Source organism: Salinispora cortesiana, from assembly GCF_000484695.1.
Classification (GTDB): Bacteria; Actinomycetota; Actinomycetes; order Mycobacteriales; family Micromonosporaceae; genus Micromonospora; species Micromonospora cortesiana.
This window is the reverse complement of the sequence record NZ_AXVR01000002.1, coordinates 56,629-112,953: the sequence shown is the minus strand read 5'-3', so window position 1 is coordinate 112,953 and position 56,325 is coordinate 56,629. Positions and strand designations below refer to the sequence as shown.

The 56,325-nt window shown below is 70.4% G+C and carries 56 protein-coding genes and 4 pseudogenes (2 of these 60 cut by a window edge); 42 read left to right on the top strand and 18 right to left on the bottom strand.

The features are described from left to right. From K228_RS0102145 to thpR, 5 genes are all read left to right on the top strand, one after another. On the top strand, positions 1-867 hold the 3' portion of the coding sequence (locus tag K228_RS0102145; protein ID WP_033776403.1) for an NCS2 family permease. The gene continues 645 nt to the left of window position 1, outside the view; 867 of the gene's 1,512 nt are visible here — the last part of the coding sequence; the start codon falls outside the window, past its left edge; it ends in the stop codon at positions 865-867. 112 nt (positions 868-979) lie between these two features. Further along, complete coding sequence (locus tag K228_RS0102140) at positions 980-1,429, top strand: MarR family winged helix-turn-helix transcriptional regulator (protein WP_018736822.1); 450 nt, start codon at positions 980-982, stop codon at positions 1,427-1,429. A 61-nt stretch (positions 1,430-1,490) separates the two neighbouring features. Beyond that, complete coding sequence (locus tag K228_RS0102135) at positions 1,491-2,771, top strand: MFS transporter (protein ID WP_025616918.1); 1,281 nt, start codon at positions 1,491-1,493, stop codon at positions 2,769-2,771. Positions 2,772-2,850: 79 nt separating this feature from the next. After that, positions 2,851-3,360, top strand: a complete 510-nt coding sequence (locus tag K228_RS0102130) for a hypothetical protein (RefSeq protein WP_025616917.1) — start codon at positions 2,851-2,853, stop codon at positions 3,358-3,360. Between the two features lie 31 nt (positions 3,361-3,391). Beyond that, entirely contained in the window at positions 3,392-3,970 is a 579-nt protein-coding gene (thpR, locus tag K228_RS0102125; protein WP_025616916.1) for an RNA 2',3'-cyclic phosphodiesterase, read from the top strand. A gap of 1 nt (position 3,971) precedes the next feature. Here the strand turns inward: thpR and sepH are convergent, their stop codons facing one another. From sepH to K228_RS0102110, 3 genes are all read right to left on the bottom strand, one after another. Continuing rightward, a complete protein-coding gene (sepH, locus tag K228_RS0102120) occupies positions 3,972-5,045 on the bottom strand; it encodes a septation protein SepH (RefSeq protein WP_025616915.1) in 1,074 nt (357 codons plus the stop codon). A 184-nt stretch (positions 5,046-5,229) separates the two neighbouring features. Further along, on the bottom strand, positions 5,230-6,357 hold the full coding sequence (gene serC, locus K228_RS0102115) for a phosphoserine transaminase (RefSeq protein WP_025616914.1): 1,128 nt from the start codon (positions 6,355-6,357) through the stop codon (positions 5,230-5,232). A 205-nt stretch (positions 6,358-6,562) separates the two neighbouring features. Further along, positions 6,563-7,669, bottom strand: a complete 1,107-nt coding sequence (locus tag K228_RS0102110) for a citrate synthase 2 (RefSeq protein ID WP_025616913.1) — start codon at positions 7,667-7,669, stop codon at positions 6,563-6,565. Between the two features lie 240 nt (positions 7,670-7,909). Between K228_RS0102110 and pdxH the strand changes: the two genes are divergently transcribed. From pdxH to K228_RS0102035, 15 genes are all read left to right on the top strand, one after another. Beyond that, positions 7,910-8,575 (top strand): pyridoxamine 5'-phosphate oxidase, encoded by a 666-nt coding sequence (pdxH, locus tag K228_RS0102105; RefSeq protein ID WP_025616912.1) that lies wholly within the window; start codon positions 7,910-7,912, stop codon positions 8,573-8,575. Beyond that, entirely contained in the window at positions 8,572-9,864 is a 1,293-nt protein-coding gene (locus K228_RS0102100) for an MFS transporter (RefSeq protein ID WP_025616911.1), read from the top strand. The genes pdxH and K228_RS0102100 overlap by 4 nt, the downstream gene beginning before the upstream one ends. 48 nt (positions 9,865-9,912) lie before the next feature. Continuing rightward, complete coding sequence (locus K228_RS0102095) at positions 9,913-10,839, top strand: aldose 1-epimerase family protein (RefSeq protein ID WP_025616910.1); 927 nt, start codon at positions 9,913-9,915, stop codon at positions 10,837-10,839. 14 nt (positions 10,840-10,853) lie between these two features. After that, a complete protein-coding gene (locus K228_RS0102090; protein ID WP_025616909.1) occupies positions 10,854-11,456 on the top strand; it encodes a nitroreductase family protein in 603 nt (200 codons plus the stop codon). A 186-nt stretch (positions 11,457-11,642) separates the two neighbouring features. Beyond that, entirely contained in the window at positions 11,643-11,963 is a 321-nt protein-coding gene (locus tag K228_RS0102085) for a type II toxin-antitoxin system VapB family antitoxin (RefSeq protein ID WP_025616908.1), read from the top strand. A 20-nt stretch (positions 11,964-11,983) separates the two neighbouring features. Then, positions 11,984-13,144 (top strand): acyl-CoA dehydrogenase family protein, encoded by a 1,161-nt coding sequence (locus tag K228_RS0102080; protein ID WP_025616907.1) that lies wholly within the window; start codon positions 11,984-11,986, stop codon positions 13,142-13,144. Positions 13,145-13,318: 174 nt separating this feature from the next. Continuing rightward, entirely contained in the window at positions 13,319-14,716 is a 1,398-nt protein-coding gene (locus tag K228_RS0102075) for an L-serine ammonia-lyase (RefSeq protein ID WP_025616906.1), read from the top strand. A gap of 55 nt (positions 14,717-14,771) precedes the next feature. Beyond that, positions 14,772-15,599 carry an ABC transporter permease gene (locus K228_RS0102070; RefSeq protein WP_025616905.1) on the top strand — a complete coding sequence of 276 codons (828 nt, stop codon included), beginning with the start codon at positions 14,772-14,774 and terminating at the stop codon, positions 15,597-15,599. Between the two features lies 1 nt (position 15,600). Continuing rightward, positions 15,601-16,350, top strand: a complete 750-nt coding sequence (locus K228_RS0102065) for an ABC transporter ATP-binding protein (protein WP_025616904.1) — start codon at positions 15,601-15,603, stop codon at positions 16,348-16,350. Beyond that, complete coding sequence (locus tag K228_RS0102060; RefSeq protein ID WP_025616903.1) at positions 16,347-18,314, top strand: DUF5941 domain-containing protein; 1,968 nt, start codon at positions 16,347-16,349, stop codon at positions 18,312-18,314. The genes K228_RS0102065 and K228_RS0102060 overlap by 4 nt, the downstream gene beginning before the upstream one ends. Positions 18,315-18,322: 8 nt before the next feature. Continuing rightward, positions 18,323-20,518: a bifunctional glycosyltransferase/CDP-glycerol:glycerophosphate glycerophosphotransferase gene (locus K228_RS0102055; protein ID WP_025616902.1), complete on the top strand. Its 2,196-nt coding sequence runs from the start codon at positions 18,323-18,325 to the stop codon at positions 20,516-20,518. 100 nt (positions 20,519-20,618) lie between these two features. Then, complete coding sequence (locus K228_RS0102050) at positions 20,619-21,926, top strand: ABC transporter ATP-binding protein (RefSeq protein ID WP_025616901.1); 1,308 nt, start codon at positions 20,619-20,621, stop codon at positions 21,924-21,926. A 75-nt stretch (positions 21,927-22,001) separates the two neighbouring features. Then, a complete protein-coding gene (locus K228_RS0102045; protein ID WP_025616900.1) occupies positions 22,002-22,466 on the top strand; it encodes a DUF4442 domain-containing protein in 465 nt (154 codons plus the stop codon). Positions 22,467-22,524: 58 nt separating this feature from the next. Beyond that, on the top strand, positions 22,525-23,280 hold the full coding sequence (locus K228_RS0102040; protein WP_025616899.1) for an HAD family hydrolase: 756 nt from the start codon (positions 22,525-22,527) through the stop codon (positions 23,278-23,280). Further along, entirely contained in the window at positions 23,277-25,652 is a 2,376-nt protein-coding gene (locus K228_RS0102035) for a glycoside hydrolase family 65 protein (RefSeq protein WP_025616898.1), read from the top strand. Before K228_RS0102040 ends, K228_RS0102035 begins: the two co-directional genes overlap by 4 nt. 52 nt (positions 25,653-25,704) lie before the next feature. Here the strand turns inward: K228_RS0102035 and K228_RS28715 are convergent, their stop codons facing one another. Further along, positions 25,705-25,881 carry a hypothetical protein gene (locus K228_RS28715; protein ID WP_018221437.1) on the bottom strand — a complete coding sequence of 59 codons (177 nt, stop codon included), beginning with the start codon at positions 25,879-25,881 and terminating at the stop codon, positions 25,705-25,707. 147 nt (positions 25,882-26,028) lie between these two features. Between K228_RS28715 and K228_RS0102025 the strand changes: the two genes are divergently transcribed. Further along, positions 26,029-26,676 carry a dienelactone hydrolase family protein gene (locus K228_RS0102025; RefSeq protein WP_025616897.1) on the top strand — a complete coding sequence of 216 codons (648 nt, stop codon included), beginning with the start codon at positions 26,029-26,031 and terminating at the stop codon, positions 26,674-26,676. A 101-nt stretch (positions 26,677-26,777) separates the two neighbouring features. Continuing rightward, a complete protein-coding gene (locus tag K228_RS0102020) occupies positions 26,778-26,960 on the top strand; it encodes an antitoxin (RefSeq protein WP_025616896.1) in 183 nt (60 codons plus the stop codon). A gap of 70 nt (positions 26,961-27,030) precedes the next feature. Here the strand turns inward: K228_RS0102020 and K228_RS0102015 are convergent, their stop codons facing one another. Then, positions 27,031-27,567 (bottom strand): C39 family peptidase, encoded by a 537-nt coding sequence (locus tag K228_RS0102015; protein WP_025616895.1) that lies wholly within the window; start codon positions 27,565-27,567, stop codon positions 27,031-27,033. 294 nt (positions 27,568-27,861) lie between these two features. Between K228_RS0102015 and K228_RS0102010 the strand changes: the two genes are divergently transcribed. Further along, positions 27,862-28,563, top strand: a complete 702-nt coding sequence (locus tag K228_RS0102010; RefSeq protein WP_025616894.1) for a carbonic anhydrase — start codon at positions 27,862-27,864, stop codon at positions 28,561-28,563. 69 nt (positions 28,564-28,632) lie between these two features. Here the strand turns inward: K228_RS0102010 and K228_RS0102005 are convergent, their stop codons facing one another. From K228_RS0102005 to K228_RS0101995, 3 genes are all read right to left on the bottom strand, one after another. After that, positions 28,633-29,649: a coiled-coil domain-containing protein gene (locus K228_RS0102005; protein ID WP_025616893.1), complete on the bottom strand. Its 1,017-nt coding sequence runs from the start codon at positions 29,647-29,649 to the stop codon at positions 28,633-28,635. Between the two features lie 298 nt (positions 29,650-29,947). Beyond that, positions 29,948-31,330, bottom strand: a complete 1,383-nt coding sequence (locus K228_RS0102000; protein ID WP_025616892.1) for a YibE/F family protein — start codon at positions 31,328-31,330, stop codon at positions 29,948-29,950. A 43-nt stretch (positions 31,331-31,373) separates the two neighbouring features. Continuing rightward, positions 31,374-31,676, bottom strand: coding sequence for a metal-sensitive transcriptional regulator (locus K228_RS0101995; protein ID WP_018254491.1), 303 nt, complete (start codon positions 31,674-31,676; stop codon positions 31,374-31,376). Between the two features lie 108 nt (positions 31,677-31,784). Here K228_RS0101995 and K228_RS0101990 point away from each other — a divergent pair, with 108 nt between their 5' ends. From K228_RS0101990 to K228_RS30005, 4 genes are all read left to right on the top strand, one after another. Beyond that, positions 31,785-31,994, top strand: a complete 210-nt coding sequence (locus K228_RS0101990) for a heavy-metal-associated domain-containing protein (protein WP_025616891.1) — start codon at positions 31,785-31,787, stop codon at positions 31,992-31,994. A gap of 23 nt (positions 31,995-32,017) precedes the next feature. Beyond that, on the top strand, positions 32,018-32,197 hold the full coding sequence (locus tag K228_RS0101985; protein WP_025616890.1) for a hypothetical protein: 180 nt from the start codon (positions 32,018-32,020) through the stop codon (positions 32,195-32,197). 8 nt (positions 32,198-32,205) lie between these two features. Beyond that, on the top strand, positions 32,206-34,515 hold the full coding sequence (locus K228_RS0101980; protein WP_025616889.1) for a heavy metal translocating P-type ATPase: 2,310 nt from the start codon (positions 32,206-32,208) through the stop codon (positions 34,513-34,515). Between the two features lie 239 nt (positions 34,516-34,754). Further along, complete coding sequence (locus K228_RS30005; RefSeq protein WP_272945099.1) at positions 34,755-34,877, top strand: hypothetical protein; 123 nt, start codon at positions 34,755-34,757, stop codon at positions 34,875-34,877. Positions 34,878-34,923: 46 nt separating this feature from the next. Here the strand turns inward: K228_RS30005 and K228_RS0101970 are convergent, their stop codons facing one another. Further along, entirely contained in the window at positions 34,924-35,967 is a 1,044-nt protein-coding gene (locus K228_RS0101970; protein ID WP_025616888.1) for a sodium:calcium antiporter, read from the bottom strand. Between the two features lie 161 nt (positions 35,968-36,128). Between K228_RS0101970 and K228_RS0101965 the strand changes: the two genes are divergently transcribed. Further along, complete coding sequence (locus K228_RS0101965; protein ID WP_025616887.1) at positions 36,129-36,926, top strand: class I SAM-dependent methyltransferase; 798 nt, start codon at positions 36,129-36,131, stop codon at positions 36,924-36,926. 96 nt (positions 36,927-37,022) lie between these two features. Further along, positions 37,023-37,991, top strand: coding sequence for a carbohydrate-binding protein (locus K228_RS0101960; RefSeq protein ID WP_025616886.1), 969 nt, complete (start codon positions 37,023-37,025; stop codon positions 37,989-37,991). On the opposite strand, the gene pyrF is transcribed toward K228_RS0101960, so the two are convergent. After that, entirely contained in the window at positions 37,988-38,692 is a 705-nt protein-coding gene (pyrF, locus tag K228_RS0101955; protein ID WP_025616885.1) for an orotidine-5'-phosphate decarboxylase, read from the bottom strand. The two genes, K228_RS0101960 and pyrF, sit on opposite strands and share 4 nt — an antisense overlap. Further along, entirely contained in the window at positions 38,689-39,390 is a 702-nt protein-coding gene (locus K228_RS0101950) for a spermidine synthase (protein WP_025616884.1), read from the bottom strand. The genes pyrF and K228_RS0101950 overlap by 4 nt, the downstream gene beginning before the upstream one ends. A 331-nt stretch (positions 39,391-39,721) precedes the next feature. Between K228_RS0101950 and K228_RS0101945 the strand changes: the two genes are divergently transcribed. The 8 genes from K228_RS0101945 (at position 39,722) to K228_RS0101910 (ending at position 47,433) form a co-directional block, all read left to right on the top strand. Then, positions 39,722-40,528: a cupin-like domain-containing protein gene (locus K228_RS0101945; protein WP_025616883.1), complete on the top strand. Its 807-nt coding sequence runs from the start codon at positions 39,722-39,724 to the stop codon at positions 40,526-40,528. After that, positions 40,525-41,778 (top strand): 8-amino-7-oxononanoate synthase family protein, encoded by a 1,254-nt coding sequence (locus K228_RS0101940; RefSeq protein WP_025616882.1) that lies wholly within the window; start codon positions 40,525-40,527, stop codon positions 41,776-41,778. Before K228_RS0101945 ends, K228_RS0101940 begins: the two co-directional genes overlap by 4 nt. After that, entirely contained in the window at positions 41,775-42,635 is an 861-nt protein-coding gene (locus tag K228_RS0101935) for an HpcH/HpaI aldolase/citrate lyase family protein (RefSeq protein WP_025616881.1), read from the top strand. Before K228_RS0101940 ends, K228_RS0101935 begins: the two co-directional genes overlap by 4 nt. Then, positions 42,632-43,633: an ornithine cyclodeaminase family protein gene (locus tag K228_RS0101930; RefSeq protein ID WP_025616880.1), complete on the top strand. Its 1,002-nt coding sequence runs from the start codon at positions 42,632-42,634 to the stop codon at positions 43,631-43,633. Before K228_RS0101935 ends, K228_RS0101930 begins: the two co-directional genes overlap by 4 nt. Then, positions 43,620-44,972 (top strand): hypothetical protein, encoded by a 1,353-nt coding sequence (locus tag K228_RS0101925; RefSeq protein WP_025616879.1) that lies wholly within the window; start codon positions 43,620-43,622, stop codon positions 44,970-44,972. Before K228_RS0101930 ends, K228_RS0101925 begins: the two co-directional genes overlap by 14 nt. A 128-nt stretch (positions 44,973-45,100) precedes the next feature. Continuing rightward, the gene (locus K228_RS0101920) at positions 45,101-45,592 is read left to right on the top strand and encodes a MaoC family dehydratase (protein WP_025616878.1); all 492 of its coding nucleotides are present in this window, start codon (positions 45,101-45,103) and stop codon (positions 45,590-45,592) included. 156 nt (positions 45,593-45,748) lie between these two features. Continuing rightward, positions 45,749-47,251 carry an aminopeptidase P family protein gene (locus K228_RS0101915; RefSeq protein WP_025616877.1) on the top strand — a complete coding sequence of 501 codons (1,503 nt, stop codon included), beginning with the start codon at positions 45,749-45,751 and terminating at the stop codon, positions 47,249-47,251. Then, positions 47,221-47,433 (top strand): hypothetical protein, encoded by a 213-nt coding sequence (locus K228_RS0101910; protein WP_025616876.1) that lies wholly within the window; start codon positions 47,221-47,223, stop codon positions 47,431-47,433. The genes K228_RS0101915 and K228_RS0101910 overlap by 31 nt, the downstream gene beginning before the upstream one ends. A 33-nt stretch (positions 47,434-47,466) precedes the next feature. On the opposite strand, the gene K228_RS0101905 is transcribed toward K228_RS0101910, so the two are convergent. From K228_RS0101905 to K228_RS0101895, 3 genes and pseudogenes are all read right to left on the bottom strand, one after another. Next, positions 47,467-48,162 carry a hypothetical protein gene (locus K228_RS0101905; protein ID WP_155251548.1) on the bottom strand — a complete coding sequence of 232 codons (696 nt, stop codon included), beginning with the start codon at positions 48,160-48,162 and terminating at the stop codon, positions 47,467-47,469. Next, the gene (gene eccE / locus K228_RS0101900) at positions 48,159-49,715 is read right to left on the bottom strand and encodes a type VII secretion protein EccE (RefSeq protein ID WP_155251547.1); all 1,557 of its coding nucleotides are present in this window, start codon (positions 49,713-49,715) and stop codon (positions 48,159-48,161) included. The genes K228_RS0101905 and eccE overlap by 4 nt, the downstream gene beginning before the upstream one ends. A 31-nt stretch (positions 49,716-49,746) precedes the next feature. Further along, positions 49,747-50,118 (bottom strand): annotated as a pseudogene (locus K228_RS0101895) (right-handed parallel beta-helix repeat-containing protein); the annotation flags it as partial. On the opposite strand from K228_RS0101895, the pseudogene K228_RS26685 reads away from it, so the two are divergent. The 3 genes and pseudogenes from K228_RS26685 to K228_RS0101885 form a co-directional block, all read left to right on the top strand. Then, a pseudogene (locus K228_RS26685) lies at positions 50,111-50,488 on the top strand (hypothetical protein); the annotation flags it as partial. The pseudogenes K228_RS0101895 and K228_RS26685 sit on opposite strands and share 8 nt — an antisense overlap. Continuing rightward, positions 50,457-51,587 (top strand): annotated as a pseudogene (locus K228_RS0101890) (SMI1/KNR4 family protein); the annotation flags it as partial. The pseudogenes K228_RS26685 and K228_RS0101890, both read left to right, overlap by 32 nt. A 23-nt stretch (positions 51,588-51,610) precedes the next feature. Continuing rightward, positions 51,611-52,273, top strand: a complete 663-nt coding sequence (locus tag K228_RS0101885; protein ID WP_025616870.1) for a hypothetical protein — start codon at positions 51,611-51,613, stop codon at positions 52,271-52,273. Here the strand turns inward: K228_RS0101885 and K228_RS0101880 are convergent. The 3 genes and pseudogenes from K228_RS0101880 to K228_RS0101870 all read right to left on the bottom strand — a co-directional run bounded on the left by K228_RS0101880 (position 52,243) and on the right by K228_RS0101870 (position 55,193). After that, positions 52,243-52,815: a hypothetical protein gene (locus tag K228_RS0101880; protein ID WP_025616869.1), complete on the bottom strand. Its 573-nt coding sequence runs from the start codon at positions 52,813-52,815 to the stop codon at positions 52,243-52,245. The two genes, K228_RS0101885 and K228_RS0101880, sit on opposite strands and share 31 nt — an antisense overlap. Positions 52,816-53,225: 410 nt before the next feature. After that, a pseudogene (locus K228_RS25260) lies at positions 53,226-54,526 on the bottom strand (choice-of-anchor A family protein). 223 nt (positions 54,527-54,749) lie between these two features. Continuing rightward, entirely contained in the window at positions 54,750-55,193 is a 444-nt protein-coding gene (locus tag K228_RS0101870; protein ID WP_029723290.1) for a hypothetical protein, read from the bottom strand. A 215-nt stretch (positions 55,194-55,408) separates the two neighbouring features. On the opposite strand from K228_RS0101870, the gene K228_RS26680 reads away from it, so the two are divergent. Both K228_RS26680 and K228_RS28130 read left to right on the top strand, forming a co-directional pair. Further along, entirely contained in the window at positions 55,409-55,759 is a 351-nt protein-coding gene (locus tag K228_RS26680; RefSeq protein ID WP_025616868.1) for a hypothetical protein, read from the top strand. Then, positions 55,756-55,911: a hypothetical protein gene (locus K228_RS28130; protein WP_155251546.1), complete on the top strand. Its 156-nt coding sequence runs from the start codon at positions 55,756-55,758 to the stop codon at positions 55,909-55,911. The genes K228_RS26680 and K228_RS28130 overlap by 4 nt, the downstream gene beginning before the upstream one ends. A 250-nt stretch (positions 55,912-56,161) precedes the next feature. On the opposite strand, the gene K228_RS0101855 is transcribed toward K228_RS28130, so the two are convergent. Beyond that, positions 56,162-56,325, bottom strand: the 3' end of a protein-coding gene (locus tag K228_RS0101855) for a thiopeptide-type bacteriocin biosynthesis protein (RefSeq protein ID WP_025616867.1). 940 nt of this gene lie beyond the right edge of the window; only the last 164 of its 1,104 coding nucleotides appear in the window; its start codon lies off the right edge, out of view; its stop codon occupies positions 56,162-56,164.

The following is a 56,325-nucleotide window of genomic DNA, read 5'->3' as shown; positions in this document are numbered from 1 at the left end:
GTCTTCGTGGTGGGTCTGCTGCTGACTCTGGTGCTGGTGGTACGCCGGGTCAAGGGCGCGATCCTGATCGGCATCCTCGCCTCGACCGGGCTGGCGCTCGTCATCGAGGCGCTGGGCAACATCGGCCCGTCCGTGGTCAACGGGGTGTCGAACCCCAAGGGCTGGTCGCTGACCGTGCCCGAGTTGCCGAGCCGAATCCTGGACGTGCCGGATCTGTCGCTGCTCGGTCGGTTCAACGTGCTCGATTCGTGGAGCCGAGCCGGCTGGCTGGTCGTGCTGATGTTCATCTTCACGCTGATCATCACCGACTTCTTCGACACGATGGGCACGATGGTGGCGGTCGGCCAGGAGGGTGGGATGCTCGACGAGCAGGGCACCCCGCCCCGGGCGAAGGAGATCCTGCTGGTCGACTCGATCGCCGCGGCCGGCGGCGGCGCCGCGAGCGTGTCCAGTAACACGGCGTACATCGAGAGTGCGGCCGGTGTCGCGGAGGGTGCCCGGACGGGCGCGGCCAACCTGGTCACCGGGGTGCTCTTCCTGCTGGCGATGTTCCTTACGCCGCTGGTGCTGGTGGTGCCCTTCGAGGCCGCGTCAACCGCGCTCGTGGTGGTCGGTTTCCTGATGATGACGGCGGTGCGGAACATCGACTGGACCGACTTCGAGATCGCGATTCCGGCGTTCCTCACGATCGTGTTGATGCCGTTCACATACTCGATCTCCAACGGCATCGGTGCCGGCGTGATCGTGTACGTGTTGATGAAGGTCGCTCGGGGTAAGTCGCGGGAGGTTCACCCGCTGCTGTACGGCGTGGCGGCGCTCTTCGTGCTGTACTTCCTGCGCGGGCCGATCGAGTCTGTGCTGCTGTGATGCGGGGCGCAGGGCCGGTAGCGGACCGGCCCTGCGCGCCATAGGGCGTACTCCACGTGAGCCTGGTCATATCGCATGTCGTTAGCTAGGCTTATTAGTTAGGCTAACTATAGTGACGGAGCAGACGGTGACGGCGAAGAGCGTGCCACCGGTGCAGCTGGCGGTCCAGCTGCGGGATGCGATCACCCGACTCAACCGGCGGGTCCGCCAGGCCAGACCGGTTGGTGACCTAACGGTCACCCAGCTCTCCGCGCTCACCAGTCTCCGGCTGGCGGGCGCGCTGACGCCCCGGGAACTTGCCGACGTCGAACGGGTTCAGCCGCCGACGATGACCAAGATCGTCGCGAAACTGGAGGAGCGTGGCCTCGTGCAGCGCACCCCCCACCCGACCGACGGCCGGCAGGTGATCCTCGCCGCGACCGAGGGGGGCGGAGCGGTGCTGGATCAGTTTGAGCGTGTTCGGGACCAGTGGCTGGCCCACCGGCTGGCCGAACTGAGTGCGGAGGAACGGGAGACGCTGCGTCAGGCAGCAGAGATTCTGCAACAGCTCACCCGTACCTGAGGCTCCCGCCTCGCCTGCGCCGTCACGACGATGACGCGTACGCGAGGGAGGCGCACCAAGAGTGCAGAAGAAGCTGAGCACGATATTCCAGTCCCTACAGGTCCGCAACTACCGGCTATTCGCCTCCGGGCAGCTGATCAAGCTGATCGGCGTCTGGATGATGTTCATCGCCCAGGACTGGCTCGTCCTCGAGCTCAGCGACAACTCCGCCACTGCACTCGGTATCGTCACCGCCCTCCAGTTCGCTCCCGTTCTGCTGCTCACGCTGATCTCCGGGCGCCTCGCCGACCGGTACGACAAGCGCGTCCTGCTCTTCGCCGCCAACCTGTTCTGGACGATCCTCGCCCTGGCCATGAGCCTGTTGGTGATCACCGGCCGGGTGCAGCTCTGGCACGTCTTCGCCTTCGCTGCCCTCCTCGGCGTCGCGAATGCGGTGGAAACCCCGGTCCGGCAGGCCTTCGTCTCCGAACTGGTCGGCACCCCGCTGCTGCCGAACGCCCTCTCCCTCAACGCGGCCACCTTCAACTCCGCGCGAATCGTTGGCCCCGCCCTCGCCGGCCTGGCCATCGCCGCCGTTGACGTGGGGCCGGTCTTTCTGGCCACCGCCCTCAGCTCAATCGCGCCACTGGTGAACGTGATCCGGATCCGCCCGGCCGAGCTGCACCGCGAGGCACTACCGCCGCGCGAGGAGCGGGACTCGGCCCGGGTTGTGGACGGGCTGCGCTACGTCTGGGGTCGGCCGGACCTGCTGTTGCCGATGGTCCTGATCTCGGTCATCGCCACCTCACTCTTCAATTTCCAGCTCACCCTCGCCGCGTTGGCCAAGACCGTCTTTGACACCGGAGCCGCCTCGTTCGGTCTGTTCAGCAGCGCCCTCGCGGTGGGCGCCCTGGCCGGGGCCCTGGCCGGCACCGGGCGCCGCAGTCGCCCCTCGGTGTGGCTGGTGCTCTCCGCGGCCGTCGTCTGCGCCACCTTCGGCACCCTGGTCGGGCTCGCTCCCACGTACTGGCTGGTGGTGGTGCTGCTCCTGCCGACCGGCTTCTCCACGGTCTTCTTTGCCCAGGCCTGCAACCAGCGCATCCAACTGGGCACCGATGCCGCCTTCCGAGGCCGGGTCATGGCGCTGTGGGTGCTGGTCTTCCTGGGCACCAACCCGGTCGGCGCGCCGGTCATCGGGTGGCTCGCCGAGACGTACGGCGCCGGGGCCAGCATCTGGATGGGCGGGCTCGTCTCCCTCACCGCCGCTCTGCTCGCCCTGGCCTGGCAGCTGCGCCGCTCGGGAGCCCGGTTGCGGTTCCGGGTGTTGCCGATGCCCCGCTTCTACCTCACCGAGCGAATGTGAGGCCCGCACCAAGACGGACAAACAAGTTTATTGTGGCAAATCGGTGGCAGGGCGATCACAGTCGGCCTAGCGTCGGGGCGTGGAGGTGGGACGTGCGCTGCTGGTGACCCTGATGGTCGCCGCCGTGGTGTGCCTACCCATGGTGATCGCCCTGCTCATCTGCGCCGACGAACTGCTTGACCGATTCGCCTGTCGATGGGCGCAGTGGCGGAGCCGACATCGGGAACGGCGGACAATCGCCCGCCTGGACCGGGCGGTCGAGGCCGACGCGCTCACCCGGAACATTGATCTGAGCCGGCTGGACCGGCCCGATCGGCAGCCCCTGGAGCAGCTCGCCACGGAGCTACGCCAGCTCCGGGGCCATCGGGTCGGCGGCTCCGGGCGGGCCACGGTCTGGCACGAAGCGGCGCTTGCCAGCTACGACGGTCGACTTCGGCTGGCCTGCGCGGCCCTCGGAATCGTCCAGCACCTAGACGAGCTGACCGGAGCGGACCGGGAAATTGAGCGGGTACGGGTCGAGGGGCTGCTGCACCGGGCGGGTCTGATCTTGCCTGGTGCCCGGCCCGAGCACCGACAGCGCCACCGTTGAGTGGTAGCTGGGGCAGCGTCCGGCGGCCGGGTTGAGACTCTTCGTCGCCGTATACCCGCCACCGGCGGCGGTGGAGCACCTCCGCGCGCGGATCACGGAGCTACAGGTCGGCCGGGCTGCCAGCGCCGGCGTCGGTGTCCGGCTCGCCGACCCGGCCCAGGCGCACGTCACGCTCGCCTTCCTCGCAACGGTGGCAGCGGACCGGCTGGGGGCCGTGGAGCACTCGCTCGACCAGGCGGCGCGGCGGTCCCGCGACTCGTGGCTGGCCCCGCCGCGGCTTCGCCTGGCTGGCGGTGGGACGTTCGGGCAGGGCCGTTCCACCGTCATGTGGGTGGACCTGCGGGGTGAGGTGGCGGAGCTGCACCTGCTGGGCCGACTCGTTCGGTCCCGGCTGCGGGCCAACGACCTGCGCCATGACGAGAAGCCGTTGCGCCCGCACCTGACCGTGGCCCGGCCCGGCGACCGACTGACGTCGGCCGAGGTTGCGGCCGACGTCGCGGCGCTACAGACCTACGAGGGCCCCCAGTGGCCGGCGCGGGAACTGGTGCTGACGCGAAGCCAACCGGGGTCGCCCCCCAGCTATCACCGCCTGGCCGTCTGGCAGCTGTGAGTCAGGAGGACTCGCGGGCGGCCGGGGCGCCGCCGAAGAGTACGTCGTCCCAGCTCGGTAGCCGCTTGCGCGGCTTGTTGCTGCTCTCGCCCGACTCGGTGCTGCTCGTCGCCGCGGCACCCGTGCGGCGCGGCCGGAGCACGGCCAGCGACGGAACAGCCGGCACCTCCTTCGGCGCATCCGAGTCGTCGTCGAAGGCCGACCCCGGGCCGCCACCGAGCAGCGCCGCCGCGCCGCCCGCGACCGTCCGTGGCCGCGGTGCCTCCAGGCTGGCCGGGCTCCGGGGCTCGAGGCCACGGCCGGACGCGCTGCCGAGCGGGCGGTCCAGGGAGGCGAGCAGGGCGTCCCGACCGGCGCGGATCGGATCGCGGCTTGGCCGGGCGGGCTCGGCCGGACCCGGCAGGCCGTGCCCACCGCGGCCGGGCTCGGCCCGCGCCGGGCCGGGCAGCCCGTGGCCACCACGTTCGGACGTTGATTCCTGCCCGAGGATCGGCATGGGACGCTCGGCGCAGAGGTACTGCGCCATGTCGTCGTGTGGCGTGACCGACTGCCGGGACTTCTCCAGCTCCCACACCGCCTGGGCGGTGGCTTTGCCGGAGGGCCAGGTGGCGACGATCCGCCAGGTCCCGTCGTCGCGACGCCACGCATCCCACGAGATCTTCTCAGTGTCGATGCCATGCTGGGACAGTCGGCCGTTGACCACCTCGGCGAGTGGGGTCGGCTTCTCGGCCCCCCGCAGGCGGGTGCGCCGGGCATGCTGGGCGAGCATGGCCCGTTCCTGGAGGACCGGGCCGGCGTAGCGCAGCACTCGGTCAACGGGGACACCGGCGATCCGGGCGACATCCTCGGCGGACTCACCGGCCCGGATCCGGGCCTGGATGTCCCGTGGGGCCAGGGACGGGGCCGGGTCGGTGCCCGGCGTCGAGGCCACCGTCAGGGGGGCGGATCCGGGCTCGGTGTGCAGGACGGTGGAGACGCGCTCGTCAATGGGGAGCGCGAGAAGTCGCCCGACCTCGTCGGTGAGGACCAGTGCCTGGCCGTCCTCGGAGAGGGCGACGAAGCGTACTGGGCGCATGGTCTTCCTCCGTCCCGCTTCGCTGGCCCCGCGCCACAGGCGAGCCACCCGGGCGTTCGTACCACCGTACGCCCATCTGCCCGCAGGTGGGGGAACCGACACCCCGCGATTCCCGGGTGAGCTGCGATAATGATCACGCTGGGTGGCTGCCGCGGTGCGGAAGGCCACCCACCGTGCCGGGAGGTCAGAGTCGATCGACCACGTGGTCGATCGACGCGGTCAACGCCTCCACATCGGCTGGTTCGATCGCCGGGAAGAGCGCGATGCGCAGCTGGTTGCGACCGAGCTTGCGGTACGGCTCGGTGTCCACGATCCCGTTCGCGCGCAGCGCCTTCGCGACGGCGGCGGCGTCCACCTCGGCCACGAAGTCGACGGTGGCGACCACGTTGGAGCGCAGTGCCGGATCGGTGACGAACGGCGTGGCCACCGGGGAGCTCTCCGCCCAGCCGTAGATGATGCCGGCGCTCTCCGCGGTGCGCTTGGCTGCCCAGGTCAGGCCCCCCTGCGCGTTCATCCAGTCGGTCTGCTCCGCGGCGAGGAGAATGGTGGCCAGGGCCGGAGTGTTGTAGGTCTGCTCCAGCCGCGAATTGTCGATCGCCGTACCCAGGTCGAGGAAGGCGGGGATGTATCGGCCGGCGGCCTTGACCTCGGCCGCGCGCGCCAACGCCGCCGGGGACATCAGGGCCAGCCACAGGCCGCCGTCGGACCCGAAGCACTTCTGCGGGGCGAAGTAGTAGACGTCGGTCTCGCCGACGTTGACCTCCAGCCCGCCGGCGCCGGAGGTGCCGTCAACCAGCAGCAGCGCGCCCTCGTCCGCGCCGGGTACCCGGCGGATCGGGACCGCGACACCGGTGGAGGTCTCGTTGTGCGGGGTGGCGTAGACGTCCACGCCGGCCTCCGCCACCAGGCTCGGGGCGCTACCGGCCGGCGACTGGTGAATGGTCGGCTCACCGAGGAACGGTGCGTCCTGCACCGACTTGGCGAACTTGGCGCCAAACTCGCCGAAGCTGGCGAACTGGGCCCGGTCCCGGATCAGGCCGAACGCGGCGACCTCCCAGAAGGCGGTGGTGCCGCCGTTGCCGAGGACGACCTCGTACCCCTCGGGCAGGGTGAAGAACTCGGCGATCCCCCGGCGAAGTCGGGCGACCTGGTCGCGGACCGTGTTCTTGCGGTGCGAGGTGCCGAGGTAGCCGCTGGCCGCGGCCGCGAGTGCGGAGACCGCCGCCGGGCGAACCTTGGACGGGCCGCAGCCGAACCGCCCGTCGGCGGGTTTGATGTCGTCGGGAATTCGGATGGTCGATGCGTCAGCCACGGTCTTGGAATCCTTCCGCAGGGCGAGGGAGGGGCCGGGCAGATCGACGGCGCGCGGATCTGAGGCGCGCACGGCCGATCCTCCGACCGGCGGCGCTGCCAGTCCTCATCCTTACACCCGTCGCCGCCTGGATGGCCGCCGGTCTCACCGACGGGGGTGAGGCGTGCACCACAGCCCCGTCGTGAGACCGGCTCAGTCGGGACGGTCAGACACCGTGCGGAACCTGGTCCCAGCCCTCGACCTCGTGCGGCCGGCGCGGGCCGGGCCCGACGTAGCGGGCGGAGGGGCGGACGAGCCGCTGGAGCTTCTTCTGCTCCAGAATGTGGGCGCTCCAGCCGCCCATCCGGGCGCAGGTGAACATCGAGGTGAACATGTGGGCGGGCACCTCGGCGAAGTCCAGCACGACCGCGGACCAGAACTCGACGTTGGTGGCGAGAACCCGATCCGGCTTGCGGGCGTGCAGCTCGGCCAGGGCGGCCTTCTCCAGGGCCTCGGCGACCTCGAAGCGTGGGGCCCCCAACTCCTTGGCGGTGCGGCGGAGCACCCGGGCGCGCGGGTCCTCGGCCCGGTAGACCCGATGGCCGAAGCCCATCAGCCGCTCACCGCGGTCGAGCACGCCCCGGACGTACCCCTCGGCGTCACCGCTGCGCTCCACGGCCTCGAGCATGTTCAGCACCCGGGAGGGCGCGCCGCCGTGCAGCGGCCCGGAGAGCGCACCGATGCCGGAGGAGATGCAGGCCGCCGCGTCGGCGCCGGTGGAGGCGACGATGCGGGCGGTGAAGGTGGAGGCGTTCAGGCCGTGCTCGGCGGCCGAGATGAAGTACGCGTCCACGGCCTTGACGTGCCGCGGGTCCGGCTCGCCCCGCCAGCGCTTCATGAAGCGCTCGACGATGGTGGAGGCCTTGTCGATCTCCTTCTGCGGTACGGCCGGCAGTCCCAGGCCGCGCGCGGACTGGGCGACGAAGGAGAGCGCGGTCACCGACACCCGGGCCAGGTCCTCGCGGGCCTGCTCGTCGGAGATGTCGAGCAACTGGTGCAGACCCCAGTACGGGGCGAGCATCGCCACCGCCGACTGCACGTCCACCCGGATGTCACCGGAGTGCACCGGAACCGGGAACGGCTCGGCCGGCGGTAGACCCGGGCCGAACCGTCCATCCACCAACAGGGCCCAGACGTTGCCGAACGAGACCTGACCGATGAGATTTTCGATGTCCACGCCGCGATAGCGCAGCGATCCACCCTCCCGGTCGGGTTCGGCGATCTCGGTCTCGAAGGCTATGACGCCTTCCAGTCCCGGTTTGAAGTCGGCCATGTCGTCTCCTGGATCTGGCTCGGTGCGCCCGGGACGGGCCCTCGTCGGGCCCAGTGCCTTAGGCGACCCTCAGGGATGTGTTCGTGACATCTTGCCTGCTGACTACGGGACTTTCGACCCGTGACCGCTGTGCCTCACGCGACATCCCCGGACGGAACGGCCGGCGGGGGATCGGTGACACTGGGGTGTACGGGCAGGCTGCCAGCGCCACGACGGGTCAGCCCGCCATTTGGGAGGGGAGTGGATGTGACAGGCGACACAGTGCCGCCGGCGAGCCTGCGTAACGAGTACGCCGCGGACCTGGGCCTGACCGAGACCAACCTGGCCGGTGACTGGTACACCCAGTTCGACCGCTGGTTCACCGAAGCGGTGGCCGCCGGTCTGCCCGAGCCGAACGCGATGGTGCTCGGCACCGCCGACGCGGCTGGTCGGCCGAGTGCCCGTACGGTGCTGCTGAAGGGGTACGGGCCGGACGGTTTCGTCCTGTTCACCAACTACGGTTCGCGCAAGGGCGCCGAGTTGACCGCCAGCCCGTACGCGAGCCTGGTCTTCCCCTGGTTCGTGCTGGAGCGCCAGGTGGTGGTGACCGGTCGGGTGGAACGGCTGGACCGGGCCGAGACCGAGACGTACTTCGCCAGCCGGCCGCGCGGCTCCCAGCTCGGGGCGTGGGCGAGTGAGCAGTCGCGGGTGCTCCCGGACCGGGCGGCGCTGGACGCCGCCTACCGGGCGGCGGCGGAGCGCTTCACTGAGGGGGCGCCGATCCCGGCGCCGCCGCACTGGGGTGGCTTTCGGGTCCGCCCCGACGAGGTGGAGTTCTGGCAGGGCCAGGCGAGTCGGCTGCACGACCGGCTGCGGTTCCGTGCCACCGACGGGGGCGGCTGGGTCGTCGAGCGGCTGGCGCCGTGACCGAGGTGCGGGAGGCCCGGCGGCGAAGCAGCCGGTGGGCGATCGACCTGCGTCCGCTGGCGGTGCCGGCGTTCCGCCGCATGTGGTTCGGCAACACCATGGCGATGTTCGGCTTCCAACTCACCTCGGTCGCTGTCCCGGTGGAGATGTACGCCCTGACCGGGGAGTCCTACTGGGTTGGCCTGCTCGGCCTCGCCGGCTTCGCGCCCCTGCTGCTATTTGGGCTCTGGGGCGGAGCGGTGGCCGACGCGCGGGACCGGCGCCGGGTGCTGCTCGGCGGTTCGGCGCTGCTCTGGGCCACGATGCTTGGCCTGCTGGCGCAGGCCTCGCTCGGCGTGGGTAGCCCGGTGTTGCTGCTGGCGCTGGTGGCCGTCCACTCAGCCGGCTTCGCGATCAGCGCGCCGGCGCGAACCGCGGCCCTGCCCCGACTGCTGCCACCGGGGCTGGTCCCGGCGGCGGCCACCCTGAACTACACCACCTTCACCGCGGCTTCGGTGGTCGGCCCGCTCGCCGCTGGTCTGATCTTCGCGGTCGCCGGCACCGAGGGTGGACTGCCGATCGCGTACGCGGCGGACGCGCTCCTGTTCACCGGGTTGGTGGTGGCCGCGCTGCGGCTGCCGGCGATGCCGCCGGAGCCGCTCGGCGACGGTGAGGTGCGGCGCGGTGGGTTGGCGGGGATCCGGGACGGACTCCGTTACCTGACCACTACGCCGGTGCTACTGCTGTCGTTCGCCATCGACCTGATCGCGATGGTGTTGGCGCTGCCGCGGGCGTTGTTTCCGGAGATCGCCGAGGAGCGGTTCGGTGGCGGGGCGGCCGTCGGCTGGCTCTTCAGCGCCATCGCGATCGGCGCCATGCTGGCTGGCCTCACCTCCGGCTGGATCAGCCGGCTGCACCGGCAGGGGCTTGGGTTGGTCGTGGTGGTGATCGGCTGGGGTTTGGCGGTTGCGGCGGCGGGGTTGGCCCAGCAGCTCTGGCTGATGGTCCTGTTGCTCGCGGTGGCGGGGGCGGCCGACCTGGTCAGCGCGGTGCTACGCCAGTCGATGCTGCTGGTCTACGCGCCGGACCGGATGCGGGGCCGGCTTCAGGGGGTGAACACGGTGGTCGTGGCCGGGGGGCCGCGCCTCGGTGACCTGCGGGCCGGCGCGATGTCCGGTGGTTTCGGCAGCGGTGTCGCCTGGGTTGGTGGTGGTCTGCTCTCGGCCGTACTCGCGCTCGGGCTGGCGGTGGCCTTCCCGGCCCTGATCCGCTACCGGAGGGCGGTTGTCGCCGGCGAGCAGCGGGTCTGACCGGTGCTGTCGCCGGCGGGCAGCGGTTCTACCGGTTAGGGTCCGGAGATGGACTTCCCCGGGCAGTCGGCCCCCTCGGGGGCACAGTGGACCATCGCGGCCTCCGGTCACGAGGCGGTGATCGTCGAGGTCGGTGGTGGAATCCGGACCTACCGCTCCGACGGGGTGGAGCACCTGGACGGGTACACCGCGGCCGAACTGTGCCCGGACTCCGCCGGCCAGGTGCTCGCCCCCTGGCCGAACCGGCTTCGGGACGGTAGCTACCACTTCGAGGGCCGCGACCTCCAGTTGGCGATCAGCGATCCGGAGCATGGCGCAGCCTTCCACGGGCTGGTCAACTGGGTGCCCTGGCGGTTGCTGGAGCGATCGGCCGACGCGGTGACGCTCGGCTATGAGTTGGCCGCCACCCCCGGCTACCCCTGGTCGCTTCGGCTGTGGAGTCGGTGGGGGGTCGGCCCGGACGGGCTGCGCGCCGAGCATGCGGTGACCAACAGCGGTGGCGAACCGGCGCCCTTCGGCTTCGCGGTGCACCCGTACCTGCGGGTGCCGGGTGGTTCGGTCGACGATGTGGTGCTGAGACTGCCGGCGCGGAGCCGGTTGCAGGTGGACGGACGGCTACTGCCGATTGCCCAGTCCTCGGTCGTCGGCACCGAGTACGACTGGACCGTGCCGCGTCGGATTGGCCGGGCGGTGCTTGACGACACCTTCGGCGACGTGGTCCGGGACGGCGACGGTGGTTCGGCGGTCGAGCTGGCCGCCCCGGATGGTGGGGCCCGGATTCGGGTCTGGGCGGACCGGCGGTTTGGCTGGTGGCAGGTTTTTACAGGGGACACCCGCCCCGGGGCGCGGCGTCGGCGCTCGGTGGCGCTGGAGCCGATGACCTGCCCGCCGGATGCGTTCCGCTCCGGCCGGGATCTGATTACGTTGCGGCCGGGCGACACCTGGCGTGGTGCCTGGGGCATCCGGCCGGCGTAGCCCGAGGAGGTGCGATGGAGTTCGTCGAGGTGGTCCGGCGTCGTCGGATGGTCCGCAACTATGATCCGGATCGGCCGGTGCCACCGGGGGTGGTGGACCGCCTGTTGGCGCACGCGATCCAGGCACCGTCGGCGGGCTTCTCCCAGGGGTGGGGCTTCCTGGTGCTGGAGGCCGCCGAGGATCGGGATCGGTTTTGGGCGGCGACCACGCCGGGCACGGGCGGTCGGGAACGCTGGCTGACCGGAATGCGTCGGGCCCCATTGATCATCGTGCCGCACGCCAACCGATCGGCGTACCTGGACCGGTACGCCGAGCCGGACAAGGGGTGGGCGGACCGGTCCACGGAGCGCTGGTCGATGCCCTACTGGTACATCGACACCGGCTTCGCCGCGTTATTGATGCTGCTCACCGCAGTTGATGAGGGGCTGGGGGCATGCTTTTTCGGTATTCCGCCGCAGCGGCTGGAGGAATATCGGGAGGCTTTCGGAGTGCCGCTGGAGTATGAGCCGGTCGGTGCGGTCACTATCGGCTACCGTGCGGTGGATCAACGATCGCCGTCGCTGCGCCGCGGGCGTCGCCCGGTGGATGAGGTGGTTCGACGTGGTCGTTGGAGTTAGCCCCGGAAAACGCGGCTTTGTCTGGTTGATAAAGCGATCTGTCGGGGCGAAACTGGCATAAAGCAGTGGAACACGACGTGACTTGGCCGGTTAGGCTGACATGGTCATGGGCGCCGCTGCTGGCGGCGTCGCACGCAGCGGTGCCGGTTCGGGGGCGGCCGGTCGCGGGGAGGGGAGCTTACTGTCGTGATCTTCAGAGCGGTCCGGGATGGGCGTCCATACCCCGAGCACAACCTGACGCTCAAGCAGTGGGCCGAGATCCCTCCGCGTCCGTTGCGACTGGATCAGTTGATCACCACGAAGCGTGAGTTGGCGCTGGACAAGCTCCTCGCCGAGGATTCGACCTTCTACGGCGACCTGTTTCCGCACGTGGTGCAGTGGAACGGCGGGCTCTACCTGGAGGACGGGCTGCATCGGGCGCTGCGAGCCGCGCTGCAGCAGCGCAACCAGATCCATGCCCGGGTATTCGTCTTTCCCGCTGCGGTCGACGAAGTGGCGCGCGGGTGAGTCTTCGTTAAGGTGTCTCCATGAGCTCTCTCGACTTGCTGGACGTCGATTCGTCGCTGAGCGCCGAGGAGCGGCAGATTCGCACCGTCGTCCGTCAGCTGGTGGACGAGCAGGTGCGGCCCCACGTCGCTGGCTGGTACGAGGAGGGCCGCGTGCCCGCCCGGGAGCTGGCCCGGGAGTTCGGCAAGCTGGGCCTGCTCGGCATGCACCTGACCGGGTATGGCTGCGCCGGCGCCTCGGCCGTCGCCTACGGTCTGGCGTGCCTGGAGCTGGAGGCGGGTGACTCGGGCATCCGCTCCCTGGTCTCGGTGCAGGGGTCGCTGGCTATGTACGCCATCTGGCGCTACGGCAGTGCGGAGCAGAAGCAGCATTGGTTGCCCACGATGGCGGCCGGGGAGACAATCGGCTGTTTCGCGCTGACCGAGCCGGACCACGGTTCCGACCCGGCGTCGATGACCACCCGGGCCCGGCGCGACGGCGACGACTGGGTGCTACACGGCACCAAGATGTGGATCACCAATGCGACGATCGCGGATGTTGCGGTGATCTGGGCCCGTACCGACGAGGGGATCCGCGGATTCGTCGTGCCGACCGCAACGCCCGGAGTCACGGTGCGCGAAATTCGGCGCAAGATGTCGCTGCGGGCGTCGGTGACCGGGGAGATCTCCCTTGACGACGTGCGGCTGCCGGCGACGGCCCGACTGCCCGAGGCCGTCGGGCTGAAGGCGCCGCTGGGGTGCCTCACCGAGGCGCGGCACGGGATTGTCTGGGGAGCGCTCGGCGCGGCCCGGGACTGCCTGGAGACAGCGCTGGAGTACGCGGGTAGCCGTACCCAGTTCGGCCGCCCCCTCGCCGGGTTCCAGCTCACCCAGGCGAAGCTTGCCGACATGGCGGTGGAGTGGAGCAAGGGCTACCTGCTGGCGTTGCAGCTCGGTCGGCTCGCCGACGCCGACCGGCTCCGCCCCGACCAGGTCAGCGTGGGCAAGCTCAACAACGTTCGGGAGGCGTTGGCGATCGCCCGGCAGTGCCGCACGATTTTGGGGGCCAACGGCGTCTCCGGTGAGTACCCGGTGCTGCGGCACGCCAACAACCTGGAGAGCGTGCTCACCTACGAGGGCACCTCGGAGATCCACCAGCTCGTCATCGGGCAGCGGCTGACCGGCCTGTCCGCCTTCGCCTGACCCCTCCGGGCGAGGGGGCGGTGTGGGCCGCGGCATCGGGTGGGTGTCGGGGCCGGGGCGGGTAGGCTGGCCGGTCGGCCCGACAGTTCCGGGCACCCGGGAAGGCCCGCCGTGACGGCGGTCAATCCGGACCGGTGACCCGCGCGGTGGGTAGGACGGCGAGGAAGTGCAGCCATGATCAGCATCTTTGATCTCTTCAGTGTCGGCATCGGGCCGTCCAGCTCGCACACCGTCGGGCCGATGCGTGCCGCCCGGACGTTCGTCGCCGGCCTCAAGGCGGATGGGCAGCTCAACGAGACGGTACGGATTCGCGCCGAGCTGTTCGGTTCACTGGGGGCGACCGGTCGCGGCCACGGCAGCGACCGGGCGGTCCTGCTCGGGCTCGCCGGTGCGGAGCCGGAGACGGTCGACACCGACGCCGTCGAGGGCTGGATCGACCGGATCCGTACCGAGCAGCGGATCTCGCTGCTCGCCGCACACGAGATCGACTTCGATTCGGCTCGGGACCTTGTGCTGCACCGCCGCCGGTCACTGCCGTACCACCCGAACGGGATGACCTTCGCCGCCTACGACTCGACCGGTGCCGAGCTCCGGGCCCGTACCTACTACTCGGTCGGGGGTGGGTTCGTCGTGGATGAGGCGGCGGCGGGGGCGGACCGGATCACCTCGGACACCACCGCGGTGCGCTACCCCTTCTCGACCGGTGCGCAGCTGCTGGCCGTGACCCGGGAGACCGGGCTGTCGATCAGCGAGGTGATGCTCGCCAACGAGCTGTCCTGGCGGAGCGAGCGGGAGGTGCGTGCCGGCCTGCTGGAGATCTGGCGGGTGATGCGGGAGTGCGTGGCGCGGGGCTGCGAACGCGACGGTGTTCTCCCCGGCCGGTTGCGGGTCCGGCGGCGGGCCGCCGAGCTGTACCGCGGCCTGATGATGGACGCGGACCCGATGCGGTCGACGGCGGGCCGGGGGGCGGTGGATCCGCTGCGCGCGATGGACTGGGTGACCCTCTTCGCCCTCGCGGTCAACGAGGAGAACGCCGGCGGTGGCCGGGTGGTGACCGCGCCGACCAACGGCGCGGCCGGAATCATCCCGGCGGTCCTGCACTACTACGACCGGTTCGGGCCGGGCGCCACCGCGGACGGTGTGGTGCGGTTCCTGCTCGCGGCCGGGGCCATCGGTGTGCTGTTCAAGGAGAATGCCTCCATCTCCGGCGCCGAGGTGGGTTGCCAGGGCGAGGTGGGTTCGGCCTGCTCGATGGCGGCGGCCGGGCTGGCCGAGGCGCTGGGGGGCAGCCCGGAGCAGGTGGAGAACGCCGCCGAGATCGGCATGGAACACAACCTGGGGCTGACCTGTGATCCGGTCGGCGGCCTCGTGCAGATCCCCTGCATCGAACGGAACGCGGTGGCTAGCATCAAGGCGATCACGGCTGCTCGGCTCGCGTTGCGGGGCGACGGCGTGCACCACGTCTCGCTCGACAAGGTGATCAAGACGATGCGGGAGACCGGGGCGGACATGAAGGTCAAATACAAGGAGACGGCACGGGGCGGCCTCGCCGTCAACGTGATCGAGTGCTGAGTGCCACCGGCCCGCCGGTCGGGGGTGGGGCGCGGACCGGGCAGGAGGCGACGCGGTGGCCGCTGGCGTCGGGACGCTCTGGTCGCATCGGGGCGCGCTGCGCATCCTTGTTCGGCGGGACCTCGCGGTCAAGTACCAGCAGTCCGCGTTGGGTTATTTCTGGTCCCTGATCGAGCCACTGGGCTTCGGTGCCATCTACTGGTTTGTCTTCGGTGTGCTGTACGAGCGGGACACCGGCCGGTATCTGGGTGAGGCGGCTGACTCGTACCCATTGTTCCTGTTCACCGGCATCTTCGCGTGGATGTGGGCCAGCTCCGCGCTGGGCGAGGCGACCAACGCGCTGACCGGCCAGGCCAGATTGATCACCACGATGAACCTTCCCCGCCAGTTCTTCCCGATCGGGCGGGTCGCCGGGCGGGTCGCCGAGTATCTGGCCGGCCTGCCCCTCCTGGTGGCGGCTGCGGCGGCATACGCGGTGGCGGGGCGGATCCACCCGGGCTGGTCGGTGCTCGCCCTCCCGCTGGCCATCACCCTCCAGGGCGTTCTGCTGGTCGGCCTGGCACTGCTGCTCTCCGCGGCAAACGTGCTGATGCGCGACGTCGAGCGGGTCATGCGGTTGGTCGTCCGGGTGCTCTTCTACGCCACGCCGATCATCTACCCCTTCGGCCTGGTTCGGGACTCCAGCCTGCCCGACTGGCTCAAGGCCGGGTACGAGCTGAACCCCCTGGTCGGGATCTTCCAACTGCACCACGCGGTCTGGTACCCCGACGAGTTCCCCGACGCCCGGCTACTCGGCACCACGCTCACCGGCTGTCTGTTGGTGCTCGCCGTCGGTTGGTGGACGTTCCGCCGCCTCGAGCCGGCGGTCCTCAAGGAGCTGTGAGATGGCCGATCCGATCATCGAAGCGGCGGGGCTCGGCATCCGGTTCGTCCGGAACCGACGCCGGCAACTGCGGCTGCGGGACCTCGCCCTGCACCGGGGGCGTCGCGGTGGTCGCGCCGATGGTCGGTTCTGGCCGCTACGAGATCTCTCCTTCTCGATCGCGGCCGGCGACACGGTCGGCGTGATCGGCCGCAACGGCACCGGCAAGAGCACCCTGCTGCGGCTCATCGCCGGCGTGCTGATCCCCGACGAGGGCTGGATCACTGTGCGCGGCGCGGTCGCCCCGCTGCTGGAGCTCTCCGCCGGCTTCTCCGCCGAGCTGACCGGTCGGGAGAACCTCTACCTGGTCGGTGGCCTGCACGGTCTCTCGCCGAGCTACCTGCGTCGCCGGGTGGACGAGATCGTGTCGTTCGCGGGGAAGCAGGTGGAGCAGGCCCTGGACACGTCGGTCCGGCACTACTCATCCGGCATGAAGGTCCGGCTCGGATTCGCGATCATCTCGCACCTGCCGCACCCCGTCCTGCTGATGGACGAGGTTACCGCGGTTGGGGACGCCGAATTCCGCCAGCGGTGCTATGCGACGATCGATCGTCTGCTCGGAGAGGGGCGCACTCTGGTGCTGGTATCACATAACGAACAGGACCTGACCCGGTTCTGTCGGCGCGGCTTCTACCTCGATGCCGGCCGAATGATCATGGACGGGACGATGGCCGAGGCGCTGGCCGCGTATCACGGGGCGGTGGCCCGGTGACGCTCGCGCTCGTGTTGACCGCCGACGGATCAGCGGACCTCGCCGACCACCTGGCCGGGCAGTGCCGCCACGCGGGGATCGACGAGGTGCGGCTGGTCAGTGACCTGGCTACCTTGGCTGACCTGGCGGAGTCGACTCCTGGTCCGGTCCTCGTCACCGGCGCTGATCTGGTCGCGCACACGGCCGTCCTGCGGCACCTCGCCACCAGCCCGGCTGGGCCGACGGTGGCGCTGGTGCTCGCCGGTCCGCCGGCGCCCGGTCGGGCGGCGGTTCGAGAGGATCGGGGGCAGGTGGTCGCCGCCGGATCGCCGGCGGCACTGGACGGCGAGGCCACCGGGGTGTTCGGCGGTGCGCTGCGGGTCGATCCGGCCAACCTGCCGGTACTGGTCGTCGCCGCGCGGGCGATCGCCGCTGAGGTCGTACCGGTGGGAGCCGTTGCAGCCCACGGTGTCGTCGACGACGAGCCCGCCGTCGACCGGCTCCTCGCCGACCTGGTGGCCCGCGACGCGGTGACCTTCGCCCACCGGGTACGGCTACTCGTCGCGCGCCGGGTCGGCGCCGCCGACGACCGGGCCACCGCCGAGGCGGCCGTCGCCGCCGTTGACCCGGACCGGGCCGAGTTGCGGTTGTCGGTGAAGGAGCGAGATGACTTCTTCACCACCTTCTTTGTCAGTACCTGGTCGCCGTACGTGACGAAGGCGGCGGCCCGACTCCGGCTCAGCCCCACCACGGTCACGATGATCTCGGTGGCATTCGCGGTGGCGGCCGCGCTGCTGTTCGGTGCCGGGGGGCGGCCCGCGTTGATCGCCGGTGCGGTCCTGCTCTACCTGGGTTTCGTGCTGGACTGCGTGGATGGGCAGCTGGCCCGCTACACCCGTACCTTCAGCGCCTGGGGCGGGTGGCTCGACACCATGGCCGACCGGGCCAAGGAGTTCATCGTCTACGCCGGCCTTGGCTACGGCGCCACCCAGGCCGGATTCCGCTACGGGTGGGCTCTGGCGATCGCCGCGATGGCCGTGCAGACCGTCCGGCACATGAGCGACACCTGGTACGGCGCGATGCACGACGAGGCGGCCCGTCGGCCGCAGGCGACCTCGGGGGGTGGGTTCGGTGCCCGGCTCAGTGCCGCCTCCAATCGGGTGCAGGCCGACGTCGGCTCGGTGACCTACTGGCTGAAGCGGACGGTGGTCTTCCCGATCGGTGAGCGATGGGCGTTGATCGCCCTGGCGGCAGCCTTGTTTGACCAGCGGGTCGCCCTCTTCGCGGTGCTGACCGGAATGGTGCTGGCGCTCGGGTACACCGCGGCGCTGCGGCTGCTGCGGGCCCGCTCGATGCGGGTCGGAGTGTTGAACACGGTGGACACCTCCCTGCATCGGGACGACGGGACGCTGGCCCGCGCCCTGCCGACGCCGCGCTGGCCGGGCCCGCTGGGGCTGGCGGTGTCGGCGGTACTGGTGGCAGCGGTGCTGCTCGGGCTCGCGCTCTTCGGCCCGGACTCCCTCCCCCGGTGGACGGCGTTGGTCGGGCTCGGCGCGCTGCTGCTGGCTGCCGCGGGGGCGCGGGCCGTGCACGGCGGGGCGCTGGACTGGCTGGTGCCGGCGGCGCTACGCGCGGCGGAGTATCTCTTTGCGATCCTGGTCGGCGTGCTCGGGGGCGTCCCAGCCTGGTTGGTCTTTGGGTACGTCTTCGTGCTGACCCTGCACCACTACGACCTGACCGCGCGGCTGGAGAAGCGGAAGCTGGCCCCGCCGTTGCACGACGCCACGCTGGGCTGGGAAGGGCGCTCGGCGGTGCTGACGCTCTCCGCGATCACCGGAATTGCTGCTATTGGTATGGCTACACTCGGTATATACCTTTTAGTGGTCTTCGTGGGGAGCGTGGCCCTCGCCTGGGTGATTCGGCCTGCCCGTGCCGCACGGGCGGCGGGATCGACCGGTGCTGTTGGCGGTCGCCCACCGGGTTAGGGGGCCGGGTGGCACTGATCAGCTTCGTGGTCCCGGCCTACCGGGTGCAGGGCTACCTGCGCGAATGCCTGGACTCGATCCTCGGGCAGCCGGTGGCCGGGATCGAGGTGATCGGTGTCGATGACTGCTCCCCCGACAGCAGCGGCGAGATCCTGGCCGAGTACGCGGCCCGTGACCAACGGGTACGGACGATCGCGCTGCCGGCGAACCGGGGACTCGGCCCAGCCCGCAACGCCGGCCTGGACCAGGCCGGCGGGGAGTACGTGTGGTTCGTTGACGGCGACGACTGGTTGGCGCCGGAGTGCCTCGTCGAGGTCGCCGAGCGGCTGCGCACCACCAACCCGGATGTCCTCGTCGTTGACCACGTACGGGCCTGGTGGAACGGGCGCACCACCCGCAGTGGGATGCGCGAGGTTTTTCCGTCTCCGCCCGGGGCGGCGACGTTCCGGCTGCGTGAGCGGCCGGAGACGATCCGACTGCTGCACACCGTGTGGAACAAGGTGCTGCGCCGCGAGTTCCTGCTCGAACACGGGCTGCGCTTCGCCCCCGGCTGGTACGAGGATGTCTCGTTCACCTACCCCGTGCTCCTCCGGGCGAAGCGGATCGGGGTGCTGGACCAGGTCTGCGTGAACTATCGGCAGCGCCGGGCCGGCGCCATCACCCGGACCCGGGGGGACCGGCACTTCGAGGTCTTCGCGCAGTGGCACCGGGTGTTCGCGCTCCTGGACGAGGTGGGAGCGGCCGAAGACGACCTCCGCCCGGCCCTCTTCGAACGGATGATCTGGCACTACCTGGCCGTGCTCGGCACCGGGGAGCGGATCCCGGCGGACCTGCGGCCCGCCTTCTTCGCTCGGATCGCCGCCGACCACGCCCGCTGGCGTCCGGCGCCGGGCCGGCCGGCCCCGCCCGGGGTCGAAGGGCTGAAGCATCGCCTGGTCGCCACCGGCCGGTGGCGTACCTACAACGCACTGGTCGGTGCCGCCCGGGTCCGGGGTGTCGCTGCCCACGCCACCCGGCGGGCCCGGCGCGGAGCCGTGCCGCTCCTCCGGCGGATTCGGGACGTCGGGTTGCGCGAGTACTACCGGGCCGAGTTGCTGCGGCCGGTCGACCCACGGCTGGCGGTGTACGCCGCCTACTGGTACCGCGGCTACGCCTGCAATCCGGCGGCCATCTACGAGGCTGCTCGGCGAATCGCCCCGCACGTGCGGGGGGTGTGGATCGTGCGGCGGGACCGGGTGGATTCGCTGCCGGCGGGGGTGGACTACGTGGTCGCCGGTACCCCGGCGGGCTACCGGGCGTTGGCGCAGGCCCGCTGGCTGGTCAACAACGTCAACTTTCCCAACTTCGTCCGGAAACGCCCCGGCACCGTGCATGTGCAGACCCATCACGGCACGCCGGTCAAGGTGATGGGCCTGGACCAGCAGCGCTACCCGGTCGGGGCCCTGATGGACTTCCCGGGGCTGCTACACCGGGTGGATCGGTGGGACTACAGCATCACCTCGAACAGCTTCTCCACCCAGATGTGGGAGCGGGCCTACCCGGCCGCGTACACCACGCTGGAGGTGGGCTATCCGCGCAACGACCGGCTGGCCACCGCCACCACCGAGGAGGTGCTGCGGATCCGGGCCGAGCTGGGCCTGGGGGTCGGCGAGCAGGTGGTGCTCTACGTACCGACGCACCGGGAGCACCTGCCGGGCTACCGGCCGCCGTTCGACCCGGAGCGGTTCCTCGCCGCGTTGGGGCCCGCCGGTCGATTGCTGATGCGCAGTCACTACTTCGACGACCGAGCCCCCCAGAATCCGGATCCGGCCCACCCGGACCGACTGCGCGACGTGAGCGGCCACCCCCGGGTGGAGGACCTCTACCTCGCCGCCGACGTGCTGGTCACCGACTACTCGTCGGCGATGTTCGACTACGCCGTCCTGGACCGGCCGATTGTCGTGTACGCGCCGGACTGGGCAGCGTACCGGCTGACCCGCGGCGTCTACCTGGATGTGATCGCGGAGCCGCCGGGGGCGGTGGCGACGGACTTCGCCGGTCTGCTCGACCTCTTCCGCTCCGACGCGCTGCGTGATTCGTCGGCGGAGGCGGCGCGGCGTCGGTTCCGAGACCGGTTCTGTCGGCTCGACGACGGCCACGCCGCCGAACGGGTGGTCCGGCGGATCTTCGGTGTCGCTGTCGCCGAAGCCGGTCCGGCCAGCTAGCGTCCGCTGCGGCCAAGATTGAACGTTCATCCGATATGCAGGTTGAGAGGGGCTCGTCACAGTCGTTCAGGTCCGAGTTGGTCGGGTGGGGGAGGAACGGATGGCCACCGTCGCGCTCAAGGATGTGACCAAGGTCTTCCGGACCGGCACCCTCGCCGTTGACCGCCTGAACCTTGACGTCAACGACGGTGAGTTCATGGTGCTGCTCGGCCCCTCCGGCTGTGGCAAGTCGACGGTGCTGCGCATGGTCGCCGGCCTGGAGGATCCGACCTCCGGTGCGGTCTTCCTCAACGGCGAGTTCGCCAACGATCTGCCGCCCCGGGACCGGTCGGTGGCGATGGTCTTCCAGGACTTCGCCCTGTACCCGCACCTGAGCGTCGGCGACAACATCGCCTTTCCGCTGCGTCTGGCCGGCCTGACGGCGGAGCGGCGCGGCGAACGGGTCGCCGATGTCGCAGGCGCGTTGGGCATCGACGACCTTCTCGACCGCCGGCCCGGACGGCTCTCCGGTGGTCAGCGTCAGCGGGTCGCCATGGGGCGGGCGATCGTGCGTCGGCCGGAGCTCTTCCTGATGGACGAGCCCTTATCCAATCTCGACACCGGGCTCCGCGCCGAGCTGCGTGCGGAGATTTCTGGACTGACCCGGGAGCTGGGGGTCACCACCCTCTACGTGACCCACGACCAGACCGAGGCGCTGACCATGGCCGACCGGGTGGCGATCATGCGCAAAGGGATCCTGCAGGACGTCGGCACCCCGACTCAGGTCTACGGCCGCCCGGCCACCCTCTACGTCGCCACGTTTCTCGGTACCCCGCGGATGAACCTGCTGGAGGCCGCGGTCCATGTGCACTTGGACCAACACGTCGCGCTCAACCTCGGGGAGCAGACGCTGCACCTCCCGTGGGACGACATGCGCGCCCGGGCGGTAGGCCACTATCACGGTGAGCGGATCGTGGTCGGCATGCGGGCCGAGGCGCTGACCCCGACCGCTCCGAACACCCCTGGCCCGGTGTTGCACGGGCAGCTCCGGCACCTGGAGCATCACGGGCACGAATCGCTTGCCTTCCTCGACATCGGCGCTACCGCGGTCGTCGTGGACGAGGCGGCGGTGGCCGCAGACGGGGGTGCGGTCCGGCAACGCGGCCTGCGTCAGTTCGGCCGGGTGGTGCGGCGGATCGCGGGTCGGTCCGGTGCGGTGGGTGAGGAGCAGCGGGCCGTGGCGAGCCGTACGCCGGTCAGCGTCTTCCCCGATCCGGGTCGACACCACCGCCGGTCGGCGGAGTTGGCGGTGCGGCTGGCGCCCTACCCCGCGGTATCCCCGGGGCAGAAGCTGGCGATCCAGGTCCGGACGGACGCGCTGCACTTCTTCGACGAGCACGGCGACCGGATCGACGTCGGTTGGCGCTGACGTGGGAGCCCGGCGCCGGTCGGGCGCTGAGTATCGCCTTGCCGCCTTGGTTACTCATCGGTAACATGTGCGGGTATGAGCATCGATGTGAGCCAGGTGGCCGCCAGCATGCTGGCGGCCGTGCCCTTCGCCCGTACGCTGGGCTTCGAATTCGTCGAGGTGGCCCCCGACGCCGGCGGCGCGATCAAGGCGGTGGTCCGGCTGCCCGACACGCCAGCTACCCACAACCATGTCGGTGGGCCGCACGCCGGCGCGATGTTCACCCTCGGCGAGACGGCCTCCGGTGCGGTCGTGGTGGCCGCCTTCGCGTCGGTGCTCGACCGGGCGACACCGCTCGCCGTCAGCGCTGAGATCGCATACCGGAAGCTCGCCATGGGGCCGGTGCGGGCGACCGCGCGGCTCGATCGGCCGGTCGCCGACGTGGTCGCGGAGCTGGACGCCGGAGAGCGACCCGAGTTCCGGATCGGCGTGGAGATCGCCACCGAGGAGGGCAAGCCCACCGGGGAGATGACCATCGTCTGGACGCTTCGCCCGCACTGATCGGCGCGTTGACCGCCGAAACGGTTTGCGCCACGACCAGGCTGGATAGATTCGAACGATGCTGGGTCTGCCTGCGCACGTGACCGCCTGCCTGTTCGACCTGGACGGGGTGCTCACCCAGACCGCTCGCGTCCACAACGCCGCCTGGCGGACGACGTTCGACGAGTTCCTGCGCCGGCACGCTGCCGACATCGATGAGCCGTTCCGGCCGTTCGACCCGGATGAGGACTACCGCCGGTATGTCGACGGCCGGCCCCGGTACGACGGGGTCCGCACCTTCCTCGCCTCGCGGGACATCGTGCTTCCGGAGGGAACGCCGGACGACCCGCCCGAGGCCGACACGGTCCACGGCATCGGCAACTGCAAGAACGTCCGGCTGCTCCAGGAGCTGCGGACACATGGGGTGGAGGTCTACCCCGGCTCGGTGACGTACCTCAGGGCGGTTGCCGACGCCGGACTGCGCCGCGCGGTCGTCACCGCCAGCGCCAACGGCCGTGAGGTGGTCGCCGCAGCTGGGCTGGAGGAGCTGCTGGAGACCCGGGTTGATGGTCTCGTCGCCCGCGCCGAGAAGTTACGTGGCAAACCAGAACCGGACACCTTCCTGGCCGGGGCCGAACGGCTCGGGGTGGCTCCGGGTAACGCGGCCGTCTTCGAGGACGCCCTCGCCGGAGTCGCCGCCGGTCGGGCCGGTGACTTCGGGTACGTGGTGGGCGTGGACCGGGTCGGGCAGGCCGACGCGCTGTTGGCGCAGGGTGCAGACATTGTCGTGCGGGACCTCGCGGAGCTGATCGAGAAACGGGAGCCGGACGCATGATCCGAGAGCGCGCCTACCCGGTCGAGCCATGGCATGTCCGAGAAACCAGACTGGACATGGATGTGTTGGCGCAGTCCGAGTCGGTGTTCGCCCTCTCCAACGGGCACATCGGCCTGCGCGGCAACCTCGACGAGGGCGAGCCGTACGGCTTGCCGGGAACGTACCTGAACTCCTTCTACGAGCTCCGCCCCCTGCCGCACGCGGAGACCGGCTTCGGCTTCCCCGAGTCCGGACAAACCCTCGTCAACGTCACCAACGGCAAGCTCATCCGGCTGCTGGTTGACGACGAGCCGCTCGACGTGCGATATGGCGAACTCCTCGCCCACGAGCGGGTGCTCGACCTGCGCGACGGCACGCTGCACCGGACCGTGCACTGGCGTTCGCCCGCCGGTCGGGAGGTCTGCGTCCGCAGCACCCGGTTGGTCTCGTTCCGCCAGCGCTCCGCCGCCGCCATCAACTACGAGGTCGAGGTCGTGGACGGCAAGCCGCTACGGCTGATCGTCCAGTCGGAGTTGGTGGCCAACGAAACCCTGCCGGCCCAGAGCAAGGATCCGCGGGTGGCGGCGGTGCTGGAGTCGCCGCTGTATGCCGAGGAGGAGCTGACCACCCATGACGGGGGCCTGCTGATCCACCGCACGAAGGTCTCCGGCCTGCGCCTCGCCGCCGCGATGGAGCACGAGGTGCAGACCACCGCGCGGACCAACATCGAGTCCGAGGGGTACGAGGACTGGGTACGGACCACCATCGCCTGCGTGCTCAAGCCCGGCGAGACGCTGCGAGTCGTGAAGCACCTGTCGTACGGGTGGTCCAGTCGCCGATCGCTGCCGGCACTGCGGGACCAGGTCGGTGCCGCGCTGGCCGCCGCCCAGCTGGACGGGTGGGACGGGCTGCTGCGGGAACAGCGGGAGTACCTGGAGGAGTTCTGGGACTCCGCCGACGTGCAGGTGGAGGGCGACCCGGAGGTGCAGCAGGCGGTGCGCTTCGGGCTCTTTCACGTGCTCCAGGCGGGTACCCGGGCCGAACGTCGGCCGATCTCGGCGAAGGGCCTCACCGGACCGGGGTACGACGGCCACGCCTTCTGGGACACCGAGATGTTTGTGCTGCCGGTGCTCACCTACACCCACCCCACCGCGGTGCGCGATGCCCTGCAGTGGCGGCATCACACCCTGCCGACCGCGCGGGAACGGGCCCGCACGCTCAACCTGGCGGGCGCGGCCTTCCCCTGGCGCACCATCGAGGGACCAGAATCCTCCGGCTACTGGCCCGCCGGCACCGCCGGTTTCCACATCGCCGCCGACATCGCCGACGCGGTACGTCGCTACGTTCAGGCCACCCAGGACACCGAGCTGGAGCGGGAGATCGGCTTGGAGTTACTGGTGGAGACCGCACGGTTGTGGCGGTCGCTGGGCCACCACGACCGGCACGGGCAGTTCCACATCGACGGGGTGACCGGCCCGGACGAGTACACCGCCATCAAGAACGACAACATCTACACCAATCTGATGGCGCAACGGAATCTGATCACGGCGGCGGAGACGGTGCTGCGATACCGGGACGAGGCCGCGCGCCTGGGAGTCACCGACGAGGAGGCGGCGGCGTGGCGGGACGCCGCGGCCTCCATCCACATTCCGTACGACTCGGAGATCGACGTACACGAGCAGGTCGAGGGCTTCACCCGGTTCCAGGAGTGGGACTTCGTCCACACCCCGCCGGAGAAGTACCCGCTGCTGCTGCACTATCCGTACTTTGATCTGTACCGCAGGCAGGTGATCAAGCAGGCCGACCTGGTGCTGGCGATGCACTGGCGGGGGGACGCCTTCACCCCGGAGCAGAAGCTACGCAACTTTCTCTACTACGAGCGTCGTACCGTCCGCGACTCGTCGCTGTCGGCCTGCACCCAGGCCGTCCTGGCAGCTGAGGTGGGGTATCCGGAGCTAGCCCACACCTACCTGCGGGAGGCCGCGTTAATGGACCTGCACGACCTGAACGAGAACACCCGCGACGGCGTCCACATCGCCTCCCTGGCCGGTTCCTGGATCGCCCTGGTCGCCGGGTTCGGCGGGTTGCGCGAGCACGACGGAACGCTTTGTTTCACGCCCCGGCTCTCCAACCGCCTGGGCCGGCTGGAATTCTCCCTGCACTGGCACCAGACCCAACTTCGGGTCGACATCCAGCCGCACCAGACCACGTACGCGTTGCAGCACGGCGACCCCGAGGAGACGCTGGAACTGCTGCACTATGGCGAGCGGATCGAGGTCACCGCGGCCGAACCGGTGACCCGGCCAACCCCACCAGTGAGTGAGCCGAGCCAGACCCCGGAGCAGCCGCCCGGCCGGGACCCGTTGATCCGCCTCCCGGAGCGGGAACCGTAGGGTCGGGCCCGCCCCGACCGGGGCGGATCGGGACCCGGCCGACGTCAATGCCTCACAGCTGTCTGCCCTGGGAGGGGCGGCCCGCGGCGTCGCGCGGCGCCATCGCTCGGGGATCATCGGCGGTACGCGCCCGCGCCGCCTCGTCCGCCCAGTCCCGGTTACGGTTCGCGTCGCGCTTTCGTCGTTCCCGCTCGGCGGCCTGCTGCCGAGACTCCTGCTGCTGCGCCATGGCGATCCTCCCGATCCATCACCGGCGCTGCCTGCGCCGGTCCGGTCTGCCCTCACCCACCGCGTACCCGAGCCCACCCGGGCGAAACGAGACCGGATGGGCCCGGGGCGTACGCATGGCGGGCGAGCCGGTGGGAAGGACCGGGGCATGGACGCACGGAGTGAGGTGTCGGTTCCGGCGGGGGACGTCCAGCTCACGGCTGATCTTCGGGTGCCGCCGGAGCCGGCCGGGGTGGTGCTCTTCGCGCATGGCAGCGGCAGCTCGCGGCGGAGTCCCCGCAATGTCGCGGTGGCGCAGGTCCTCAATCGCAGCGCGCTCGGCACCGTCCTGGTGGATCTGCTAACCCCGGATGAGGAGGCGGCCGACGCGCGCACCGCGCAGCTCAGGTTCGACATCGGCCGGTTGGCCGGCAGGTTGTCCGCGATCGTCGACTGGCTGGCCACCGGGGAGCCGGTGGGCGCGTTGCCGATCGGGCTCTTCGGGGCCAGCACCGGGGCCGCTGCCGCCCTGGTGGCCGCCGCCGACCGTCCGGATGCGGTCGGTGCGGTGGTCTCCCGAGGCGGCCGGCCGGATCTTGCCGGTCCGGCGCTGGGCCGGGTGCGAGCACCGACCCTACTGCTCGTGGGCGGCCTCGATGACCAGGTGCTCACCCTGAACGAGCAGGCTCGGGCGGCGCTGCCGGAGCCGGCGGAGCTGACGGTGATCCCCGGTGCCGGGCATCTGTTCGAGGAGCCCGGTGCGTTGGAACAGGTGGCTGATGCGGCGGCGACCTGGTTCACCGACCACCTTGGGTGACCCGTGGCCGGGCCACGCCTGTCCCGGGGGTGGTCGGTGTTTGTACCCCCGGGCGCCGGGGAACGCCGTCCGTTGCAACACCCCGAACCTAGGAGGATCACATGAAGAAATTCATGGACCAGGCCAGGGAGTACGTCGAGAAGCAGGACGAGCAGGTCAACCGGGGCATGGAGAAGGCCGGTGACATGCTCAACGAGCGTACCGGCGGCCGGTACAAGGAGCACGTCGATCGCGGTGTGGACATGATGAAGTCCCGGACCGGTGAGGGTGACCAGAACCGCTGATATATCCGAGTTTCGGCGCGGGACGCGCCGAACGGGCCGGTCTCCCGCTGGGGAGGCCGGCCCGAAGGCGTCAGGACGAGTAGCCGCGTTCGGCGATCCAGTTGGCGACCTTCGGTACGGTCATCCAGTATTCGCGCTTGTCTGCGGCCGGGTCGGCGACCCGGAGGAGGTCGTCCTCGGCGCGGTAGCCCACCAGCGTCAGGTAGTGGCCCCCCTCGTACGAATGTGGGGTGCCCTCGGTGTCGACCGTGGTCCCCCGGACGTTGGCCACGACCGGGCGTCCCTGCGCCAGGGCGTGCCGGGTGTCCTCGCGTAGCTGGTGAACCTCATCCGGTTTGGCCGTGATGTCCGGTATCTCCGTGGTTCGGTACGCGTCGCCGGTCAGCTCGTTGAGGACGCGGGTGATGTCCAGGGCCGAGTCCGTGCCGGCCTGGGTGGTGCCGAGCCGCTGGGCGACCTCATCCTGCGGGAGCGGTCGGCCCAGCGCGGAGAGAGCCATCCTGGTCGCCGCCGGCCCGCAGTAGTAAAAGTTGGGCTGGGCCTGATAGTCGACGGTGACCAGCAGTCCGGCCACCGGGCGGCCCTCGATGGGGGTGATCGTGCTCATGGTCGGGCTCCTTCGGGGGTCTGGCCGTCCGGAGGGGGACGGCAAGCACCACGTGGCGCTCGGCGCGGGGCGGCGGCCCGGGCCGCGACGGTCCGGGATGCCAGGGGTACCAGAGCTTCAACAGGCCGGAGGCGGTGGGCATTCCTCGTGCGTCCGGCACGTCCGCAGCCAACGTATGAAGTGCAGATCACGCATGCCTTGACGTGCTTTCTGCTTCATGTGAGCGTGGAGAAGGCCCGAGTCCCGTACGCCGGGCCTTCAGGTTGGGGCCTCCCACAGGGATGAGGTAAGGGCATGAATCGCCCCGAAATGCCCGATATGCAGTCGGGCGCAGATCAGCTGTCCGCCGGTGGATCCGGCGATGCTTGGAATCAGCCGGTCGGCCCCCGAGCGGCGGTCGCCGAGCTACACGCCGGCAACCGGCGGTTCGCCGCCGGAACTCCGGGTCGCCCACACCAGGATGTCGGCCGCCGGGTCGCGCTGGCGGAGGGGCAGCAGCCCTTCGCGGTGGTCCTCGGTTGTTCCGACTCGCGGCTCGCCGTTGAGCTCATCTTCGACCGCGGTCTGGGTGACCTGTTCGTGGTCCGCACGGCTGGGCATGCCGTTGGGCCGGAGGTGCTCGGCAGCATCGAGTACGCCGTCACCGCGCTGGGCGCTCCGCTGGTGGTGGTGCTCGGGCACGAGTCCTGTGGCGCGGTGCAGGCGGCCAGGTCGGCTGAGGCCACCGGCGCACCGGTCGCCGGGCACCTTCGTGCGGTGGTGGAGGCGGTGCTGCCGAGCGTCCGTCGGGCCGAGGCCGCCGGGATCACCGACCTTGACCGCATCGTTGACCAGCATGTCCAGCAGACCGTTGCCGTGCTGCTGGACCGCTCCGCGGCGGTCGCCGCCGCCGTGGCCGCCGGCACCTGCGCGGTCGTGGGGATGTCGTACCAGCTCACCACCGGTGCGGTGCGGACCGTTACCGAGGTCGGGCTCGCGGCGTCGAGCACACCCTGAGGCCGGCGCCCCGAAACGACAGCGGGCCGGCACCGCGGAAATGCAGTGCCGGCCCCAGCGCGTCGGCGGCTACAGCATCGACACGTGGACGTGGTCGGTGTGGTTCGACGGGCCGCTGTACGACTTCCAGCCGGTGGCCGGGAACCAGATCTGCCGGTTCCAGATCACGTAGTAGATGCCGAGCCGGTCGGCGTTTCGGACCAGGAACGCAGTCAGGTTGTTGCCGTACATGCGCATGTCGTTGTTGTACCAGGAGCTGAACCCGCTGTTCTGTAGCGACCAGTCGCAGGCCCGGCCCTTAGGGTGCTCGTACGGCCCACCCGAGCGGTAGCACCCGACGAATCGGTCAAAACCGGCTCGCTTGACTTCGTTATACATGTGCAGCGTCCGCGCGGTGATACAGCCGCCGGTGGTCGGATCATCCTCGTTGCAGCCAAGTGACGTCCAACCGCCATCCGAGGTGCGTCCGGGGGCGACTCGGGCGACCGGCGACTCGGCGTCAACCAGGCCACCGGTGAGGCCGCTGCCGCCGACGAGGCGGAGGGCCTTCTCCGCTTCGAGCTTTCCGCGTTCGAGGTCGCTCTTCAGCTTCTGTTGCTTGCGTACCTCTTCGTCGACCCCCACCTTCGCCTGCTCGGCGTGGTTCTTGATCGTGTTGACCGCCTTGATGCGCTGATCGTTGACGCGATTCAGCTCATCCAGCGCGGTGGCCCGGGCGATGAAGGAGTCGGGGGTATCCGCGGTCAGCAGCGTCGACATCGCGTCGACCCGTCCTGTCTTGTATGACTGGGTCGCGATCTCCGCCACCTGGGGGCCGAGCTCGTCCAGCTCGGCCTGCGCCTTCTTGATCTCCTTCTCGAGGGCGGCCTGGCGCTTCTCGGAATCCGCCAGCTGTGCCTTGGCCTTCACGTACTCGCGGTTGCGCACCTCGATGAGATCGCCGAGTAGCTCCGGCTCCTCGTCATGCCCCGAGGGCTGTGGGGGAGAGGTGGGGGTGGCAGACGCCGGGACCGGCCCGGCGAGCACGGCCAGCGCGGTGAGCACGGCCGCCACGGGCGTCAACCAGCGGCGTGGGGGTGCCGTCACAATGATCCCTTCCGTTGACCGCCGGCTGGACGAGCTGACGGGTTGGGGCGGTAGGTGCTCCCTATTGGGGTAGCCGCACTCCAACTGCCCGTCTCCCCGGCTCGCCTCGCGGCGATTGGGCGGTGGTCCCGCCGGTGCCGGTACGCGCCTTCGGCGGTGACCGGCAGCGAGGTTACCTGACGCTCATCCGGTCGAGCTACGCCCCAAACTCGACCAATCGCCCGAAATTGCCGATACGTTGGGTGATAAGTGCCCTGATTGCCCGCCTCGCGGGTCCGGCTCACCACGCTGTGTACCTTCACCATGAGTCTTCCGTGTTGTGGTCTCCGCCGGTCCGTCGATCGGCGGCGGAGGCGACCGGGCCGGAGCGGGGGGTGCTGAGCACCTCCAGCGCCTCGACGCGGGCGGTGCGCCCTCGTGGCCGCCGCGGTGGCGGTGCGGCGGTGCTCCCGCCGCCCGACTCGCCGCCAGCGGTGCTCCCGCCCGACTCGCCGCCAGCGGTGCGACCGGCGGCGGTCACGATGGCGGCGAGCCCGGTGGTGAGGGGGACCGCGGCGATCAACCCCAGCGTGGCGACCGCACTGCGAACGATCTCTTGGGCGAGGAATTCGCTGGTCAGGAGCTGGCTTACCGGGCGCGAGTCGGCGGTTAGCAGAAGCAGCACCGGCAGTGAGGCTCCGGCGTACGCCAGCACGATGGTGTTCACCGTGGAGGCGATGTGGGCCCGACCGACCCGGGTCGCGGAGCGGTAGAGCTGACGGCGGGACAACCCCGGGTTGGCCGTTGCCAGCTCGGTCACCGTGGCGGCCTGGGTCACGGTGACATCGTCCAGTACCCCGAGCGAGCCGATGATGATTCCGGCCAGGAGCAGACCGTGCAGGTCGACGTTGGTCTGGAACATGGACAGGGTGATCGCCTCCTCGCTGCCGTACCCGGTCAGCCGGGTGGCGGCGGTGGCGAGTGTGCCGAGGAGGCCGGTGAGGATCAGACTGCCCAGGGTGCCGAGAACCGCCACCGATGTCTGCGCGGTCACGCCGTGGGTGAGGTATAGGACCACAAACATGATCAGTGCGGCGCCGACCACCGCGACCAGTAACGGCGACTGGCCGGCGCTGATCCCCGGCAGGACGAACGTCAGGAGGACGGCGAAGCTCGCCGCCAGGCCGGCGAGGGCGGCGAGCCCGCGCCAGCGGCCGAACGCCACGATCGCGGCGGCGAAGAGCGCCACCAGCCACAGCAGGGGCTTGCCCCGCTGGTGCTCCGCGATGGTGTACATGCTCGTGGTCGGGTCGGTGGGGTCGGTCAGCTCGACCAGGATGACCTCATCGTCGACGGCGACGTCGGGCGCGCCCGGTCCAGCGGGAATCGGCGTGCCGATCTGACGCCCGGCGTCCGGCCCCTGCTCGACGCGGACGGTCACCTCGCCGCAGGGGCTGTCTTCGGTGCTCAGCCCGGAGTCGGGCGGCTGGGGGGCGGGGGGACAGGGCTCGGTGACCACCTTCGTGACGGTGCCGTGGTACCGGGGTGGCTCGGTGCCCGAGTCGGCCGTACGGGTGTCGCGCGGCCAGAGGGCCACCGCGGTGACCAGGGTGGCGAGGAGCAGGGGGACCACCGTCGCGACGAGGATCCGTCGCACCCGGGGTGGGGTGGACGGTGCAGGTCGGGTGTGGTCGGCGCCCATCTGTTCTCCCAACGACTACCGGGCGAGTAACGGGACGGGGTGGTCAGCCGCGCTTCATCAGCCGGCCGACGGCGGCCATCATCTCGGTCGCCATCTCGTCGGCTCGCCCCTCGGCCGCCCCCTCGTGTAGGCAGTGCCGGGCATGCCCGTCGAGCAGCCCGAGCGCCACCTTGTCCAGCGCGGCCTGGATCGCGGAGATCTGGGTGAGGACGTCGATGCAGTATCGATCCTCCTCGACCATCTTCTCGATCCCCCGGACCTGCCCCTCGACCCGGCGCAGTCGGGTGAGTAGCTGGTCCTTGCTGGCGGTGTAGCCGCGGACCGGGGCGGGGTCGGGTCTGGTCATGCGGATCAGAATATCTTACCCCTCAGGGGTATGTTAAAGTCGCTGACACTTACCCCCAGGGGGTATTGACCCTCCGGGGGTTGACCTGGCGGAAAGGGGAGGTTTTCCATGGTCACCACCACGTATCAGGTGCAGGGCATGACCTGCGGGCACTGCGTAGCCGCGGTCAGCGCCGAGGTGGGTGGGCTTCCGGGTGTGGAGCAGGTCCAGGTTGACCTGACGACTGGCCGGCTGACCGTCACCAGCCAGCACCCGATGGAGCTCGAGGCCGTACGCGCCGCGGTTGACGAGGCCGGCTACGACCTCGTCAACGCCTGACCCGCGTCGAGACCGAGGCCCGCATGAAAACGGCGACGAAGCTCACCGCCTTCCTGCTCGGTCTCGCCGCGGTGTTCGGCGCGGCGTACGGGGTCGGTCAGGTGACCGGCCCCGGCACCCCGGCCGTCGAGACCCACCACGACGACCCCGAGCATGACGACTCCGGCACCGGGTCCCGCCCGGCGCACGGGCCCGACCGGTAGGGAGTGCGATGACCACCACCAGCAGCCCGATGCCGCGGGCCGCCAACCAGATTGAGTTGTCGATCGGCGGGATGACCTGCGCCTCCTGCGCCGCCCGCATCGAGAAGAAGCTGAACCGGATGCCCGGCGTGGCCGCCACGGTGAACTACGCCACCGAGAAGGCCCGGGTCGCGTACGCCGACGGGGTGACCCCGGACGACCTGATCGCCACGGTCGAGAAGACCGGCTACACCGCCGTCGTACCGCCGCCACCGACAGCCGCAGCGGCGCCCGCCGCCGAGCCGGCCGACGAGCTGCGCGGGCTTGCTACCCGGCTCTGGGTCTCGGCCGCGCTCACCGTGCCGGTGATCCTGCTGGCGATGGTGCCGCCCTGGCAGTTCACCTACTGGCAGTGGCTGTCGTTGACGCTGGCCGCCCCGGTGGTGGTCTGGGGCGGCCTGCCGTTCCACCGGGCCGCCTGGGTCAACCTCCGGCACGCCGCAGCGACCATGGACACGTTGGTGTCGCTGGGCACCCTCGCCGCGTTCGGCTGGTCGCTCTGGGCGCTCTTTCTCGGCACGGCTGGCGTTGCCGGCATGACTCACCCGTTCAGCTTCGCCATCGTCCGCGGCGACGGAGCGGGCCACATCTACCTGGAGGCGGCGGCCGGCGTCACCACCTTCATCCTCGCCGGCCGGTACTTCGAGGCGCGCGCGAAACGCACCGCTGGCGCCGCCCTGCGCACCCTGCTGGAGCTGGGTGCGAAGGACGTGGCGGTACTGCGCGGTGATGCGGAGATTCGCATCCCGATCGACCAGCTTGTGGTCGGGGACCAGTTCGTGGTGCGCCCCGGTGAGAAGATCGCCACCGATGGGGTGGTGACGGCGGGGAGCTCGGCGGTCGATGCCAGCATGCTCACCGGTGAATCCGTGCCGGTCGAGGTCAAGGCCGGCGACGCCGTGGTGGGCGCCACCGTCAACGCGGGTGGACGGCTGGTCGTGACGGCCACCCGGGTCGGCACCGACACGCAGCTCGCCCAGATGGCCCGGCTGGTGGAGGCCGCCCAGTCCGGCAAGGCGGCCGTGCAGCGTCTCGCCGACCGGATCTCTGGGGTCTTCGTTCCCATCGTGATCGCCCTCGCCGCCGCCACGCTGGGCTGGTGGCTGGGGAGTGGCGCCGGTCCGACCGCAGCCTTCACCGCCACGGTGGCTGTGTTGATCATTGCTTGCCCCTGCGCCCTGGGCCTGGCTACCCCCACCGCGCTGTTGGTCGGCACCGGTCGGGGCGCGCAGCTCGGCATCTTGATCAAGGGGCCGGAGGTGCTGGAGTCCACCCGGACGGTGGACACGGTCGTGCTGGACAAGACCGGGACCGTCACCGCTGGCCGGATGACCCTGGTGGACGTGGTCGCGGCGAGCGGTGTGGAGCGGGCCGAGCTGCTCCGGCTCGCCGGCGCCCTGGAGGTCGCCTCGGAGCATCCGATCGCCCAGGCGGTCGCGGTGGGCGCGGCCGAGGCGGGGCCCCTGCCGCCGGTAACCGACTTCGCCAATCTCGAAGGGCTGGGCGTCGAGGGTGTGGTGGCGGGCCACCGGGTGCTGGTCGGCCGGCTTCGACTGCTGCAGGAGCGGGGACTGGACGTACCGGAGGAGTTGGTGACGGCCGGTGCCGCGGCGCAGGCCGGCGGTGCGACGGTGGTGCTGGTGGCCTGGGATGGGCGGGCTCGCGGTCTGCTCGCGGTCGCCGACGTGGTCCGGCCGACCAGCGCGCTCGCGCTCCGACAACTGCGGGAGCTGGGCCTGAATCCGGTGCTGCTCACCGGCGACAACGAGAACGTCGCCCGGGCGGTCGCGGCCGAGGTCGGGATCGACGAGGTGGTCGCGGAGGTGCTGCCCGCCGAGAAGGTGGCGGTGGTCCGGCGGCTCCAGCAGGAGGGCCGGGTGGTGGCGATGGTCGGTGACGGGGTCAACGACGCCGCGGCGTTGGCCCAGGCCGACCTCGGGCTGGCGATGGGCACCGGTACGGATGTGGCGATCGAGGCGTCCGACCTGACCCTGGTCCGGGGTGACCTGACCGCCGCCGCCGATGCCATCCGGTTGTCCCGGCGGACCCTCGCGATCATCAAGGGCAACCTGTTCTGGGCGTTCGCCTACAACGTGGCGGCCCTCCCGCTGGCCGCGGCCGGTCTGCTCAACCCGATGATCGCCGGAGCCGCGATGGCCTTCTCCTCGGTCTTCGTGGTCGCCAACAGTCTCCGGCTGCGGGGTTTCCGCCCGCTGTCCCAGCCTTCGCCGGGACTCCCGTCTTCCGGCCGCCCCCGGTCTCCCGGCCACCCCCGGTAGCGCCGGAGCATCCCAAGCCCGCCCGGCAGCGCGTTTTGCGGAGCTGCCGGGCGGGTACGCACCCTGCCGGGACTGCTGTGTCGCTGGAGCCGTCGTCGCCGGGCCCGCCCCGCCGTGGGGGCGGACGTGTCCCACCGTCGAGTCCACTCGTTGCCAGGACAACGCCGTGCGGCGGCGTTGCCAGCAACTGGGGATGTCGCGGTGCGAAACGGGGGTGAGTCGGGGTGTCGAGGTGTGTGGTGATCGCGCGACGCGCCGCCGCGGTGGCGGCGCTGGTCGTGCTGGTACTGAGCGGTCACGGCGAGCAGCGCGACGCCGGCAGCCCAGCCACCCCGCCTCCGCCGGTCACGACGAGCCGCTGACCCGCATCGCCCACGGCGTCGGCGACGTTCTTCGTCCTGGTGCCGGTCAGATGGCCAGGATGATGGTCATCGCCGCGTAGCTGGTCAGCAGCAGGATGCCCTCGAAGCCGAGCCGCCCCCAGCCGTACGCCTGCCGCACCAGCAGGCCACCCAGCAGGATCGCGGTCATGAACAGCGCACTGGTGGTCACGAAGAGCTGAGCGTCGCCGGCGGCGTGGTAGATCGAGTCGCTGCGGTAGGCCACGTCGCCGACCACCAGGTTGAGGGCGTCCAGACTGTTGCCGCCGAGGACGGCGGCGATGGCCAGGGTCGGGGCGCCCCGGCGGACCGCCGCCACGGCGGTGACCGTCTCCGGGAGGGCATTCACCGCACCCATCAGGATCGCCCCGACGAAGCCCGCGCTCAAGCCGGTGACCAGCACCAGGCTCTCGGCGGCCCGGGCGATCGCCCAACCGCCGACCGAGACCAGCAGACCCACCGCCACGAAGCGCACCCAGAGCCGGGAGGAGCTGGTCCGGTCGAGGGCGCCGTGCTCGTGGGTGATGTCTGGCAGGGTCTCGGCGGTGGCGACGGCCCGCCACAGCGGACTGGCCCCGGAGCGGCGGACCAGATGCAGGCCGCCGAGGTAGGCGGCGACTATGGCGAGTGAGGCGGGGTGTATACCGGCCACGGTGACATCCGGCGCGTAGCTGCCGAGCAGGGCCAGCGAGAGCAGCACGATGAGCAGGACCCCGAAGAGCACGTTCGACAGCGACGCCGAGGCGTGCTCCAGATTGGCCCGGCGGTGGAAGGCGTCCGCCACGGCGACGGCGGTGGTCTGGGTGGCGATCCCGCCGACCGCGTTGCTGTAACCGAGCTGCGGCTGCTCCGCTGCCGCGGTGACGGCGGTCATCACGATGCCGGACAACGACGTCGCCAGCCCGATGAAGACCGCGCCGAAGAACGCCTCGCCCCAGCCGGTTCGGTCGGCGAGCGTGTCGCCGAGGGCGACCAGGCGGATGCTGCCCAGCACCGTGAGGGTGCCCGCCACCCCGAAGACGGCGATGCTCGGCCCGGTTGGCCACGGCAGGCTGGTCAGTACGTCCGGCACCGGCCGTGGATTCCCAGATCTGTCCGATCGAATCCGGCGGTGACGGATGTCCGTATCGGACCCGTCGCGGGGGGGCTGGCCGGAGCGGGGTTGGGCGTTTCGCCGATGTCCGAACACCCCGGTGCCTATGGTTTTTACGGTATCGCCGGAAGGACGTAATTATGAGTATATTCCACGGAACTGTCGGCTTCTACCGGCACTTCCGGCCAGACGTTCCGGAGGCGGTGGCCGACATCCTGGACGCCGCGGTCCCCGCCAGTTCGCCGCGGCGCCTGCTCGACATCGGCACCGGTACCGGCCTCGTGGTGGAGGCTCTCCGGGGCCGGTTCGATGACATCATCGGAATCGACCCGGATGCCGAGATGCTCACCGTGGCCGAGACCGCACTCCGCCCGCGGCTACCCGCCGGCGCCCAGCTACGCCTGGCGGAGACCACCGCGGAGGAGTTCACCCCACCGGCCGGATGGCAGGCCGACCTGGTGACGATCTGCCGAACGTTCCACTGGCTCGACCAGGCGCGGGTCCTGAACCAACTGGACGCACAGGTCAGCCCGGACGGCGTCGTCGCGATCTTCGCCGACAAGAGCTTCTGGGCAGCCCACCACGACTGGGAGACGGCCGTCCGGAAGGTCATCCAGGACTTCCTCGGCGAGAAACGTCGGGCGGGTGCGGGCACGTTCCACGAGCGGCGGCGCCCCGACATTCAGGCGCTGCGCGACTCGCCGTTCAACCAGGTCGAGGAGTCCGTCGTGCCGGTGCACCGGACCTGGACGGCCAACAGCATCATTGGCTACCTGCACTCCACCTCGTTCGCCGAGCCAGAACTCTTCGGCGACCGGCTCAACGAGTTTGACAACGCGGTCCGTGCCGCTCTGGCCCAGTGCAGCGACACCGACACCTTTGTCGAGGAGAACGAGTTCCTCATCCAGCTCGGCCGGCGACCGAGCGTGCGGCGGTAGACCGGACCCGGTGACACCAGTTCTTGGCTGGCTCCACCTCGGCTAACTGCTGCCACACCTGGGGCCGGCAAGATAGCGCCGACAACGTTGTCGTCGTTGGGAGTTCTGCTGGCGATCTCGGTTGCCGCGGCGGCGCGCCAGCAGCTGCAGGAACTTGTGGACGAGGCTGTCCTGGTCCGCCAGGGAAACTACTCCTACGCCTCCTACCGAGTGTTCCACGCGGCGGTGCAGCGGGCCCAGGCGGCGCTCGCCGACACCTCCGCCAGCACGGCGACGTTGCGCAGCGCCGGCGAATCGCTGACCGGCATGATCGCCGCGTTGGCCATCGACGAGGGCGGCCCGCGCGTACTGGAGGGGGAGCAGTCCGACGAGTGGTCGGGCGGCGACCTGAAGAACGAGGCGAACTCCGGCAGCGGCAACCTCGGTGGGGTGCGGGACGGGGCGTGGATTCAGTACAAGAACCTCGTCTTCGATGTCGCACCGACGACGCTGGCGATTCGCTACGCGAGCAAGTACTCGCCCGACGGCACACCGAGCTCCCTGCAGGTGCGTGCGGGCACGCCGGACGGCCCGGTCGTGGGCGAGGCGCTGCTGCCGGGCACCGGCAGCTGGGGTAACTGGGTCACCACCCACGCGGAGATCACCGACCCTGAGGCGCTCGTGCAGGCCCGGGACGTGACCTTCGTCTTCCACGCCCCGGACGGGCAGGAGGACCGGTACGGGAACATCGACTTCGGGGTGTTCCGACAGGAGCTGGATAGGGCCCACGCGGTCGCCGGCTCCGGAACCGCCACCCAGGCCGAGGTGGACGCCCAGGCCCGGGCGCTACGGCTGGCGTACGAGCAGCTGGTCCCGCGGGCCCGGCTGGCGCTCGAGCACACCGTCGCGCAGGCGGACTCGCTCGACGCGGACCGGTACACCAAGAAGTCCTGGGCGGCGCTGACCCACGCCCTCGAATCGGCCAAGGCCACCCTGGCCGACCCGGCGGCGAGCGACGCGCTGCTGACCAGGGCGGAGGCGGCGCTGGTGAAGGCGCTGGCCGGGCTGAAGATGAAGCCGGCCTAGGTCCCGGTGGCCGGATCTGCTGCCCGAGTCAACGACCGACCAATGATGACGTGGGTCGCGCCCGCCCGGACCGCCGCCACCGGGTGGGCCGGCCGGGCGTGCTCGGTCGTGACCCCGGTGGTCAGGTCGGCCGGCAACCGCACCCCGGGAGTGACGATCAGCATGTCCGGGCCGAGCGCGGCGCGCAGTGCCGCCGCCTCTCGGGGCGAGGCGACCACGCCGTGACAACCGGCGTGCCGGGCCAGCCGGGCCAGCCGGACAACCTGCTCATCGACCGTGGTGTTCAGCCCAACAGCGGCGAGGTCGGGGTCGGTGAGGCTGGTGACGACGGTCAGCGCGAGGACCTTGAGCCGCGGGAAGTCGGCGGCGGCGCGTACCGCCGCTGCCATGATTTCGGTGCCGCCCATGGCGTGCACGGTCACCATGGTCACGCCGAGCCGGCCAGCTGCGCGGACGGCGCCCGCGACCGAGGTGGGGATCTCGAACAACTTGAGATCCAGGAAGACATCCTTGCCCGCCTCGACCAGCCCGGCGGCCAGCCCCGGACCGGCGACGGTCAGCAATTCCAACCCCACCTTGTACGACTTGGCGGCGTCGCCCAGCCGGTCAACGGTCGCTTCGGCGGCTCGAACGGTGTCGAAGTCGAGCGCGATGATGATCCGGCGACCCGGGTCGCCGGGGTGGCGCCGAACCTCGCTCATGCCGGCGACTCCGGTGGCTCTCCCCGCGCCGCCGCGGTAGCCCGGACCAGGTAGACCACGTCCGGTGCGCCCGCCTCGGTCGGCGTCTCCAGCAGCTCCAGGTCACCGAAGCGTTCCCGGAGGCGTCGCTCGAAGGCCTCGTCCCGGCTCGCGCTCCAGATCGCCAGGACACCCCCCGGCCGGAGCCGGCCGGCCACCAGGTCGAGCCCGCGCTGGGCGTACAACTCGGCGTTGGCCTCGAAGACCAGCCAGTTCGGGCCGTTGTCGGTGTCCAGGCAGATGGCGTCGTACTGGTCGGCGGTGTCGGCCAGCCAGGCGAGGATGTCCGCCTCGATGATCCGTACCCGGGGGTCGGCCTGCGCGGCGCCGGTGAGGTGGCGCAGGTGGCGGGCGTGCCAGCCGATCACGGTGGCCTCGATCTCGACCACGTCGACGGCGGCCAGTTGCGCGTGCTCGACCGCGCGCAGCAGCGAGAACCCGACGCCGAGACCGCCGACGAGCAGCCGGGGCGCCGATGCCGTGCACCTGCTCACCGCCGCGTCAACCAGCAGCCGCTCGGACCGGCCGTCCGCGGTGTCCATCAGGAAGACACCGTTGCTGATGACCTCGTAGCGGCCGTCCGCCTCGCGGAGCACCAGCTCACCCCGGCTGGTCGTCACCCGGTCCAGGGTGATTGGCGGCTGCCGGAAATCGTTCACGATAAGTACCCCCGCGGGACGTGAATGACGGGACAGGTCAGGCGGGCCAACGCGTCGCATCACTATAGGCGTCGGTCAGCGAACCGCCCCCGGGGAGTTCTGCGTCCTGCACGCACGGTGGCGCCGCCGCCGGCCCTCGCTCCCGCCCCAGTCGATCACGATCTGAAGTGGACTGATTACAAACGTTCACAACGTACATATTGGTCGGTAGGGTGCCGTGAATGCGTCGCTTTGGGACGCTCCTGCGGCAGGTCCGTTGGGGCTCCCGGTGGTAGAAGACGGAGGACGGATCGTGACGGTTCCGCAGGAGGCTGGCGTACCAGTCGCCCGCATGACGTTCGAGGAGTTCCAGGCGCTCGGCCCTGGCGGCCTCTTCAGGGCCGACATGCCGACGGTGATCTCACTGCCGGAGAGCGTGCGCGGGCTCGGGCGCGAGGGGGTGGCGGCCCGGCTGGCCGACATGACCGTCACCCTGTTCACCGAACCGGGCGACAAGCACCATCCCGGGCGCTGGGAGACCCGGGACATCACCCTGCGGGACTTCTTCGCCGACGAGCGCCACCTGACCGAGTCCGACACCTGGCACCGGGTGGTGTCGAACATCCGGAACAGCCCGGCCGACGTCAACGCCGTGATCGGTTTCGACGCCGAGGGGTTCTTCGGCTACGGCAGCTCGTTGTACGCGGCCAACCTCTGGATCAGCCACCGCGGCGTCTTCACCAAGAACCACTTCGACGAGTTCGAGAACTTCAACATCGCGCTGGAGGGCCGCAAGCGGTTCATCATCGCGCCGCCCGGGTCCCGCGACTACTACCCCAGGTCGGTGCTGCGCGGCTTCGGGGACAAGTCCCACGTGTTCGACCTCGACAACGTCGACCTGGGGCGCTATCCGAGAGTGGCGCCGAAGCTCGCCCAGCGCCGCGACTTCGTCCTCGAACCCGGCCACATGCTCTACCTGCCGCTCGGCTGGTGGCACCAGGCCGAATCCCTCGACCCCATCAACATCAATGTCAACTTCTGGTTGAAGTCGAAGAAGATTCTGCGCCGGCCGCATGTGCTGGGTGTCGCCCTCTACACGTACGCCTACCGGCGATTCAAGGGTGTCTACAGCTACCAGCCCACCGAGGTGAACTCGTGAGCGACCGCAAGACCATCACCCCCACGCACCGCTACCGCAACAACGACAAACTGATCGGCATCGGCAACGCCTTCTGGAACATGTCCGAGGCGAACGGGGTGGCCGGCATCGTCGGTGACCTCGCCGACGGGGTGTTCACCATGGCCGACGGCCACCAGTTCGTGAACTTCACCGTCTGTTCCTATCTGGACCTGGACACCCACCCGAAGGTCATCGACGGCGCGGTCGCGGCGCTACGCCGGTTCAACGTGCTGGACCACTGCATTCCCCGCACCCGGGTGCAGACGCCGGTGCTGCTGGAGCTGGAGGAGTCACTCGGCGAACTCTTCGGCGCGATGGTGATCAGCGCGGTATCCACCGCCGCGGCGAGCACCGGCCTGCTGCCGCTGATCGCCTCCGGTCACCTCGGCAACGGCACCCGCCCGCTGATGGTCTTCGACAAGAACGCCCACGTGTCGCTGGCCAACGCCAAGCCGAGCTGCGCCGACGAGTCCGAGGTGGTCACCTGCAAGCACCATGACCTCGACTACCTCGAAGACATGTGCCGCACCTACGAGCGGGTCTGCTATGTGGTCGACGGCGCCGACAGCCTCGGCGGCTACGCGCCGGTCAAGGAGCTCGCCGACCTGCAGGACAAGTACAACATGCTGGTCTTCTACGACGACTCGCACTCGCTGTCGGCGTACGGGCAGCGGGGCATCGGCTATGTGCGGACCCACGCTCCCCTCCTCGACGAGCGCACCATCACCGTCGCCACGCTGAGCAAGGGCTTCGGCGCGGGTGGTACGGCGGTCCTGCTCGACGGCTACCCGCACGAGACCCGTCGGCTCGTCGAACGCTTCGCCGGCCCGCTGGGCTACTCGCAGAAGATGAACGCCGCCGCCGTCGGCGCCGCGCTCGCCTCCGCGGAGATTCACCGTACCGAGGAGCTGGATCAGCTCCAGGGGCGGCTCCGCGCCAACATCGCGTTGTTCGACTCGCTGCTCGACACCGAGCAGTCCGGCGAGTCGTACCCGATCCGGTTGGTGCCGATCAGCGACGACACGGTCGTTGACGCCGCTCAGCAGGTCTTCGCCGCCGGCTTCTACACCTCGCCGGTGTTCTTCCCGATCGTGGCCCGGGGCACCGCGGGGCTGCGGGTGATGCTGCGCGCCGGGCAGACCGAGGAGCAGATCCGGCGGCTCTGTGCGGTCCTGGTGCAGGCCGGGGCGCGTCCGGCCGCCCCGCTCGACGGGCCCGGCCCCCGGTGAGCGCCCCGCCGCGCGCGATTCCGCGCAGCATCCTCTACACCCCGGCGCTGTCCCTGGACCAGGTTGTGAAGGCCTGGTCGTACGACGCGGACGTGCACCTGATCGACCTGGAGGACTCCGTCCCGCCGGCGGAGAAGCCGGCCGCGCGGGTGGTCTGCCAGGACGCGTTGGAGAAGGCACCCCGGCCCGCCAACATCGCCGTCCGCATCAACGAGCTGGGCAGCGCCGCGGCCCTGCACGACCTACTGCTGCTCACCGAGAGCTCGGTGCGGCCCGGCATCGTCGTGATGACCATGGTTACCTCCGCGGCCGAGGTCACCCTGCTGCGTCGGATGCTGGCCTCGGCCGGCGCGCGGCCGGAAATCTACGTGACGGTGGAGACCGTCGAGGCGGTCACCGAGATCGACGCGATCGCCCAGGCGGCCGACGGAATGGTGTTGGGCTCGGCCGACCTGGCCGCCACGCTCAACGTCGAGATCACCTGGGCGGCGATGCTCGCCGCCCGGCAGGCGATGGTGATGGCCTGCGCGCGGCACGGCACGGCCTGTGTCGACACCGCCAACTTCCGGCTCTCCGAGCCGGCCGTGCTGGCGGAGGAGACGATGCGGGTGCGGGCCCTCGGGTTTCACGGCAAGGCGACGGTGCACCCCAGCGAGCTGGCCACCATCAACCAGGCTCTGCGTCCCCAGGACAACGACCTGCGGCTGGCCCGCCGGGTGGTCTCGGCGGTCGGCAGCGCCAACGGTGGCATCGCCGTGCTGGATGGCAGCATGGTGGGCCCGCCGTTCGCCCGGATGGCCCACGCCACGGTGGCGCGTCAGGACGCCTGGGAAGCCCGGTTCGGTGGTGCCGGATGACCGCGACGGCGATGGTCACCGCCGCCGACATGGCGGGCGTGCGTCGGATGACCCAGGTGATCGACGTACTCGGCGAGATGTTCGTGGACCTGGCCACCGGCCGGACCCGCTCCCCGGCCCGCACGGTGGTGGAGCACGGCGAGCAGCGGGTGCTGCTGGTAAGCCCGGCGGTCTGGGAGCGGCGTGGGGTCGGCAGTGTCAAGATCACCACGCTGACCCCGGACAACCCCGGGCGGGGGCTGCCGCTGATCCACGGGATCGTCGCGCTTACCGACCTGGAGACCGGGCGGATCACCGCGCTGCTGGACGGCGCCGAGCTGACCGCCGTACGGACCGGGGCGGTGGCGGCCCTGGCCACCCGCTTCTGCACCGCGGCCACCGCCGACGACCTCGCCGTCATCGGTGCCGGGGTGCAGGCCCGCGCCCTCATCCGGGCGGTGGCGGCGGTACGTCCGATCAAAACTCTGCGGGTCTTCTCGCGGACCCGAGCCGGTGCGGAGAAGCTCGCCGACGAGGTGCGGGCGACGACGCCGATCCGGGTGACGGTCTGCGACAGCGCGAAGACCGCCGTCGCGGACGCGCCGATCATCTGCACGGCCACCTCCACCAACGACAGCACGCCGGTGGTGGCGGCGGACTGGGTGGCGCGCGGGGCGCATCTCAACGTGGTCGGCGGTACCCACCCGGACGCGATCGAGGTGGACCCGGCCCTGCTGGGCGACGCGGTGACCGTGGTCGAGGAGCAGGCCGCCGCGCTGGATGGTGCGGGCGAGGTCCGGGCCGCCCTCGCCGCTGGCCTGCTCGTCGCCGACGAGCTGCGGGAGCTGGGCCGCCTGATCGGCGGCGAGGTCGAGTTCGGTGGCCGAAACTCGGTGCTGCGCACCGTGGGCATGGCCATCGAGGACACCGCGGCGGCGGTGGCGCTGCACGACGTGGTGGCGCCGCAGGACGTGGTGGCGCCGCAGGACGCGGTGGGGGTGCCGGATGAGCGGGGTTGAACCGGTCGCCGCGGCGGGGCACCTATGGTTCGGCGACCAACGGCTGGCGCCGGCCGCGCCGGCGGACACGCTCCGGCACCGGCTGCGCAGCGTGCTGCAGGACACCGGCTGGCCGTACCAGCCGGTGCTGCCGGCCGCGCCGATGACCATCCCCCGCGCCTCGTACGCGGAGCTCTTCCGGGTGGCCGGCGTCCTGGTGGGGCTGCTGCGACGGACCGCCCTAGCAGCCGCGCCGACCGCTCGGGAGCGGCTGGCGTTCTACCGCATGCCGGCCAGCGAGGACCAGCTCTGGCTGGGTGACCCCCTCCTCGACGAGCGGTACGCGGACTGGGTGGCCCGGCCGGACGCGGTTGTCGGCCCGGACGGGCTGCGCTTCGTGGAGTTCAACGTCAGCGGCGCGCTTGCCGGTGCGGTCGAGACCCAGAGCCGCCTCGACGTGTGGCGTGGGCTGTACGCCGACAGGGACGGCCGTCTGCCGTACTACTCGCCGGATCCGTTCGCCGTCCGCACCGAGATGTTCCGCTCGCTCAGCGCGGAGTTGGGGGTGGCGCCCCGGGCGGCCATCGTCGGCAGTGCCCAGGTCACGGGAGTGACCAGCTACTACTTCGAGGTTGAGGCCGAGTATCACCGCAGCCAGGGGCTGCCCACCCGGTTCTTCGAGCCGAAGGAGCTGCACGAGGCGTGGGACCGCCCGCCGGGGCTGCGTTATCCGATCGGGCTGCGCAACTTCACCATCCCGGACTGGACGGACGCCGGCGTCCCCACGGCTGAGGTGCAGGAGGCCCTGGACCACGGCTGCCTGCTGGTAGGTACCCAGACCTCCACTTTTCTGCACAGCAAGCTGACCATGGGCCTGCTCTCGGAGGGGCGGCCCTGGATGACCACGGCCGAGCGGACTCTGGTCAACCGGTACCTGCCCTGGACCCGGGTGCTCTCCGAGCGGCGGACCGAACGCGCGGGCGAGCAGGTTGACCTGCTGCCGTACGTGCTGCGAAACCGCGAGCGGCTCGTGCTCAAGGAGGCGCTGGGGGACTGCGGCAAGCAGGTGGTGATCGGACGAGAGGTGACTGCCTCGGAGTGGGAGACGGCGGTGGAGGCTGGGGCCGACGGCGCCAGCATCGTGCAGGAGTTCGTCCCGCCCCAGACCTGCCGGGTGGCGTTGCTGGCAGACGGCGCCGACGAACCCCACGACGTCGACGTCGCCCCGGTGCTGGGGCCGCTGCTGTTCGGCGGTCGGCCGGCGGGGTTGTGGTGCCGCTACCGCACCGATGGCGCGGCCGGAATCGTCAACGCCCGGGGATCGGCCACCGGGGCGGACAACGCCATGGCGGCACTCTGACGCGCTCCCAGGCTGCTCTGACCGTCCCAGGCTGCTCCGACCCTCCCAGCTTGCCTGGACCCCCAGCTTGCCCGGACTGCCTTAAAGCGGCCCCTGACCCTATCCACCCGAAACGTCGGAGACAGCAGATGACGCTACGCCGAGTCAACGACAACGAGTACGTCGAAGAGCACGGTGGGGACTACGAGGACTTCGAACCCGGGATGGTGATCCGGCACTGGCCGGGCCGCACCCTCTCCGAGGCCGACAACACCTGGTTGACGCTGTTGACGATGAACCAGCATCCACTGCACTTCGATCAGCACTACGCCGCCGGCGCCGAGTACGGCCGCGTACTGGTCAACAGCGGCATCACCCTGTGCCTGATCGGCGGGATGACCGTGCAGGCGCTCTCCGCACGCGCCGTGGCCAATCTGGGCTGGGACAAGGTGCGGCTCAAGGAACCCGTCTTCGTCGGGGACACCCTCTACGCGACGAGTCGAATCCTGCACAAGCGGCGGTCGCGGTCCCGTCCCGGCAACGGGATCATGACGGTGGAGACAACGGGGACGAAAGCGACCGGAGAGCCGGTGATCGTCTTCGAGCGATCCTTCCTGGTCCGCTGCCGGGAGGCCGGCTGATTTCGTGCCGGGAAGTCGGCTGAGTCCGGTGCCGGGAGGCCGGCTGACCACCGCTGGGCTCCGCACCTGGAAAGGTGCCATAGCCCATCGACTACTTACCACGCGCGGGAATCCATGGGTCGGCGCCGGTGACCCGGTCTGGCAGGATGTGTCGGCATGACGAGCGAGAAACAGGCGAAGGCCAGCCACCGCGGCATTCCCAGCAGCAACGAGTTCCGTGAATTCATCGGCTCCGGATGGGCCAACCCCGACCGGGAGCCCACCCCCCGCGCCGCCGTGGCCGACCATGCCGCCCGGCGCCGGGCCGCGCTGTCGCAGCAGTTCCCCGGCGAGCGGCTCGTCATCCCGGCCGGTGGTCTGAAGGTGCGCAGCAACGACACCGACTACCCGTTCCGGCCGCACACCGCCTTCGCCCACCTCTCCGGCCTCGGCGCGCACACCGACCCGGACAGCGTCCTGGTGCTCGACCCGAAGCCGGGCGGTGGCCACCACGCCATCCTCTACTTCCGGCCGCTGGCCCCGCGAGACAGCGAGGAGTTCTACGCCGACTCCCGTCGCGGCGAATTCTGGGTGGGTCCGCGCCCGAGCATCGCCGACCGGGAGTCGGAACTGGGTATCACCGCGCGGCACATCGACTCGCTCGCCGACGACCTCGCCAAGGATGACGCCGCCGCCCGGCTGCGGGTGGTCCGGGACGTCGATTCGCGCCTCACCGAACTGGTGGACAGCGTCCGCACCCAGGCCGGCGCGACCGCTTCGGAGCAGGAGCGGGAGGAGGCGGACGTGGAGTTCGCCCGGCACCTCTCCACCATGCGACTGATCAAGGACGAGTGGGAGGTGGGCGAGATGCGCAAGGCCGTCGCCGCCACCCACAAGGGCTTTGACGCGATGATCGCCTCGCTGCCCGAGGCGGTCCGCAAGGGCCGCGGCGAGCGCTGGGTCGAGGGCGTCTTCGGCCTCTACTCCCGGCACGAGGGCAACGGCGTCGGCTACGAGTCGATCTGCGCCTCCGGTGACCACGCCAACACGATCCACTGGACGAAGAACACCGGCGAGGTTCGCGAAGGCGACCTGATCCTGATCGACTGTGGGATCGAGATCGACTCGCTCTTCACCGCCGACATCACCCGTACTCTGCCGGTCACCGGCCGCTTCACCGACGTGCAGCGCCGGATCTACGACGCCGTGTACGAGGCGCAGCAGGCCGGTCTGGCCGCGGTGAAGCCGGGCAACAAGTTCAGCGACATCCACGCCGCGGCCAACGCGGTGATCGCCCGAATCCTGCACGAGTGGGGGCTGCTGCCCGAGGGAGTCACCCTGGAGCAGACCCTGGACCGGGAGAAGGGCGGCTGGCACCGCCGCTGGATGGTCCACGGCACCTCGCACCACCTGGGCTTGGACGTGCACGACTGCCAGCTGATGCTGCGCGAGAAGTACATGGACAGCGAGTTGCAGCCGGGCATGATCCTCACCGTTGAGCCGGGCCTCTACTTCAAGTCCGACGACCTGCGGGTGCCGGCGGAGTTCCGCGGCAACGGCGTCCGGATCGAGGACGACGTGCTGGTGACCGAGGACGGCTGCGAGAACCTCTCCGCGGCGATGCCGCGAACCTCCCACGAGGTGGAGGAGTGGATGGCGCGGGTCTGGGCGAACGCCTGACCCACCCCCGTACGACGACGTGGCCCGCGACCGGCGCACCGGTCGCGGGCCACGCCCAGTTGCTCCGTGGACGCAGCTGGTTCCAGGACACGAGGGCGCTCGCGGCCGTCGCCAAGGCCAGGCCGGTCACCACCGACGGCCACCGGCGGGTACTCGCGGTGCTGGCCTACCTGCGCGGCTGAACAGCAGGGGCATCGAGGGGGCCAGCCGGGCGATCAGACACCGCCGCGGGCCACCGAACCGATCAACTGGCGTTCGGTGTGGGTCATACTCAGCATGACCCACTGCACCTTGCCCCTGGTGATCAGGCCGACCATCTCCGGGTGCAGCTGGGTGAACCAGCTCTGCACGCTCACCAGCCCCAGCGCGCTCGCCGCCGTCGCCGCCTCCGCCGCCGTCAGCCGCTGGAGCAGCACGATGTCGCTGCGTACCAGGGCGTTGGAGTCCCAGCCGGCCAGGTCGTCGCGGACCACCAGGGTGGCCCGCCACGGCGCACTGAGCCCCGGGTCGGGGCCGGTGACCGGGCCGGTGTCGACAACAACGAGCTGCGGTTCGGTCGGGGTGGCCGCGGCCGGCGGCGGGATCCCCGGCGGCAGGAAAGAGGCGATCTCCCGGCCGATGACGCAGCGCCGCAGGAAGGCGTCCCACTCCCGCTCGCGTCCTGTCTGGATGAAGAGCCGGGCGCCGAGTGCGATGGCGCGGAAGGCGATCAGCTGGGCGCTGCGTACGCCGCCGGTCAGCATCAGCTGGGTCGGTTCGGCGCGGAACAGGCGCAGCCCCACCGGCTCCTGCTGCCGGTTGCGACCCACGACCAGGCCACCGCCGCCGGCGACCAGGCGCAGGCCACCAACGGAAGCGGCGTCAGTGCGGTGTAGCCCCATCCGACTGTCCGGGAAAGCGACACTCTTCACCGCAGGAAACCTCCGAGCGGGAGCGTGGCGGCCACCCCGTGGGCGTGCTCACCGTCGAGTCGTTGCAGCCGACCGCCGTGGCGGCGGATCGCCTCGTGCAGGGCCTGGTCGGCGGCGGCCAGAGCATCCGGCCCGCTGCCCAACAGCCGGAAGGCCGCCTCCATGGCGAGGTCGTCGCCGTCCGCCCGGCTGGCGGCGATCGACACCACACCCCCGGCGGCGGGGAGTCCCCGTAGCAGTGCGTCGATCTCCCACTGCCGGCTGGGCCACTCCAGCAGCCGGTGGCAGCTCTGCCGGGCGCCCGCGGTCGACCAGGCCCGCCAGGACTCGCGGGCGAGTGGCTGCTCGCCGGCCCCGCCCGGCGCCGTGCGGGTCAGGTGAGTGAGGGTGGTGACCGCGGCGAGCACCTCGTCTTGGTTGAGCATCCGCGCCGCCACCCGCTCCTGCCGCAGCAGCCGCCGGGTCCGCCGAATCACCCCGGTCAGCGTCGGGAGCAGGTCGCGGTCGGCGTGGAAATCGGGGGTCCGCGCTGCCTGGAGCACCACCCACGCCTGCCGGCTGGCCGGCACGTCCCCGTTGGTCAATTCCCGGTACGCCCGGTCCACCGCCGCCGCACCGGGGCGGGCCCGTGGTGTCGGGGTCACCTGGATCAGCAGCTGCACCACCACCGGCGGTGCCTTCGCGTCTGCCGGCGGCAGGAGCGCAGCGGGGGAGGGCAGGGCCTGCGGAGCGCTCATCAGCAGGGCACCCTCGGTGGGGTCGACATCGAAGACGACGCTTAGCCCAGCCGGGTGGGTCAGCAACACCGCCGGCTGGTCGTCGATCTCGACGTTCTCCAGCTCCACGCCGCGCCCCAACTGGGCCAGGAGGTGTCGGGCCGGGTCCGTGTCGACCGGGATCAGCTGCCGGTGTCGCCTCCGGAAAACCCACCAGACCGAGACCCACTGGTGCAGCCAGCGGCCACGGAACCGGATCGCTGTCGGGGCGAGCACCAGCACCGCCACGACAGCGATCACGGCGGTGAGCGCCATGCTGTGCCGGGTGGCGGCCAGTACCGCCGCCACCCCGAACTGCCACGCCACCAGCTGAAAGATGGTGATGCCACCGATCCGAAGCGGAGGCCGGTACGGGCGCACCTGCCGGGCTGCCGGGATGTCGGGCGTGGGCGGTGCCTCGGCCGAGGCAGCGGCGGTGGCGGACGAGGCGGGGGCCGCCTGCGCCGGCGACGCGGCCGTCGCGACAGCGGCCGACTGCGCCGCCGCGTTGGCCTGTGCCGCCGCGTTGGCCTGTGCCGCCGCGTTGGCCTGTGCCGCTGCTCCCCGCGCGCTGTAGACGGTGCTGGTCCCCGCCCGACCCTGCGCACGCTGCGCGGCCCAGGCATGACCGGGCCCACTGTCCGGCTGGCTCACCGGCCATGCGGGCGCCGGCGCACCGGCCTGCTGCCCCGCAGCCCCCCGTTGCGCGGGTGGCGGCTGCTGGGCCGGCTGGGCGGCCGCATCCGGGTGGTGCTGCCAACCCGGTTCACCTGGCCGTGCCGCACCCGGATGAGTCACCTCACGTCCTCCTCAGCTGGGCCGTCACCACTCAGTTACCGATCGCGACGCGGATGTCGGCCATCGTCACCGTACGCAGCGCGTCCAGGTCGGGGCGCTGACCAGACTGGCGCAGCCGCTGCGCCTGGGCCTTGCGTACGCGTTCGAAGAGCTTGCGGGCCTCGCGGGCGTTGCCGAAGTTCTGGTCTCGTTCGATGGTGGCGAAATGTGCCTGGACCAGCTCAGCTGCGCCGTCGGCGAGCAGGTACTCGTCGCCGTCGGCGATCCGCTCCACGATGACGGCCAGCTGCTCCGGGCTGTAGTTGCCAAACTCGATGGTCTTGGCGAAGCGGGAGGCGAGACCTGGGTTCGCGTCGAGGAACTGGCGCATCTCCCCGGTGTAGCCGGCGGCGATGACGGCCACCGCCGCCGAGGTCACTGTGATCGCCGACCGGGTTACTCTGCCGGCGGGGGAGCCGGGCAAGCCCGCGCCGGAGTATGGCCGGGCGCGCGATGTGCGGACCGGGCAACCAGCCCCACTCTTTGACGGGCGGCCCAAGCGGGAGCAGGTGCAGCAGGGACTGCTTGGCGACTGTGGGATGTTGGCCAGTATGGCGGCTGTCGCCGGGCACCGTCCGGAAGCGATCGCGCAGCTCTTTCGGCCAAACCCGGACGGCAGCGTGGACGTGCTGCTACACGAGAGCACCCTGCTCGGTGACTCGATCGGGCCGACCGGCCGGCGGCTGCGGATCACCGTGCACCCCGGAACGCCCCCTGTTCGGGGTGCATTCGCAGCATCCGTCACTGGACCTGGTGCGCGCCCAGCGTGAACATCGGGATCCCTGGCTGTCGTTGGACTGGTTGGTGATCGCGAACCTCGTCGGGGGCCTCCTTGTGCTCTCGTTGCGGGCGCATCCCGTGCCGGGTGAGGGCATCTACTTCCTGCCCGACACCGGGTTGAGTGGACCGATTGGTCCCGAGGGTGCCGTAGGGCGGGAACAGCACCTCGTTCCGTTGGCTCGCTCGATGGGATACTTCCTCGGCCGGATCACCCCGGTCGACGTCTCCGACCTGCCGCCGGCTGAGATCGTCTGGCCTGGGCAGCCCGGCCACTCCGCCCAGGAGGCGCAGTCGCCGTGGGCCCTCCGCCCGGAGGACTATCCCCCGCCGGTGACCCTCCGCCCGGAAAGGCAATCGCCGTCGGTGAATCAGCCGCAGGAGCACCCGCCGTTGGCCGTCCTGCCGGACAGCCGACCGCGGGCCACGGAGACTCCGCCCGGGCCGGCCCAGCTACTGCCGGTGGGGCAGTTCTTCGGCACCTTCTACCCGACGGCCGGTTCGCCCGAGCGTATCCACCGGGTCCGTCTCGGAGCGGAGGTGTGGGAGCTGGACAACGAGCGCTTCACTCTCTGGGCGCTGGCGCACGGGGCCGGTGCCCAGCCGGCCGAGCAGCCCCGGACCGCATCGGCGGTACGCGACGCGGCGGCCGGCCAACTGCCCGGCGTTGACACCGGGCCGTTGTTGGACGGGCTGCTAGCCGAAGGGCTCCTCGTCGAGGTCGCCTCGGCGGAGGCGGTGGAGTTCGCGCGTCGGCACCGGGTCGGCGCCCGTCTACTCGGGCTGGGCAACAGCGCCGAGGAACCCTGGCTCTGGTCGATCGGCTTCTTCGAGCACCCGATGGTGAAGGTGACGCGCACCGTCTACAACCTGTGGGAGCGGGCCCCGTCCGGGGAGAGCCTCTGGGCGATGTGCCAGGCGCTCGCCGCCGAAGAACGGGAGGCCAACGCCACCGACCCAGACCTGATCGACCCGGAACGGATGCTCATCGCGTTCCTGCAGGAAGTCCACCAGCTGCTCGTGGCCAGCGTCATCTACCTGGAGCCGCTGCCGTGACCGACACGACGAGGAACCCCACGATGGTCGAGCCGTTGATCCTGCCGGTGGGGCGCTACACCGGGGAGTTCTTCCCGAGCGTCGGCGCCCCGATGAAGTACAACGCGTTGAGCATCGGCCGGTTCTCGATAACCATGCCCGACCCGCAAGCCTTCGGGGTGTGGGCTGCGGCGCACTGCCCGGTGGACCGACCCGGCGAGACCTGGAACCGGGCCGCGGTGATCGAGGCCGCCGAGCAGATCGGTGTGGTCGACCCAAGTCGATTCGTCACGGAGTTCCTGGAGGAGGGCCTCCTGCTGGAGATCGACCTGGACGCGCCGGATCTGGAGGACTTCGCGCGCGCGTACCGGGTGCTGCCGCTCATGGTGTCGCTGGGTAACACCCCGGACGACCCGCTGCACTACGGCATCGGAATCTTCGGCGCCGCCCCGGTGCTGCGGCTACCCGCGCTGGCCCACGACGTGTGGCAGTGGAGCAGCACCGGCGCCAACCTCTGGGAGGTCTGCACGGCATTCGCCGACGCCGGTGCCCGAGCCGAGGTGGCGGATGCCCGCGAGCACAACCCCCGGTATGTGCTGCGTGAGTTCCTGACCACGCTGCCCCTGCTGGTCGGGGCGTTCGCCGCCTGCCTGGACGAGGCCCGCCGCGATCCGGCTCAACCGACCGGCGGCAGCATCCCGGTGTAGGCGTCGCGAACCGCGGCCAACCGGTCGCGCCGGAAACGGCCCGGGTCCCGTCGGCGTAGGTCACGCCCCCGTTCGCTGGTGAAAGCGCTGGCCGGCACGGTCTCCGCGCCGGGCGGGACGAACTTGAGTACCTCGTCGAGGGCCGCGACGGCCCGGAGTAGCGTCGCCTGGGCTCGCTGCCCCGCCTCCACGGTCGCCCTGCCCGCCGGCACCGACCTGGCGTACGCGTCGGCCGCCCAGAGCCACTCGCCGGGGTCGAGGAGCTGCGACGGCTCGGCCGCGCCGTAGTGGAAGCCGCCGGACGGGGCGGCTGCGGGTCGAAGGGCTCCGGCAGCCAGGGTGGGCTCGGCGGGCAGTCGGAAGGTGAACTCGCGGGCCCGGCCGCAGGCGGGGCAGGGGCCGCTGTAGCGGGACGCCAGGTCGCCGTCCTCGAGCGCCACGACCGCACTCTGCCGGTCGAACCGTGCCTCCCCGCAGGCGCAGGGCCGCAGGTCCATGTAGAGGTGCGCCTCCGCGCTCGTGCGACTCGCAGGCAGGATCATGCGCTACACCGTACCGATTCTGGTGCTCAAAGAAGCCCCACGCCAGGTGTCGTCGCCGTCGCGGTGGCGGCAGAGCGGGTCAGGAGTGGTCAGCGTGCGGCTCAGGGGTGGAAGGTGTGCGGCTTGGGGGCGGTATGTGTGCATTTAGGGACGGTACTTGTGATAGGGAGTGAAATCGAGGATAAGGGGTAGAAAGCTAACTGGACACCTCTCGTCCGTCAATGGTTGCTCTGTACCAGATACGCCGGGCAGAACGATGGCCTGGGCATCGCTACCCAGGCCATCGTTCGTGCGGTGCCGGCGTGAGTGCCGGTCGCCGTGCTCTCGCCGCACCTACGGCGGTGCCGCGCCCGGCGGGCCGCTGGGGTGGATTGGGTGTCGGGCGGCACTCTCGCCCGCCCGACAAGCGCTCAGCTTCCGGCGTTGCGCCGCCGCCGGTGCGTGAGACTGATTGTGAGCAGGAAGACTGTTCCGGTCAGCACGGCCAGGCCGCCGACGAAGAGCACTGACCCGCTGGACGATCCGGTGATTGGTAGGCCGGTCCCGGTCGGGCTTGGCGTGACGGTCGGGGTCACCGTCGGATCGGTGGTCGGCGTGCCGGACGGTGTGGCGGTCGGGCTGGCCGTCGGGGAAGCACTGTCACAGGCGAGCGTCGTGCTGAAGGGGTAGTCGTGGATTTCCCCGCCGCGGTGCTCCAGGGTGCGCGCGATGATGCTGCCTTCGGTGTTGCTCTGATCAAGATCGGTGAAGTCGGCCCGCGGCGCGTAGATCGTTCCTTCGACCGTGGCCCCGCCGGACGCGAGGGTGAGGGCGGTGGCGGTGGGAAAGTTGAACAGGATGAAGCGGGCTTCGGGCCCGCCGATGCCCGGGCGAAGTTCGGTGCGATCCAGTCGAAGGTGTCCCCCGCGTCGGTGGTGTTGACGTTGACCAACAACGGTCTGTCTGCGGTCGGCTGGTCGGCGAAGGTCAGGATGCCGATGTTGTCCAGATCGGTCGAGTTGATGTTCAGCACGTTGGTGGTGTTCGCGCTCAGGTTGATGACGGCGTTGGTTCTAGGTGGGATGGGGGAGGAGATCGGGTCGCCGTTCGGGTCCCGCAGCACGACGGTGTTCTGGCACGTCGCGAGTTCGGTGGAGTTCGACCGGAAGGTCTGGAACGCCTCGGCAAAGTCGATCACCGAGACCGGCCCGACACTCGTTTCCGGCTGGCTGGTGACGAGTTCGATCCGGGGCGAGGCGTCGTAGCTATTGATCGGCAGGATCCGCGTGTTCGCCGGTGCGTTGTTGGTGTCAACATTCCGGACGAAGGTGTCGTTCAGGTTTCCGATCTTGGCGTATCCATTCTGCAGGACCTGGAGGCGGGTGCTGGCCACACTGTTCGCAAAGTCCACCTGCCCGTCAACCACGAGCGCCGTCGGGAGGTTATCGCCGGGGGCGAAGAAGTTTCCCGCGCTCACCACGGCCAACTGGTACTGCCCAAATGCGAGGTTTCCACCGACGGCGAGCGTCCCCTCGTTCTCCGTACCGATCAAGGTCGCGTTTCCCTCCGTCATGACCAGAAATCCTTCGGTGGCCTGGACGGGGTCGATCGGGCCGACGGGCGCGGCGCTGACCACGTTGCCCATCATCACGAATGCGGTGGCGGCGGCGACTGCGGCGGTCGCGGCGGTCGCGGCGGCGCGGGTATTAGCCACCTTTGCGCTCTTGTTCATGATTTCCCATCACATTGACGACTATTTGCCCTCCTCGGGGATGATAGTCATCAAATGGGCGATTCATGCGTCTTGGCCGGGCCGGGCCTGTCGAGTCGAGACCGCGTAGCGCCAGACCGGGGCAGCGCGTCCGGGCTGTGCCCCACTAGCGCTGCGTGCTGGCCCGGGAGTGCGGTGGCTCCGACCAGGCGCTAACCGAGGCTGATGCCGGCGAGTGGAAGCGTCACCGGATCGGATTCGCCCGCAACATGGCGTGCGCCACGAGGACGTAGACCACGGTGGGTCCTAGCACAGCGGCCACGCCGCAGAGGCACGCCAAACCCGTGCTAGCGGCCGACGTGCCGGCTGCTACCGCCATGACAGCAACGTAGATCGAGGCCAGCGTGGCGGCGACCGCGATCGTGATCAGCAACTTCAGGGAAAGGCGTCCGCGCTTCGTGGCTATCTCGCCGACCAGACTGGCCGGCAAGAACAGCAGCGGCACCAAGCCGGCACCCAGCACGATAGCAAGCAGCATCGTCGTCAGCCCAGCTATCGGACTACCTAGTGGTGCATCGGTCAACACCGCATATCCGAACAGCCCTATGTAGGCGACGACCGCCTGCGCAACGAAGAGCGAACAGGCCGCAACCGCACCCACAAAGTGCCGGACAGCCCGATTGATCATGGCACCTCCCCGTACGACGGCTTCAGCAGTTGCCGCCACATCATCATATAGATCTTGTCCATACTCGACTCTCCCGCACCGGCCCCTCTGCGTCTTGGCTTTGCCGGGCCGCGTGACGCCCCGGAGTTTCGGATCTCGCGAGAGTGGTCAGTCAGACGTGTGTGCGTCAGCTCCAATAAGCCGCGAGTATCACCGGTATGCCGCATAATCCGCCCATGACCTCTACCGGCTCCTCGCGGCTGTCACTGTGGTCCACGGACTCCGTACTGTCGATTGGCTCCCACGGCTCGGTGCTGTCCATCGGCAGTGTTGGCTCGATCGCCTCCATCGCCAGTATCGGCTCGGCCGGATCGATCCTGTCCGTCGGCTCCGCGCTGTCGACCGGATCGGCCCTGTCCTGGCGGTCGCGCTGGTCACTATTGGCCGACCAATCCTTCGGCGCCGCGCTGTCCACCCGCAGCAGCAAGCGTGCACTCACCGGGCCCCCTGCCGTGTTAGCAGCCGTTGCGCTCGCCGCCTACGCCGGCTACCTATTGGCGCGCTCCCGCCCATCCGACACAAATTGACCCTCGCGGCGAAGGGTGACCGGCTGCTCCGCAGCGAAAGGGGCAACGTGGTGGCCGCTTCGACCTACTCCCGGGTCTGGCAGGCAGCCCGGGAGTTCGCGCTGACTCCGGCTCAGGTGGCGTCCCCGATGGGGGGCGGCCATACGACCTGAGGCGCGCGTCGGGGTCGTTCTGGCTGAACCAGGGCGTCCCGGCGCGCCCGATGTCGCGGACCGCGCTGGGCGCTCAGTCGACATGCTGCTCAAGGTGTATGGCGAGTGCATCGATGGCCATGAGGTCAGCGTCAACCAGCGCATCGAGGAGGCGCTGGACGACGACTCGGATGGATAGGCTCGGCCAGCCGCCGGAGAATCCACGTCGCGTCCATTGCGGCCCACATGAGCTGCGAAAACAGCTTCAAGATCAATCCACAAATAGTCCTCGGCACCTCAGGGGCCTGACCTGTGTGTTCAACCCGTTGAGGATCTTGTACACGGTTTCCAGGTCGACGCCGGGGAGGAACTGCTCGCGGGGCACCGTACGGAACGCGTACGCGACGGCGGCGGAGCAGATGTGGCCGCGCTGTT

Excerpts from the sequence above, each read along its gene's own strand:
- K228_RS0102050 (WP_025616901.1), top strand. The coding sequence starts at position 20,619 with ATGGCCACCGTCGCGCTCAAGGATGTGACCAAGGTCTTCCGGACCGGC.
- K228_RS0101885 (WP_025616870.1), top strand. The coding sequence starts at position 51,611 with ATGGTCGAGCCGTTGATCCTGCCGGTGGGGCGCTACACCGGGGAGTTC.
- K228_RS0101930 (WP_025616880.1), top strand. The coding sequence starts at position 42,632 with ATGACCGCGACGGCGATGGTCACCGCCGCCGACATGGCGGGCGTGCGT.
- K228_RS0102045 (WP_025616900.1), top strand. The coding sequence starts at position 22,002 with ATGAGCATCGATGTGAGCCAGGTGGCCGCCAGCATGCTGGCGGCCGTG.
- K228_RS0102035 (WP_025616898.1), top strand. The coding sequence starts at position 23,277 with ATGATCCGAGAGCGCGCCTACCCGGTCGAGCCATGGCATGTCCGAGAA.
- K228_RS0102020 (WP_025616896.1), top strand. The coding sequence starts at position 26,778 with ATGAAGAAATTCATGGACCAGGCCAGGGAGTACGTCGAGAAGCAGGAC.
- K228_RS0101945 (WP_025616883.1), top strand. The coding sequence starts at position 39,722 with ATGACGTTCGAGGAGTTCCAGGCGCTCGGCCCTGGCGGCCTCTTCAGG.
- K228_RS0101990 (WP_025616891.1), top strand. The coding sequence starts at position 31,785 with ATGGTCACCACCACGTATCAGGTGCAGGGCATGACCTGCGGGCACTGC.
- K228_RS0101880 (WP_025616869.1), bottom strand. The coding sequence starts at position 52,815 with ATGATCCTGCCTGCGAGTCGCACGAGCGCGGAGGCGCACCTCTACATG.
- K228_RS0102040 (WP_025616899.1), top strand. The coding sequence starts at position 22,525 with ATGCTGGGTCTGCCTGCGCACGTGACCGCCTGCCTGTTCGACCTGGAC.
- K228_RS26680 (WP_025616868.1), top strand. The coding sequence starts at position 55,409 with ATGACCTCTACCGGCTCCTCGCGGCTGTCACTGTGGTCCACGGACTCC.
- K228_RS0101995 (WP_018254491.1), bottom strand. The coding sequence starts at position 31,676 with ATGACCAGACCCGACCCCGCCCCGGTCCGCGGCTACACCGCCAGCAAG.
- K228_RS0101870 (WP_029723290.1), bottom strand. The coding sequence starts at position 55,193 with ATGATCAATCGGGCTGTCCGGCACTTTGTGGGTGCGGTTGCGGCCTGT.
- K228_RS0102090 (WP_025616909.1), top strand. The coding sequence starts at position 10,854 with ATGGAGTTCGTCGAGGTGGTCCGGCGTCGTCGGATGGTCCGCAACTAT.
- sepH (WP_025616915.1), bottom strand. The coding sequence starts at position 5,045 with ATGCGCCCAGTACGCTTCGTCGCCCTCTCCGAGGACGGCCAGGCACTG.
- K228_RS0102010 (WP_025616894.1), top strand. The coding sequence starts at position 27,862 with ATGAATCGCCCCGAAATGCCCGATATGCAGTCGGGCGCAGATCAGCTG.
- K228_RS0101925 (WP_025616879.1), top strand. The coding sequence starts at position 43,620 with ATGAGCGGGGTTGAACCGGTCGCCGCGGCGGGGCACCTATGGTTCGGC.
- K228_RS0101915 (WP_025616877.1), top strand. The coding sequence starts at position 45,749 with ATGACGAGCGAGAAACAGGCGAAGGCCAGCCACCGCGGCATTCCCAGC.
- K228_RS0102025 (WP_025616897.1), top strand. The coding sequence starts at position 26,029 with ATGGACGCACGGAGTGAGGTGTCGGTTCCGGCGGGGGACGTCCAGCTC.
- K228_RS0102075 (WP_025616906.1), top strand. The coding sequence starts at position 13,319 with ATGATCAGCATCTTTGATCTCTTCAGTGTCGGCATCGGGCCGTCCAGC.
- K228_RS0102080 (WP_025616907.1), top strand. The coding sequence starts at position 11,984 with ATGAGCTCTCTCGACTTGCTGGACGTCGATTCGTCGCTGAGCGCCGAG.
- K228_RS0101965 (WP_025616887.1), top strand. The coding sequence starts at position 36,129 with ATGAGTATATTCCACGGAACTGTCGGCTTCTACCGGCACTTCCGGCCA.
- K228_RS0101985 (WP_025616890.1), top strand. The coding sequence starts at position 32,018 with ATGAAAACGGCGACGAAGCTCACCGCCTTCCTGCTCGGTCTCGCCGCG.
- K228_RS0102015 (WP_025616895.1), bottom strand. The coding sequence starts at position 27,567 with ATGAGCACGATCACCCCCATCGAGGGCCGCCCGGTGGCCGGACTGCTG.
- K228_RS0102110 (WP_025616913.1), bottom strand. The coding sequence starts at position 7,669 with ATGGCCGACTTCAAACCGGGACTGGAAGGCGTCATAGCCTTCGAGACC.
- K228_RS0101920 (WP_025616878.1), top strand. The coding sequence starts at position 45,101 with ATGACGCTACGCCGAGTCAACGACAACGAGTACGTCGAAGAGCACGGT.
- K228_RS0102065 (WP_025616904.1), top strand. The coding sequence starts at position 15,601 with ATGGCCGATCCGATCATCGAAGCGGCGGGGCTCGGCATCCGGTTCGTC.
- K228_RS0101980 (WP_025616889.1), top strand. The coding sequence starts at position 32,206 with ATGACCACCACCAGCAGCCCGATGCCGCGGGCCGCCAACCAGATTGAG.
- K228_RS0102000 (WP_025616892.1), bottom strand. The coding sequence starts at position 31,330 with ATGGGCGCCGACCACACCCGACCTGCACCGTCCACCCCACCCCGGGTG.
- K228_RS28715 (WP_018221437.1), bottom strand. The coding sequence starts at position 25,881 with ATGGCGCAGCAGCAGGAGTCTCGGCAGCAGGCCGCCGAGCGGGAACGA.
- K228_RS0102095 (WP_025616910.1), top strand. The coding sequence starts at position 9,913 with ATGGACTTCCCCGGGCAGTCGGCCCCCTCGGGGGCACAGTGGACCATC.
- pyrF (WP_025616885.1), bottom strand. The coding sequence starts at position 38,692 with ATGAGCGAGGTTCGGCGCCACCCCGGCGACCCGGGTCGCCGGATCATC.